General features: G+C 41.6%; 49 protein-coding genes (2 of these 49 only partly in view). 26 read left to right on the forward strand and 23 right to left on the reverse strand.

Translation table 11 applies throughout. The features are described from left to right. From rnc to rpoE, 7 genes are all read right to left on the reverse strand, one after another. A protein-coding gene (rnc, locus tag SFRI_RS15140; protein WP_011638377.1) for a ribonuclease III crosses the window boundary here: on the reverse strand, nucleotides 1-572 show its 5' portion. The gene continues 109 nt to the left of window position 1, outside the view; only the first 572 of its 681 coding nucleotides appear in the window; its start codon is at nucleotides 570-572; the stop codon falls past the left edge of the window. After that, nucleotides 572-1486 (reverse strand): signal peptidase I, encoded by a 915-nt coding sequence (gene lepB, locus SFRI_RS15145; protein WP_011638378.1) that lies wholly within the window; start codon nucleotides 1484-1486, stop codon nucleotides 572-574. Before lepB ends, rnc begins: the two co-directional genes overlap by 1 nt. A 465-nt stretch (nucleotides 1487-1951) precedes the next feature. Further along, a complete protein-coding gene (gene lepA, locus SFRI_RS15150; RefSeq protein ID WP_011638379.1) occupies nucleotides 1952-3742 on the reverse strand; it encodes a translation elongation factor 4 in 1791 nt (596 codons plus the stop codon). 225 nt (nucleotides 3743-3967) lie between these two features. Beyond that, nucleotides 3968-4438, reverse strand: coding sequence for a SoxR reducing system RseC family protein (locus SFRI_RS15155; RefSeq protein WP_041413158.1), 471 nt, complete (start codon nucleotides 4436-4438; stop codon nucleotides 3968-3970). A gap of 199 nt (nucleotides 4439-4637) precedes the next feature. Then, nucleotides 4638-5570: a MucB/RseB C-terminal domain-containing protein gene (locus SFRI_RS15160; RefSeq protein ID WP_041413160.1), complete on the reverse strand. Its 933-nt coding sequence runs from the start codon at nucleotides 5568-5570 to the stop codon at nucleotides 4638-4640. Nucleotides 5571-5610: 40 nt separating this feature from the next. Then, nucleotides 5611-6228 (reverse strand): sigma-E factor negative regulatory protein, encoded by a 618-nt coding sequence (locus tag SFRI_RS15165; RefSeq protein WP_011638382.1) that lies wholly within the window; start codon nucleotides 6226-6228, stop codon nucleotides 5611-5613. 26 nt (nucleotides 6229-6254) lie between these two features. After that, nucleotides 6255-6833 (reverse strand): RNA polymerase sigma factor RpoE, encoded by a 579-nt coding sequence (gene rpoE / locus SFRI_RS15170; RefSeq protein WP_011638383.1) that lies wholly within the window; start codon nucleotides 6831-6833, stop codon nucleotides 6255-6257. A gap of 234 nt (nucleotides 6834-7067) precedes the next feature. On the opposite strand from rpoE, the gene nadB reads away from it, so the two are divergent. Further along, a complete protein-coding gene (nadB, locus tag SFRI_RS15175) occupies nucleotides 7068-8684 on the forward strand; it encodes an L-aspartate oxidase (protein WP_011638384.1) in 1617 nt (538 codons plus the stop codon). Nucleotides 8685-8714: 30 nt separating this feature from the next. Here the strand turns inward: nadB and SFRI_RS15180 are convergent, their stop codons facing one another. The 5 genes from SFRI_RS15180 to nhaA all read right to left on the reverse strand — a co-directional run bounded on the left by SFRI_RS15180 (nucleotide 8715) and on the right by nhaA (nucleotide 12098). Continuing rightward, nucleotides 8715-9188, reverse strand: coding sequence for a protein YgfX (locus tag SFRI_RS15180; RefSeq protein ID WP_011638385.1), 474 nt, complete (start codon nucleotides 9186-9188; stop codon nucleotides 8715-8717). Beyond that, nucleotides 9169-9417 (reverse strand): FAD assembly factor SdhE, encoded by a 249-nt coding sequence (locus SFRI_RS15185; protein ID WP_086019766.1) that lies wholly within the window; start codon nucleotides 9415-9417, stop codon nucleotides 9169-9171. Before SFRI_RS15185 ends, SFRI_RS15180 begins: the two co-directional genes overlap by 20 nt. Nucleotides 9418-9446: 29 nt before the next feature. Beyond that, nucleotides 9447-10370 carry a transcriptional activator NhaR gene (nhaR, locus tag SFRI_RS15190; protein WP_011638387.1) on the reverse strand — a complete coding sequence of 308 codons (924 nt, stop codon included), beginning with the start codon at nucleotides 10368-10370 and terminating at the stop codon, nucleotides 9447-9449. Nucleotides 10371-10540: 170 nt separating this feature from the next. Further along, entirely contained in the window at nucleotides 10541-10927 is a 387-nt protein-coding gene (locus SFRI_RS15195; protein WP_011638388.1) for a hypothetical protein, read from the reverse strand. Beyond that, on the reverse strand, nucleotides 10914-12098 hold the full coding sequence (nhaA, locus tag SFRI_RS15200; RefSeq protein WP_011638389.1) for a Na+/H+ antiporter NhaA: 1185 nt from the start codon (nucleotides 12096-12098) through the stop codon (nucleotides 10914-10916). The genes SFRI_RS15195 and nhaA overlap by 14 nt, the downstream gene beginning before the upstream one ends. A gap of 215 nt (nucleotides 12099-12313) precedes the next feature. Between nhaA and SFRI_RS15205 the strand changes: the two genes are divergently transcribed. After that, entirely contained in the window at nucleotides 12314-13165 is an 852-nt protein-coding gene (locus SFRI_RS15205) for a thymidylate synthase (RefSeq protein WP_011638390.1), read from the forward strand. A gap of 77 nt (nucleotides 13166-13242) precedes the next feature. On the opposite strand, the gene SFRI_RS15210 is transcribed toward SFRI_RS15205, so the two are convergent. The 3 genes from SFRI_RS15210 to rppH all read right to left on the reverse strand — a co-directional run bounded on the left by SFRI_RS15210 (nucleotide 13243) and on the right by rppH (nucleotide 16915). After that, nucleotides 13243-14043, reverse strand: a complete 801-nt coding sequence (locus tag SFRI_RS15210) for a sulfite exporter TauE/SafE family protein (protein WP_011638391.1) — start codon at nucleotides 14041-14043, stop codon at nucleotides 13243-13245. A gap of 88 nt (nucleotides 14044-14131) precedes the next feature. Then, nucleotides 14132-16372 (reverse strand): phosphoenolpyruvate--protein phosphotransferase, encoded by a 2241-nt coding sequence (gene ptsP, locus SFRI_RS15215; RefSeq protein WP_011638392.1) that lies wholly within the window; start codon nucleotides 16370-16372, stop codon nucleotides 14132-14134. Between the two features lie 24 nt (nucleotides 16373-16396). Next, nucleotides 16397-16915 (reverse strand): RNA pyrophosphohydrolase, encoded by a 519-nt coding sequence (rppH, locus tag SFRI_RS15220; RefSeq protein WP_011638393.1) that lies wholly within the window; start codon nucleotides 16913-16915, stop codon nucleotides 16397-16399. Between the two features lie 763 nt (nucleotides 16916-17678). On the opposite strand from rppH, the gene mutH reads away from it, so the two are divergent. Together mutH and SFRI_RS15230 are read left to right on the forward strand one after the other, a co-directional pair. Then, a complete protein-coding gene (mutH, locus tag SFRI_RS15225; protein ID WP_011638394.1) occupies nucleotides 17679-18347 on the forward strand; it encodes a DNA mismatch repair endonuclease MutH in 669 nt (222 codons plus the stop codon). A 520-nt stretch (nucleotides 18348-18867) separates the two neighbouring features. Beyond that, nucleotides 18868-19890, forward strand: coding sequence for an adenylate/guanylate cyclase domain-containing protein (locus tag SFRI_RS15230; RefSeq protein ID WP_011638395.1), 1023 nt, complete (start codon nucleotides 18868-18870; stop codon nucleotides 19888-19890). Nucleotides 19891-20089: 199 nt separating this feature from the next. On the opposite strand, the gene oxyR is transcribed toward SFRI_RS15230, so the two are convergent. From oxyR to mnmL, 3 genes are all read right to left on the reverse strand, one after another. Further along, complete coding sequence (gene oxyR / locus SFRI_RS15235; RefSeq protein WP_011638396.1) at nucleotides 20090-21007, reverse strand: hydrogen peroxide-inducible genes transcriptional activator OxyR; 918 nt, start codon at nucleotides 21005-21007, stop codon at nucleotides 20090-20092. Between the two features lie 205 nt (nucleotides 21008-21212). Further along, nucleotides 21213-21578 carry an Hpt domain-containing protein gene (locus tag SFRI_RS15240; protein ID WP_011638397.1) on the reverse strand — a complete coding sequence of 122 codons (366 nt, stop codon included), beginning with the start codon at nucleotides 21576-21578 and terminating at the stop codon, nucleotides 21213-21215. Nucleotides 21579-21863: 285 nt separating this feature from the next. Continuing rightward, a complete protein-coding gene (gene mnmL, locus SFRI_RS15245; protein ID WP_011638398.1) occupies nucleotides 21864-22832 on the reverse strand; it encodes a tRNA modification radical SAM protein MnmL/YtqA in 969 nt (322 codons plus the stop codon). A gap of 523 nt (nucleotides 22833-23355) precedes the next feature. On the opposite strand from mnmL, the gene gltB reads away from it, so the two are divergent. Both gltB and SFRI_RS15255 read left to right on the forward strand, forming a co-directional pair. Continuing rightward, on the forward strand, nucleotides 23356-27804 hold the full coding sequence (gene gltB, locus SFRI_RS15250; RefSeq protein WP_011638399.1) for a glutamate synthase large subunit: 4449 nt from the start codon (nucleotides 23356-23358) through the stop codon (nucleotides 27802-27804). Nucleotides 27805-27809: 5 nt separating this feature from the next. After that, nucleotides 27810-29216, forward strand: coding sequence for an FAD-dependent oxidoreductase (locus SFRI_RS15255; RefSeq protein ID WP_011638400.1), 1407 nt, complete (start codon nucleotides 27810-27812; stop codon nucleotides 29214-29216). 189 nt (nucleotides 29217-29405) lie between these two features. Here SFRI_RS15255 and SFRI_RS15260 read toward each other — a convergent pair whose 3' ends face one another. Continuing rightward, entirely contained in the window at nucleotides 29406-30074 is a 669-nt protein-coding gene (locus tag SFRI_RS15260) for a flagellar brake protein (protein ID WP_011638401.1), read from the reverse strand. 633 nt (nucleotides 30075-30707) lie between these two features. Here SFRI_RS15260 and SFRI_RS15265 point away from each other — a divergent pair. Beyond that, a complete protein-coding gene (locus SFRI_RS15265) occupies nucleotides 30708-32720 on the forward strand; it encodes a cytochrome c/FTR1 family iron permease (protein WP_425271577.1) in 2013 nt (670 codons plus the stop codon). A gap of 121 nt (nucleotides 32721-32841) precedes the next feature. Here SFRI_RS15265 and SFRI_RS15270 read toward each other — a convergent pair whose 3' ends face one another. Next, nucleotides 32842-33255 (reverse strand): hypothetical protein, encoded by a 414-nt coding sequence (locus SFRI_RS15270; protein ID WP_011638403.1) that lies wholly within the window; start codon nucleotides 33253-33255, stop codon nucleotides 32842-32844. Between the two features lie 240 nt (nucleotides 33256-33495). On the opposite strand from SFRI_RS15270, the gene SFRI_RS15275 reads away from it, so the two are divergent. From SFRI_RS15275 to SFRI_RS15350, 15 genes are all read left to right on the forward strand, one after another. Further along, a complete protein-coding gene (locus SFRI_RS15275; protein WP_011638404.1) occupies nucleotides 33496-35868 on the forward strand; it encodes a TonB-dependent receptor in 2373 nt (790 codons plus the stop codon). A gap of 11 nt (nucleotides 35869-35879) precedes the next feature. Further along, a complete protein-coding gene (locus tag SFRI_RS15280) occupies nucleotides 35880-38033 on the forward strand; it encodes an FAD-dependent oxidoreductase (protein ID WP_011638405.1) in 2154 nt (717 codons plus the stop codon). Nucleotides 38034-38194: 161 nt separating this feature from the next. Next, a complete protein-coding gene (locus SFRI_RS15285; protein ID WP_011638406.1) occupies nucleotides 38195-39088 on the forward strand; it encodes a DUF547 domain-containing protein in 894 nt (297 codons plus the stop codon). A gap of 115 nt (nucleotides 39089-39203) precedes the next feature. Then, on the forward strand, nucleotides 39204-40463 hold the full coding sequence (locus tag SFRI_RS15290; protein WP_011638407.1) for an ABC transporter substrate-binding protein: 1260 nt from the start codon (nucleotides 39204-39206) through the stop codon (nucleotides 40461-40463). Next, nucleotides 40460-42217 (forward strand): ABC transporter permease, encoded by a 1758-nt coding sequence (locus SFRI_RS15295; RefSeq protein ID WP_011638408.1) that lies wholly within the window; start codon nucleotides 40460-40462, stop codon nucleotides 42215-42217. The genes SFRI_RS15290 and SFRI_RS15295 overlap by 4 nt, the downstream gene beginning before the upstream one ends. 8 nt (nucleotides 42218-42225) lie before the next feature. Next, nucleotides 42226-42906: an ATP-binding cassette domain-containing protein gene (locus SFRI_RS15300; RefSeq protein ID WP_011638409.1), complete on the forward strand. Its 681-nt coding sequence runs from the start codon at nucleotides 42226-42228 to the stop codon at nucleotides 42904-42906. 33 nt (nucleotides 42907-42939) lie between these two features. Next, nucleotides 42940-43605 carry a CDP-alcohol phosphatidyltransferase family protein gene (locus SFRI_RS15305; RefSeq protein WP_011638410.1) on the forward strand — a complete coding sequence of 222 codons (666 nt, stop codon included), beginning with the start codon at nucleotides 42940-42942 and terminating at the stop codon, nucleotides 43603-43605. After that, entirely contained in the window at nucleotides 43602-44414 is an 813-nt protein-coding gene (locus SFRI_RS15310; RefSeq protein WP_011638411.1) for a sterol desaturase family protein, read from the forward strand. The genes SFRI_RS15305 and SFRI_RS15310 overlap by 4 nt, the downstream gene beginning before the upstream one ends. A 219-nt stretch (nucleotides 44415-44633) precedes the next feature. Beyond that, nucleotides 44634-45719: a methyl-accepting chemotaxis protein gene (locus SFRI_RS15315; RefSeq protein WP_011638412.1), complete on the forward strand. Its 1086-nt coding sequence runs from the start codon at nucleotides 44634-44636 to the stop codon at nucleotides 45717-45719. Between the two features lie 187 nt (nucleotides 45720-45906). Continuing rightward, nucleotides 45907-48171: a putative bifunctional diguanylate cyclase/phosphodiesterase gene (locus SFRI_RS21710; protein ID WP_011638413.1), complete on the forward strand. Its 2265-nt coding sequence runs from the start codon at nucleotides 45907-45909 to the stop codon at nucleotides 48169-48171. Nucleotides 48172-48315: 144 nt separating this feature from the next. Further along, on the forward strand, nucleotides 48316-49008 hold the full coding sequence (locus SFRI_RS15330) for a 5'-methylthioadenosine/adenosylhomocysteine nucleosidase (protein WP_011638414.1): 693 nt from the start codon (nucleotides 48316-48318) through the stop codon (nucleotides 49006-49008). A gap of 83 nt (nucleotides 49009-49091) precedes the next feature. Then, on the forward strand, nucleotides 49092-50099 hold the full coding sequence (locus SFRI_RS15335; protein ID WP_011638415.1) for a cobalamin biosynthesis protein CobD/CbiB: 1008 nt from the start codon (nucleotides 49092-49094) through the stop codon (nucleotides 50097-50099). A 198-nt stretch (nucleotides 50100-50297) separates the two neighbouring features. Beyond that, nucleotides 50298-50687 carry a DUF2721 domain-containing protein gene (locus SFRI_RS15340; RefSeq protein ID WP_011638416.1) on the forward strand — a complete coding sequence of 130 codons (390 nt, stop codon included), beginning with the start codon at nucleotides 50298-50300 and terminating at the stop codon, nucleotides 50685-50687. Further along, nucleotides 50684-51310: a trimeric intracellular cation channel family protein gene (locus SFRI_RS15345; protein ID WP_011638417.1), complete on the forward strand. Its 627-nt coding sequence runs from the start codon at nucleotides 50684-50686 to the stop codon at nucleotides 51308-51310. Before SFRI_RS15340 ends, SFRI_RS15345 begins: the two co-directional genes overlap by 4 nt. 67 nt (nucleotides 51311-51377) lie before the next feature. Beyond that, a complete protein-coding gene (locus tag SFRI_RS15350; protein ID WP_081430168.1) occupies nucleotides 51378-51788 on the forward strand; it encodes a nuclear transport factor 2 family protein in 411 nt (136 codons plus the stop codon). A 94-nt stretch (nucleotides 51789-51882) separates the two neighbouring features. Here SFRI_RS15350 and tyrS read toward each other — a convergent pair whose 3' ends face one another. Beyond that, nucleotides 51883-53079: a tyrosine--tRNA ligase gene (gene tyrS / locus SFRI_RS15355; RefSeq protein ID WP_011638419.1), complete on the reverse strand. Its 1197-nt coding sequence runs from the start codon at nucleotides 53077-53079 to the stop codon at nucleotides 51883-51885. A 125-nt stretch (nucleotides 53080-53204) separates the two neighbouring features. Here tyrS and SFRI_RS15360 point away from each other — a divergent pair, with 125 nt between their 5' ends. The 4 genes from SFRI_RS15360 to SFRI_RS15375 all read left to right on the forward strand — a co-directional run bounded on the left by SFRI_RS15360 (nucleotide 53205) and on the right by SFRI_RS15375 (nucleotide 56864). Continuing rightward, a complete protein-coding gene (locus tag SFRI_RS15360; protein WP_011638420.1) occupies nucleotides 53205-54743 on the forward strand; it encodes a peptidoglycan DD-metalloendopeptidase family protein in 1539 nt (512 codons plus the stop codon). A 36-nt stretch (nucleotides 54744-54779) separates the two neighbouring features. Continuing rightward, nucleotides 54780-55892, forward strand: a complete 1113-nt coding sequence (locus SFRI_RS15365; RefSeq protein ID WP_011638421.1) for an anhydro-N-acetylmuramic acid kinase — start codon at nucleotides 54780-54782, stop codon at nucleotides 55890-55892. Between the two features lie 114 nt (nucleotides 55893-56006). Beyond that, the gene (locus SFRI_RS15370) at nucleotides 56007-56393 is read left to right on the forward strand and encodes a DUF2750 domain-containing protein (protein WP_041413166.1); all 387 of its coding nucleotides are present in this window, start codon (nucleotides 56007-56009) and stop codon (nucleotides 56391-56393) included. A 6-nt stretch (nucleotides 56394-56399) separates the two neighbouring features. Next, nucleotides 56400-56864: a hypothetical protein gene (locus SFRI_RS15375; protein WP_011638423.1), complete on the forward strand. Its 465-nt coding sequence runs from the start codon at nucleotides 56400-56402 to the stop codon at nucleotides 56862-56864. Between the two features lie 402 nt (nucleotides 56865-57266). On the opposite strand, the gene erpA is transcribed toward SFRI_RS15375, so the two are convergent. Further along, nucleotides 57267-57617 (reverse strand): iron-sulfur cluster insertion protein ErpA, encoded by a 351-nt coding sequence (erpA, locus tag SFRI_RS15380; protein WP_011638424.1) that lies wholly within the window; start codon nucleotides 57615-57617, stop codon nucleotides 57267-57269. Nucleotides 57618-57638: 21 nt separating this feature from the next. Then, a protein-coding gene (locus tag SFRI_RS15385) for a DUF6776 family protein (RefSeq protein ID WP_011638425.1) crosses the window boundary here: on the reverse strand, nucleotides 57639-57671 show its final stretch. It continues 741 nt past the right edge of the window; only the last 33 of its 774 coding nucleotides appear in the window; its start codon lies beyond the right edge, outside the window; the stop codon is at nucleotides 57639-57641.

The following is a 57671-nucleotide window of genomic DNA, read 5'->3' on the forward strand; positions in this document are numbered from 1 at the left end:
ACGGTGAAGGTTTGATCATGGGCTTCACCTTCTACTGCAACAACTTGGTAATCAGGCAATGGCTTTTTAAAACCTTGCAGGTATTCTTGCAATATTGTCTTCGGATCTTTTTGATTAATACCCGGTTTAATCTCAGCTAAACGCTCTTGATACCATGATAATAATAGCTTTCGGCACACTTCAATATCAGCATCAAGATAGACAGCACCAATAATAGCCTCTACAGCATCAGCTAAAATAGATTCGCGTCTAAAGCCACCACTTTTGAGTTCACCAGGGCCTAAATACAAATAATCACCTAGCTTGAACTCTTTAGCGATGATTGTCAGCGTGTCACCTTTGACTAAAGTGGCGCGCATACGGCTTAAATCACCTTCAGTCGCCTTTGGGAACTGATGATATAAGGCATCTGAAATGGCTATCGATAAAATCGAATCACCTAAAAACTCTAAACGCTCATTATGTTTATTTGCTGCGCTACGATGTGTTAAGGCCTGAATAAGTAATTCAATATTATTGAACTCATAACCTAAAGTACGGCACAAACGCGGCAAATTTTTAATGGGTTCCATCAATGTATTCCACCTACTCTATCAAAACGTACACCGGTCGGTACCCATGTTGGTAACACATCACTCGGCTTACGATCAAATTCAAAACTAATCCAAATTGCAACGGCTTTACCGACAAGATTATCTTCCGGTACAAAACCCCAAAAACGACTGTCGGTACTGTTATCGCGATTATCACCCATGGCAAAGTACATACCTTTTGGCACGACAAACTCACCAGCAGGAAGACCTGCTTGAGGATAAAAATGCTGTCTAAAATCAGGGCGCGTTGGATTAATTAAAATATCGTGCTCAACATCGCCTAATTGCTCACTCAAACGAATTAATGGCACGTCATTTTGGCTAAACTCACCGCGATTAATCTCTACATGTTCAATAGTATGAGCAGCAGGACAGTCAGTTTCATTAGTACACGCTTCTTGGATCATCAGTTGTTTATTACGATAAAATATCTTGTCACCTGGTAAACCAACTACTCGCTTTATGTAGTCAATTTTTGGATTTTCAGGATATTTAAATACAAATACATCTCCGCGCTCAGGTTCACCGGTTTCAACCAGCTTGTTGCGCCATACAGGATCGCGTAATCCGTAACTGAATTTTTCAACTAATATGAAATCACCAACCAAGAGTGTCGGCATCATCGAACCTGATGGGATTTGAAATGGTTCGTAAATAAACGAGCGTAAAATCATCACAAAAGCGATAACCGGAAAAATTGAATGTGCAGTTTCAACTAACACAGGCTCACGGATGATTTTATCTATCGCATCTGCACTTAACTTGGCTGAGTTAGCTTGTGCTGTTAATAAGCTTTCGCGGCGTTTAGGCGCAAAAAATACCACATCAATTAACCAAATAAGCCCACTGACTAAGGTTACGAGCACTAAAATGAGCGAAAAATAGGCTGCCATTACTGATTTATCTCCTGCTGGGTGTGTTGGATCCATATAGCTTGAGCAAAGGCTCAGAATAACTCAATCCAGTATGGTGATTAACGAATAAACATTCACCCAGTTGAGTGTTACAAAATATATAGTAAAAGTAACGATAACGCCGCAATACGCGGCGTTTAGTGTCTGTTGATCTTTCAAGGTTGTTTTTGCTGCGAATTGTTGGTCATTTATACAAGGCAGAGGCTTTGTAGTGTAGTTATTCTACATAAAAAGCCGATAACGCAGTAAAAATGGCCAACAAACGCTGCCCGAAGGGTTCGGCTAAAAACGTTTTACTCTTTGTTGAGTGATTCTTTGTGAATCAAGTGGTGCTTAGATTACTAGGCAGCAATCCACTCGCCTCGATTAAAACGTTTTTATCTCGAACAAAATTTAACCAGCAAAGATCAACAGGCACTAACAAACTAAAACGATTAATTATAATTAATCGTTAAGTTTCAATACCGCTAAGAATGCCTCTTGTGGCACTTCAACGTTACCGACTTGCTTCATGCGTTTTTTACCTTCTTTCTGCTTGTTAAGTAGTTTCTTCTTACGTGAAACGTCACCACCATAACACTTAGCGGTTACATCTTTACGTAATGCTTTAATACTTGAACGAGCAATAATCTGACTACCAACAGCAGCCTGAATAGCAATATCAAACATTTGGCGAGGGATCAGTTCTTTCATCTTTTCAACCAATGCCAAACCACGATGACGAATATTACTGCGGTGAATAATCATCGCTAATGCATCAACTCTGTCGCCATTGATTAGAATGTCCAATCGCACCATATCTGCAGGATCAAAACGGATAAAGTTATACTCTAATGATGCATAACCCCGACTCGTTGACTTAAGACGGTCAAAGAAATCCATTACCACTTCAGCCATCGGCAAATGATAAGTCACGGCCACTTGGTTACCGTGATAAACCATATTGGTTTGCGAGCCACGCTTTTCAATACACAAGGTAATCACGTTACCTAAGTATTCTTTTGGCACTAATATATTGGCTTCAACAATCGGTTCACGAATTTCTTCGATATTATTTAGCGCTGGTAAGCCCGATGGGTTATCAACGTAAATCGTTTCACCATTGTTCATGATAACTTCGTACACCACTGTGGGTGCCGTCGTAATCAAATCCAAATTATATTCGCGCTCTAAACGCTCCTGAACAATCTCCATGTGGAGAAGGCCGAGATAACCAATACGGAAACCAAAACCTAACGCTGATGACGTTTCTGGTTCGAAGAACAGTGATGCATCATTCAAACTTAATTTATTTAACGCATCACGGAAGCTTTCATATTCATCGGTAGAAATCGGGAATACACCAGCATAAACCTGAGGCTTAACACGTTTAAAACCTGGTAGCGGTTTGTCTGCGCCATGTTTTGCATGAGTTAAGGTATCGCCTACTGGCGCACCGTGAATTTCTTTAATACCAGAAATAACATAACCCACTTCACCAGCACGAAGCTCTGTTTTATCTTTTTCTTTTGGTGTAAAAATACCAACGCGATCCGCGTTATAGTTCTGTCCAGTAGACATCACTTTAAATTTTTCACCTTTTTTAAGAATACCATTCTTAATACGTACTAAAGACACAACACCAAGGTATGCATCAAACCACGAGTCAATAATCAACGCTTGTAAAGGCGCAGATTCATCACCCACTGGAGGAGGAATTTTCGCAATAATTTCCTCTAGTACTAAATCAACACCAACACCTGTCTTTGCTGAACAACGCACAGCATCCATGGCATCAATGCCAACAATGTCTTCAATCTCTGCTGCAACACGGTCTGGTTCAGCCTGAGGTAGGTCGATTTTATTTAATACAGGAACTACGTCTAAATTCATTTCTAGTGCGGTATAGCAGTTTGCTAATGTCTGAGCTTCTACGCCTTGACCAGCATCAACTACTAATAGTGCACCTTCACATGCGGCCAAAGAACGTGATACTTCATAAGAGAAGTCAACGTGGCCGGGTGTATCAATGAAGTTGAGTAGATAAGTGTTACCATCTTTGGCATGGTAATCTAAGGTGACACTTTGGGCTTTAATCGTAATGCCACGCTCACGTTCTAGATCCATTGAATCTAAAACCTGTGCAGCCATTTCACGGTCAGTTAAGCCGCCACATACCTGAATCAGGCGATCGGATAAAGTTGATTTACCATGGTCGATATGGGCAATAATCGAGAAGTTTCTAATGTGTTTCATTATGCTGCAATGACTACTACTAAAATGATGAAAATTAAGGTGGCAAATTGTACCTGATTGGGGGGGTAATACCAATCAGATTAAACAATAGTATCCATTTTGGGGCGATTATTGACCATTACAGGAGGTTTTCGAGTGCATGAACACACATTTTTAGGTTTAAAGAGATGGTTCAACATGTTACACGGCATCATAATCCATCAGTATAAATGTGGAAAATACTCACTAATGACTCGCACTAATAATGCCCACTTCTTGGCCTAAATAGGCAATGATCACTGGTGTGGCGTGAGCCTCAAGTTCAGTGGCAAAGTGTTTACCAATAAACCAAGCAACCAATGCTCCTAATGCACCAAAAGCCATAGCAAAACCATTCGTACTTAATCCTATGCCAGCGGCCAGCATATGCCCTATCATTGCAGATAAAAATAACCCTATTAACGGCAATAAATACACTAATGCCGCCGCTTTAATGATAACGCTTTCAGGTAAGCCGATTTTAAGCAAATCACCGCTATGGCAAGGTTTTTCACTCGGTAATGAAAACCGTTGTGTATGAACCGAAAAAGCTTTAGCTATCGTCGACGTGCCACAATTCTCACTGCTGGCACAATGGTTACATGCACTTTTTAATTCTACCTCAACGGTTACCCAGCCCTGTTGATAATCAACCACGCGGGCAATTTCTTCCATCATAGTGGATGTAGATGACTCGGACATGTGGCTTTTCATTTAATCAGCTCAAACCATAAATTAGAAGGCAATTTTAGCACAATGCAACTCATTGGCTAAGCAAGTTTACCGCTAAGCTATATCATTTCTAATTTGCCACTAAAAACACGAAAGCCGTGACACAAAATATTGTTGTCACGGCTTTCGTGTTAATGAACACTGTTTATTTTAACACTAAACTATTGGCTATCTTGTCTAATGTTTCAGAAGGAACCTTACCAATAGCAACAACTTCAAGCGTACCTACCTTAACGACTACCATGGATAAACCATTACGAATAAGCAGTTCATTGGGCATTGGATTTTCTCCAGCTCGCGCGACATAAACAGAAATATTGGCTAATCCATCCGTTAACGCCACATATTCAACGGGCTCGTGAATACCGATCAAACGGTGATGATCGCGAACAACCACATCAAATCCTTCTGGTAACCAAGTAAATTGCCAGTTTTTACCATCGGTGCGTTCCGCTTGGTTCATCACTGCAGGCCATTCTTGCTTTGCAGCTTCAATTAAAATGTTCGCAGGTTCGGTTAATTCAATCAGCTCAATTACCATGGTTTGTTCAAGTAATTGTTTTTCTTTATTGAGAGAGTCAAAACGTAATGGCAAATAAGTGTCCATATCAATCCACACTTGAGCGTCATAACGATTGTCATCATTGGCGAGTAAACGGATCATTTGACCTGGACGTCCAGCAATACGCCCTCGACCGCCAATAACAAACTGATAGCCTTTTTCGAGCTGACTTAAATCTCCCGCTAAAGCTGCTGGCCAAATTCCCTGAATACGAGGAGCGACAACACTGTAAGCCGGTTGGTCATGTTCTATGAACGTAACTGTATTACCCACTCGCACTGCATTTTTAGGAGGGCCATTAAGGTATTCAAGTAATGCGACTTCTTTATTATCGACAATGCCATGAATGTAAACAAGCGGACGGATATGGTCGGCTTGTAGCTGAATAATAGAGGTTTTGTATTGCTTATCGTGCATTGCTTGGCTCATATTCTTAAGCCAAGCTTTAGCAGATAAATCATCTTCAGCGTGTGTTGGAAAGGTTAACACTAACAGTGCTAGCAGGATAATGCGCAAGCTAACTCCTAACATGGTAAGACAAGATTCTGCCGACGGATTATGGGTTTACCGCTGCATCTTGCACGCTATTATCATCAACAGCAACACCTGGGTTTAAGCGTTGTTGTAACATGTGATCTTGGATATAAGCATTAATACGGCGACGCTGTTCTATAACTTGCTCATTAGAATAGCTTTGTTGATTTTGTACTGCACCAGTCTGATAGCTGACGGGGGACACACTGCCCACTAATGGACGAGTCATTAATACCGGTAACGGTGACTCAGCATCATTGGTTTGATTGTAGTTTTGTACCCCAACAATAGCCACCATAGCAACTGTTGCTGCAATAGCATATTGGCCAAACTGTTTGAAAAATGGCACCACGTTTGAACCCACTGCAACTTGCTGTGGAGTGCTAACTTTCTCAGCTAACTCACTTTGTTTGGCTTGAGGCATAATAATTGTCGGTTCAAGCTCAATTGCTGCAGTGATGCTAGCGAAAAGGTCTAAGTCAATGGCTGCCGGCAGCTCGCCGCGCATTGCATCGCCTATCATGTGATAGCGTTGCCACTCATCATGTGAATCAACGTCGGCAGAAAGCTGCGCCAATGTTTTATCATCGGCTTCACCATCAACTGCTGCAGATACCCACTCTTGACTTGATTTAAGCATTATTCACCTATCTAAGGTTAAGACTGTTACTTTTCCAGCAAAGGCTGGAGCTGTTTGTCGATTGCTTCTCGAGCACGAAAGATACGCGATCTTACTGTGCCAACAGGGCAATCCATTATATTAGCAATATCTTCATAACTCATACCTTCTAGCTCTCTGAGTGATATTGCCATTTTTAATTCTTCAGGCAGAGTATCGAGCGTATCGAAGATCACTTTACTCATTTGATCTTTCATTAATAACCGCTCTGGTGATGCAAACTCTTTTAACGCATCACTGCCTTCATAATATTCTGCATCTTCTATATCGACATCGTTTGCAGGTGCTCTGCGCCCTTGCGATGTAAGATGGTTTTTTGCGGTGTTTACCGCAATACGATACAACCAAGTATAAAATGCACTTTCACCACGAAAATTTGCTAATGCTCTATACGCTTTAATAAAGGCTTCTTGTGTCACATCCGCAACATCCGCTTGATTGCGAACATATCTGGAAATCAAACTCATCACTTTATTTTGATACTTCAGCACTAACAGGTTAAATGCATTTTTATCGCCTTGCTGTACTCGTTCAACTAATTGTTGATCACTATATTGTCCACTCATCCGAGCCGACTACTCCTAAATCTGTAATGCTGATTTCTCAGTCGCTCGAATCCTGTTCATATAAGTAGACCTACTGATATGAAGAAAGTTCGATATTGAATTAAAAAAAATTAATTTATTTTACATATAAACAAAATATCTAAGCAAAATCACAATAAAATACGCTGTAAAAGTACCCTGTCTCGGTTATTTGATTTACTATGATCAAACCACAAAGCCACACCATGATACCTGATGAAACAAGCAGTTGAACACCAATCTGACATTTTGGTCATCGGCAGCGGTGCTGCAGGACTAACTTTAGCACTACATCTTGCTGAAAAATCAAAAGTAATTCTTCTTTCTAAAGGCCCATTATCAGAAGGGTCAACATTATATGCTCAAGGTGGAATCGCCTCTGTTTTTGATGAAGGCGACACAATTGAGTCCCACGTCAACGATACCTTAATCGCTGGCGCCGGATTATGCGATAAATCAGTTGTGACATACACCGCAGAAAATGCAAAAAGCGCAATGCAATGGTTAATTAATTGTGGTGTGGCATTTGATAAAGAAGAAACCTTAGCTGGAGTCGATAATAGTACAGCCCCTTATCACTTAACTCGTGAAGGTGGGCATAGCCATCGTCGTATTCTGCATTCTGCCGATGCAACTGGTAAAGCGGTGCAAACCACTTTGCAAGAACGTGCAATCGCTCACCCAAACATACAAGTACTTGAACGTTACAATGCGATTGATTTAATCACCACTCGTAAATTGCATCGACCGGGTAACCGTGTACTTGGTGCTTATGTGTGGAATCGCGATGAGGAACATGTAGAAACCGTAAGAGCCAAGTTTGTTGCACTAGCAACAGGTGGCAGCTCAAAAGTTTACCAATACACCTCTAATCCTGATATAGCCAGTGGCGACGGTATTGCAATGGCATGGCGTGCAGGTTGTCGTATTGCCAATATGGAATTTAATCAATTCCATCCAACGTGTTTATTTCACCCTAATGCCAGAAACTTCCTATTAACTGAAGCATTACGCGGTGAAGGTGCTTATTTACGTCGTCCAGATGGCAGCCGTTTTATGCCCGACTTCGACGAAAGAGCAGAACTCGCTCCTCGCGATATTGTTGCTCGCGCCATTGATTATGAAATGAAACGTTTGGGTGCCGATTGTGTCTATTTAGACATCAGCCATAAACCTGCTGATTTTATCATTAAACACTTTCCAACCATTTATCAGCGTTGTCTTGAGTTGGGCATTGATATCACCAAAGACCCTATTCCAGCGGTTCCAGCAGCGCACTACACATGTGGTGGTGTGATGACGGACCTTCATGGTCAAACCGATATTAATGGCTTATATGCTATTGGTGAAGTGGCTTACACAGGCTTACATGGCGCTAATAGACTCGCGAGCAATTCACTACTCGAGTGTTTAGTATTTGCCCGTGCAGCTTCACAAGATATCGAAGGTCTGTTGCATAAAATTCCGATGCCTTGCCCGATACCAGTATGGGATGAGAGTAAAGTCACTAACTCTGATGAAGAAGTCGTCATCGCCCATAATTGGCACGAACTACGACTCTTTATGTGGGATTATGTGGGCATTGTCAGAACAGATAAACGATTAGAGCGAGCACTTCGAAGATGCTTAATGCTTCAACAAGAGATTGAAGAATATTATTCAAACTTCCGTGTCAGCAATAATTTATTAGAGCTACGTAACTTGGTACAAGTTGCAGAATTGATTATTCGGTGTGCAATGGAACGTAAAGAAAGTCGAGGGCTTCATTATAATATTGATTATCCTGAACAAATTGACAATCCTAAACCAACCATTTTACAACCCAACCGTTAACCCCTGCTAATGTGACTCAGCTTCATACCATCAATGGCTTAATAACAGACGACACAGATTTCGATATGCTGTGTCGTCTAACATATCACTCCACACCAACAATACCCTGTTCTCACCCGTTTGAAGATGTTGTAAAAAAATAACGCACAGTAATGGACTAATAAACGCTCTTTTAGTGAGTATTATTTTATTGAGACTTCCATTTTCACCTTGCAATAATGTACCGGTTCCCTTGTCACCCAAAGTAAGCAAACAACGCCAATTCGATAAACTGCGCCAGCTGTAAACAAAAATGAAGATAATGCTAAGGAATAATGACATTTGCGTGATGCGGTATATCAAGGAAGGAAAATGAGGCCAAGCCAAAAAACTCGTTAATACAACAGCAAATGCTACCATTAGGGCAGCACGCTGCAAAAATGAAGCACTCAATGCAAATTGTTGCATATGAGTACTATTGTTGACCAATAAATCAACAGAAAGGTTAAGGTGCGGCTCTGCCACGGACTTTGACTATCATATTGGCGAACAATGGATCTGGGCATTGTTCATGGCCCATGAACCAAGCAAATAACTCCGGATCTTCACACTCCAATAACCGAATAAAAGTGTTTTTATCATTATCAGTCATGGCTTCGTATTGGGTTTCGACAAAGGGTTGAAACAACACATCTAATTCTAACATTCCACGACGGCATGCCCAGCGTACACGAGCTATATTCATTAATTCCAACACAAATCTCCTGATGTCTATATAACAAGCTAGCTTATACGGTTTTCAAAATCTTGTACTTGTAGATCTCGTCCTGCAAATAAATCACTAAAATCCGTAGCCAGTAATGATTTTACCGCCGGATGCTGGATCATTCGCTCAGCGAACATCACATGATACTCTTCTTTAATATCGGTGGTTTCACCAAGTAATACCATACCTTGAGACAGTATATCATGACGATAAATAGACGGTGCGACAAAAATGCCTCGATTAAAATAACCGAACGCCTTCATCATTTCTGCATCGTCAAACTCTCCCAAAATACTGACATTAAGATTTTTTTCGGCAAACCAACCATGTAATTGTTGGCCTAATGACGTCCGCTTACCCGGTATGAGTAATTTACGCTGCTCTAGACACGCGGGAAAAGGGACTGAAATCGTTTCAGCCGAAAAGAAACTCACCCCACATTCACCCAGTTTTTTGGATAAAATTTCGGGAAACTTCAATGAACCACCGGCGCAATCAGATAAGATCATATCGAGCTTATGTTCACGTAAACGCTCAATTAAACTTTCATGTGTTGATTCATAACACGCCAAGTGAACTGAACTATCATCAGGGATAACGGTTAACAATACTCGACTAACCAAGGCCTTAGATAAGGCATCGGCAATCCCCACTTCAAATAATAGTGACTTATCTTTCTGATAATTGAGTAAATCGAGCATTTCGTAACTCAAGCTAAACATTTTATCGGCATAACGAAATACTAATTCGCCCAACTCGGTTGCGACTAAGTTACGGCCGACACGCTTAAATAACGTGCCTTTTAATCGCTCTTCTAATGCACGAATTTGCCCAGTTATGGTTTGCGGAGCCAAACACAATGCTTCAGCCGCTTTAGTTACTGAACCCTTTTTTTGTACCATCCAAAAATAATATAAATGGTTATAATTTAAATGCTGCATATCAATCACTAACCCAAGAAAAGCCACTCACACTACTATAGCAAATAAACCCAAAATTCCGCTGTTCATTAATCATCGGTACTCAACCACAATATTAATTAACCGATTTATTAGCCAAGATTAAGCATAAAAAAACGCAGCCAAACGGCTGCGTTAATTAATGTTGCGGTTTACTTACTCTGGCGGCAATCCATCAAACTAGTAATAACAGACTCTAGCTCAGCGCTATTACTGACATTGCTTAGCGACACTTGCTCAGTGAGTGCTGATACTATTTCAGATTTTACCGGTATATGACTAGCACAATAATTTACGTTTGCCGTTTGATAACGCTTTCCTGCTCGGTACTTTAGTGCTCTTGACTCATAATCATTTGGCTCGATTCTTTTCTTAGCCAGACCATCTCGGTACATCAAGGCGCCATCTACCACACCTTCTAGATAACTTTGGCAAGTGGGTGACTCAGATGATTTTAGACAAACATTGAACGATTCAGCCGATGCGGGAATAACAAACAACGTTAACAACATTCCCAAAGATAATTTAGTGAGTTTCATGTTTTTCTCCTGTTTCAGGCAGTACTTTGGCTAACCAAAAATAACCAATTAGTGCTGCTAATAACGATCCTGTTAAAATACCAAGTCTTGCATAATCACCATATGCCGCAGGTGAATGTTCAAACGCTAACGAAGCAATAAACACTGACATAGTAAATCCGATACCACACATCACTGCAACAGGAATAATGTGTCTCCAACCAATCCCTGGTGGTAGTTCTGCTAACTTAAGCTTCACGGCTAAATAACTGAATAACAGCACCCCAATCGGCTTACCGAGCAACAGACCCATAATAATGCCTAAGGTAATGGGTTCAGCAAATGAATCTAAAGTCATATTCGTTAATGACAAACCAGCATTAGCAAAAGCGAACACGGGCAGGATCATAAAGGTGCTCCAGGGGTGCAACTTATGCTCTAAATGTTCCGATGGTGAAGTACCATCCTTTGCACGTAAAGGAATACAAAATGCAATAATTACACCTGCCAATGTCGCGTGTACACCAGACTTCAATACGGCGACCCATAAAATAAAACCAAGTAAACCGTAAGGTAAAATTGAACTGACCCCTTTTTTGTTCAATGCAACCATAAGCACAATCGATACCGCTGCAATGACCAAGCTTGTCATGGATAAATCAGTACTATAAAACAAGGCAATAATGACAATAACGCCCAAATCATCAATAATCGCTAAGGCTAATAAAAACACCTTCAATGCCACAGGTACACGATTACCGAGCAATGCCATAATACCTAAAGCAAAAGCGATGTCTGTAGCGGCAGGAATAGCCCATCCGACTTGAGTTTCGGGGGTTGCGTAGTTAAATGCTAAGTAAAACAACGCCGGAAACACCATGCCGCCAATAGCAGCAATACTGGGTAATGAAGCTTTGGCCACACTTGATAAGGCCCCTTCAAGTAATTCGCGCTTCACTTCCAAACCAATTAATAAAAAGAATAACGCCATTAGCCCATCATTAATCCACAGTAATAACGGCTTATCGATATCTAAATCGCCCACACGTAGCTGTACTTCTGTGGCTAAAAAACCTTGATATACTCCAGCTAACGGGGAATTTGCTAAAATCATCGCCAAAGCTACTGCGACCATTAATAAAATGCCACCTGCAGATTCTTGGCTTAAGAAGTTCTTAATTGCTCGTTCCATATAACACTCCTAAAAAACAATCGGATCAGTCTATCTTAAATGTTCAAACAATAATAATCGATTGTTTCTTGATATTAACTCGGTTTAACCGAGGTATTGAACGTACAGTTAACGCTGAAAATAAATTAATTAATTGAATCTGCATTTCACTTTGGCAATGATTTGCCTGCCCTGATTAGGTATAATCGATAAAAGCAAAAAAGGAATTGGGACCAATGAAACAGTATTTAGACCTGTGTAAACGCATTGTCGATGAAGGCGAGTGGGTTAATAACGCACGAACAAACAAAAAGTGCCTAACTGTCATTAATGCCGACTTAGTTTATGATGTTGGTAACAATCAATTTCCTTTAGTGACCACACGTAAAAGCTTCTGGAAGTCTGCCATAGCCGAGATCTTAGGATATTTACGTGGCTACCAAAATGCGGCCGATTTTAGAGCTTTAGGCACTAAAACATGGGACGCCAATGCCAATGAAAACCAAGCATGGCTAGATAACCCAAATCGTAAAGGTCCTGATGATATGGGGCTGATATACGGGGCGTTAGGGCGTGCATTTCCAAAGCCTGATGGTGGTCATGTCGATTTACTGCAACAAATCGTCGACGACCTCAGTAATGGTATAGATAACCGCGGTGAGATTTTAACCTTCTATCATCCAGGAGCATTTGACTTAGGTTGCTTGCGACCATGTATGTACGAACACCATTTTTCATTACTCGGTGATACTTTGTACCTCAACAGCACACAGCGCAGTTGTGATGTTCCACTAGGGTTAAACTTCAACATGGTACAAGTATATGTATTACTTGCGTTAATGGCCCAGATTACTGGCCATAAACCTGGTAAGGCATACCATAAGATAGTCAACGCTCATATTTACGAAGACCAACTTGAACCCATGCGGGATGTCCAGCTCGCGCGCGAACCGTTTGCATCGCCTAAGCTAATCATCAATCCAAAAATTAAAACCCTAAAAGACATCGAAACTTGGGTAACCTTGGATGACTTTAGCGTTGAAGATTATCAACATCACGATGCGATTAAATACCCTTTCGCAGTGTAATATCAGGTAGGTTAACTAACAAAAAAAACGCCTTTGTTCAACTACTTGAACAAAGGCGTTTTTGTAACAGTTTAGTGCTAAAAAAATAGTAGTTTTAGTCCAACTACAACAAGCAAACAAGCAAATATTTTTTTCAATACTGGCGTAGGCCAAGTGCTAGCAGCTTTTACACCAAACGGCGCGCACAACATGGAACTAATGATAATGCCGATTAATGCCGGCAGGTAAATAAACCCAACTGAGCCCTCGGGTAAATTCGGTACATCGAAACCAGCGATGATATAACCTATCGTACCGGATACCGCAATAAGCATCCCTGTTGCCGATGAAAATCCAACAGCTTGACGCATTTGTAAGCCGCAATAACTTAAAAATGGCACCAGCAAAACCCCGCCACCAATGCCCATTAATCCAGCAATTAACGCTATCGCAGTCGATATCACCAGTAACACTGCAAAGCTTGGCATACTGCCACCCGTTTTGACTTTAAACGGAAAGGCCATTTGTACTGCCATTAACACGACAAAAATAGCAAAAGCCTGTTGTAAATCATCTGATGCAATTTGCTCAGACACAAATGCTGAAGCTAATGACCCGATTACAATACCCGGAAATATAGGTTTAAACAGCTCCCAGGGTATATTGCCGCGCTTGTGATGGGCGGTTGCTGATGACATAGAAGTTAAAATAATCGATGCCAGTGACGTCGCGATAGCGACATGAGTGATTTGAGTTGAACTGATACCCACTGAAGGTAAAATATACAATAGCGCAGGCACAATAATTAACCCACCACCAATACCTAACAGCCCAGCCAAAAAACCCACGACAGAACCTAAAACAAGGCAAATTAAAAATACCTGCAGCAAACTATCCACGATGACATCCTTAATGTTGCACTTGATTATGTTACGAACCACTAGGGAAAATCATTTAAAACTTTCCTTAGCAGATTCAATCGTATTGCTAATCTATGTTGATTAAATCTAATAGGTTATGTTTTCGCAAGAAACTGGCTAATAAGCCTCGAACCTGGTTACCATTTGACTGTTGTAAAATAGATTCTAATAAATCCGTTAACTCTTGCTTTGATACACGTCTGAGTAAAAAATTGATTCTGGCTAAGCTGCCTTGGTTCATACTGAGTTTGTTATAGCCCATCGCTACTAGAAGCAATGCACCATAAGGTTCACCCGCAAGTTCGCCGCAAACACTCACATCTAAATCATACTGTTTACATTCATCGACAGCCCTTTTAAGTGCTCGAAGAATACCTGGATGGTAACTATCAAATAATGAACTGACACTCGGATTATTACGATCGACAGCCAGTAAATATTGAGTCAAATCGTTACTGCCCACCGACACAAAGTCGACCCGTTTTGCCACATCTTGTAACTGATACAACAATGCAGGTACTTCAAGCATAACGCCGACTTTTGGCCTCACTAAAATAGTCTTTAATTCTTGGTTTAGTTCAGTAAACGCTTGCTCTAAATATTTTAATGTTTGATCTATTTCATCCAGATTGCTTACCATTGGTAGCAATATTTGCAATTGATTGCCGTTACCAGCAGCTTGTAGCATCGCGCGCAATTGCACTAAAAATAGCTCAGGGTGATCAAGCGATAAACGAATGCCGCGCCACCCTAAAAATGGGTTATCTTCTTTAATTGGAAAATACGGTAACGGTTTGTCGCCGCCAACATCCAATGTACGCATCACAACAGGCCTATCACCTGCGGCACTCAGTACTTGACGATATACATTTATTTGTTCGCTCTCGCTCGGAAAGCGTTGATGCAACATAAAGGGAATTTCAGTTCGATATAGCCCGATACCATCTGCACATTCAGCAATTTCAGACGCGATACCACTCAATAAACCTGCGTTTAAATATAAATGGATCCGCTGACCATCTGTAGTCACTGATGGTAGGTTTAATTCGGCAGAAAATTGCTTTTGTTTTTCAACATCTGCATCAATCAGTAATTGATATTCTTCAATCACAGCTGGCGATGGCGATACCAATAGCTGGCCACGATTCGCATTCAGCACTAACAGTTTTTGATCGATGTCGATTGATAACACATCATCAACGCCAACAATGGCAGGTACACCCAAAGCACGCGCTAAAATAGCCGCATGGGCATTAACGCCACCACGTTCAGTGACAATACCAGCGAGTTTTTGCCGTGGAAACTCAGCCAATAAAGTGGCATCCACTTCTTTAGCGACTAAAATAACCGGTTTATCCGGCTCTAACTCTAATCGACCGGGCTCAATAAGCTGTCGAAGTAGTTTTTGCCCAAGCTCACGAATATCACTGGCGCGCTCTTTTAGATATGGATCTTCCATTTCCAAAAACTGTTTGATATAGCGCAATGACACTCGGCTTACCGCAGACTCAGCCTGCCAGCCTAAAGCGACTTCGCGGGCATATTCGCCACCAAGGCTAGAATCGTCTAACAATAATTGAAATGCGGTAAAGATAGAGGCCACATCAGCAGACTTTTCACGCTCAAAACGTTGCGATATTGACGACAGCATGTCTTTACAACGCTGCATGGCCAACTTTAAACGCTGAATTTCAGCATCTATGTCAAAGCAGCTAACCTCGGGTTGTTCTAATGAAATTACACCGCCTAATACCAAACCGTGAGCAATTGCAATACCACTTGATGCATTAACACCACTGAAAACCACTTGCTGTTGCACATTAGTAATGGCCGCTTTGTGTTTCAAGCTGCGCACAACCACCGCAAGCTGAGCGGCTAAGGTCATTAAAAATGCTTCTTCGCTTTCACTGAACTGACGGGCTTCTGGCTGTTGCACCACGATAACGCCCACCACCTGCTTTTGAAAAATGATCGGCACAGCTAAAAACGCACGATATTCTTCTTCTGCGGCTTCGGGAAATAATTTAAAACGAGGGTGAATACGAGCATCGGCAAGGTTAACGGCTTCTTCACGTTCAGCAACTAAGCCTACTAAACCTTGCGATAATGGCATGCTCACTCGGCCAACGGCAGATTGTTGTAAACCTTCAGTGGCGGATAACACTAGATGCTGTTGTTCAAGGATATAAATAGAACAGCAATGGGTAGCCATCGCTAATCGAGTTTGTGACACTAAGATGTTTAATGCACTTTCAAGGCTGCTGGCTCTGGCAACAGCTTGAGTGATATCCCTGAGCATATTTAACACTGTTTCAATCCTCTTTGAAATCAGTTAACTCCGTTGTTTGCTTCGTTTTTTACTAAACTCGCGCGTTTGCAGCGCTAATGTCGTCGATGCGAACTCTTTCATTACCTTTCTATATACGTCGCGTTTAAAAGACACAACCTGACGAACAGGATACCAATAACTCACCCAACGCCAATCATCAAACTCAGGATGACCAGAAGAATTCAAGTTAATAGTATTATCGTGACCTTTCAATTGTAGTAAAAACCATTTCTGTTTTTGGCCAATGCAAACAGGTTTGCTTTCTTGGCGTACCAAACGCTTGGGTAACCGATAACGTAACCAAGATCGAGTGGATGTTAAAATTTGAACATGCTCAGGTCTTAGTCCCACTTCTTCGTAAAGTTCGCGATACATGGCTTCTTCTACTGATTCGCCATCATCTAACCCACCTTGTGGAAACTGCCATGAATGTTGGCCAAAACGTCTAGCCCACATAACTTGTCCAAATTTATTACAGATAATGATGCCCACATTTGCGCGAAAGCCGTCGCTATCAATCACATGGACTCCAAAAATAACAAATTTTATATCGTCTGATTGTTTCACAAAGCATGCCTATCGGCAAACCTCTATTTACTGTGGATAATTGAATAACAATGTTAATAAATCAAAATTATCAACAATTAAACCAAGCGACCCTGTGGATTATCCACAAAATCTGTGGATATCTCTGTTCGAAACTTTGGTAAAGCTTGATAACAGGCTAAAAACCAGCTGCCCTCCGTCTAAGGAAAACCACTTTTCACTACAATATATTTAAACAAAATTAATAACTTAAAAATAATTACAAACTAATATTATAGCAGAACGCCAATATTGTACAAAAAACAAACAGGCTTAATTAAGATAGCCAATCACTCATTTAGCAATTTAAGTTATACACAAATAACAAGGCTTATTTTAAATTAAACCCGTTAAAAAGCCGTTTTATTGCGTTGACTTGGTGTTTTTAATCAGTTAAAGACAGGTTTTATTACACTTATCCATTAAATCTGTGGATAAGTATGTGTGAAATGTAGGGGAAAAACGAGTGTAACTCGGGACAAGTATAATATAAAAACAACCATCAACAAAAAAGTATCTTTAAAACAACCAATTACAAAGGAATTCAATCAAATAACTTTAACCAACCAAAACATGGTTGTTTTTCAATCACATCTTAAATAACTAACTAAACTTGTTCTCAATGAATATTACTTGATAGCATAGACTGTTGATTTTGATCGTCTACTTAATTCATTTCCCCAGAGGTTAATACTCATTCATGGCTAAATCATCGCCCTTAGATCTAAACGAATTAATGCAAAGAGCGCACAATATGGCTGGTATTCGTTTAGCTGATATTGCGGCAGATAATCACATCATGGTGCCTGCGGATTTACGCCGAGACAAAGGCTGGGTAGGCCAACTTATTGAATCTGAATTAGGGGCTCTGGCAGGATCAAGACCAGAACAGGACTTTTTACATTTAGGGGTTGAGCTCAAAACGATCCCGATCGATCACAATGGCAAACCGCTTGAGACCACTTATGTCACAGTAGCGCCGCTGACAAACATTCAGGGTATGACTTGGGAAAACAGTTTGGTTTACCATAAATTACAGAGAGTGTTATGGGTACCTGTTGAAGGCGAACGGAGCATCACTGTCGGTGAGCGTCGTATAGGCACGCCCATATTATGGCAACCAAACACAACACAAGCCAGACAGTTACAACAAGATTGGGAAGAGATAATGGAGTTAATTGCACTAGGTAAAGTTGATAAAATTACTGCACGTCATGGTGAGGTACTGCAATTACGTCCAAAAGCAGCTAATAGCAAAACGCTTACTGAAAGCATCGCCGAAGACGGTAGCATCCAACTATCAAATCCCAGAGGTTTTTATCTTAAAATTGATTTTACTCAGCAGATATTAACCAATGCATTTTCATAATCTGTTGTTACATTACTTGGTATCTTGGGCCTGTAGATCATTAAGAGCAATTTTTAAGCAGTGCGTGGCAATGTTTTACAAGACAGAGCTTACGACATCCCGTGATACAATATGAGTAAGCAATAAAGCAGGAGAAAGAAGCCACAGATATTGCCGAAGGATTCTGTTAACCGTAGTTTTGAATCTTTATTGAATAAATTGGTTACAAGCCATTAGCCTAACTGGAACTTCGTCTCTAACATTTATGCCACCTTGTTATATAAATAAAGAACCGTTTATCTCGAACAAACTTCAGCCACAAAAGTTCAACAAGCCCTACTAATGTTGAAAAAACTTTGCGTTAGTGCACATATTTCTTCACTTCTATTGATCTAAATCACAAATAAACTATCACAAGTAAGCAAATTTTCTATAGACTAGCCACCCTATATAATAAGTCATTTAGGCAACCACATCCTCCGTGAAAGCACGCCGTCAAACTCAAAAATTATTGTTCGCTATTTTTGCCTGGTGTGTAGCAATGGCTTCTTTCGTTTTTTTCCGCTACTCACAATCATCGCAACTACCTGAATGGGCTGTTGGCAATGCCGATCTCGCCACGCTTGCCATAATGATGGGTGTTGTATTTGGCGGCTTGCATTGGATGTCCAATCTCATTGCCGATTTTAGCGCCATCAGTCGTTTACCTTATTTATTTTCTGTGGTGTTTAAAGGATTGTTTTTGCTACTTGGGGCAACAACCCTGGCGTACGTGACACAATTTTTAAACATGTGGGCCATTGAGAACCATATGGTGACATTACGACAAATGCTCACAGTGCAGATTATTTATAGCCCATCGTTTCAAGCGCTAGTGGTTTATCTTGTTGTGGTCCGGGTAAGCTTAGCTTTTATTGAACAAATGTCGTTGTTGGTTGGTCCTAAAGTCTTGCTCAATATTGGCCTTGGCAAATATCACAAACCACGTTATGAGCAACAATTGTTCTTATTTATAGATATGGTCTCATCTACAGCTCATGCCGAAACCTTAGGCGATTATCGCTTTAGCCGCCTAATTCAAGACAGCTTTAGCATGTTAGCCGACACTGTGACCGATAATGAAGCAGAAATTTATCGTTACATGGGTGATGCCGTACTTATCCACTGGCCATTAGAGCAAGGTATTAAACAAGACCGTTGTATGAATATCTATTTCGAATTTTGCCAGCAATTGCAGTGGCAAAGGCAATATTTTGAACAACAATATGGTTTTGTGCCTAAATTTAAAGCTGCGGCGCATTGTGGCCAAGTTGTAGCCGCGGTAGTCGGTGTACATAAGCAAGAGATTAGTTTCTTCAGTGATGTATTAAATACCTTGGCACGGCTACAAGACCAATGTAATCCGCTCGGTCAACGAATGTTGCTATCTGGAGATGTTGTGCATCGACTTGAGCAACAAAATAGTCAGTATGACCTGACTGACTTAGGCCCTATCATGCTTAAAGGTAAGAAACACCCAACTGAAGTGTATGGTGTTGCCCCAAGAAAATTGAATAACAATTAAAACTAAGTTTAATTGAGGTTAGTTAAGCTCAATTTCAAACATAAACATGTATGAAACTGCCAGTGTTACTCTACAGATAACAATAAGGCTATTGATACTTCAATAGCCTTATTAACGACAAAAATCGCACGTTTGATATTGTTGACCTGAAATAAACCATTCTATCGATCCATCCCACCTCTTATATCCCGAGCTGAGGCTAACTTGGTAACGATTGTGCTAGCAGCTTTTGTTGAATCGCTAAGCCTAAGGTTCTAAACGTTGAAATACGGCTGGTAGTTTGACGCCAAACTAAACCAATATCACGATAAGGAGCTTCACCAGGAGGATCCATTGCGACAAGATCGGTATCAGTTAAAATACCAGTATCGATGGCCATTTGGGGTAAAAATGTGGTGCCTAACTTACTGTTAACCATCTGCACCAAGGTATGCAAACTGGTTGCCGCAAAAGGATTAATTTTGGCGCTATCACCCAGTTGACATGCGGTTATCGCGTGACCGGTAATGCAATGTTCAGCTTGCAGTAAAAAGATACTTTCGTCTGGCATTTTTTGGTAGTCAATGGGCTGCAAGAATTGTTGCGATACCTCTTTATGCATCACCATTTTAAACGGATCAATGCCAACTTTCATGCTATGAAAACCACTTGTGTCGACAGGTAACGCTAATATCAATAAATCCAACTCACCTTTTGCTAAAGCATCCAATAGACGCTCAGTCGTGTCTTCTTTTAATAACAAACTGAGCTTGGGGTAGTCTTGCTGGCATAACTTAACCACTCTACTGAGTAAGAAAGGCGCAATAGTGGGAATGCAACCTAAACGAATTTCTCCGGTCATCGGTTCGCCTTGATTTTTAACCAATTCAACTAAGTCATCGACATTGGTTAAAATATTTCGAGCTCGCTCAACCACTTCTTCACCGATGGCAGTAAACATAAACGATTTATGATCACGTTCAATCAACTGATAGCCTAGTTGTTCTTCGAGATTTTGGATACCACTAGATAAAGTCGATTGACTCACAAAGCACATCTTAGCGGCACGATTGAAATTTTGCTCTTGATGTAAATGAACCAAATAATAAAGGTTCTTAAGGCTGGGAAGATTTTTCATATAAACGATTGCCCTTATCTAATTTAATTCAAATAGTGAATTAAATTAGTCAAAATAACAAGACATCGATAACCAATATTGAACAAACGACCATAAAAAATGCCTCTTTAATAAAGAGGCATTTCAACAAACCGATTGTAGGCATTAATCTAGTTGCTAATCTAACTGATCATGCAGCTAACGCTACACTCTACTCTACTGGTAATTAAGCTTTCGCTTCTAAGTAAACTTTCAGTTGTTGTAAATCTTGTGCAGCATGCTCAACGATTTCAGCAAGCCATACCTTATGTTCTGTTTCCCATTTAGCTTCTTCACCATGTTGTAATAACTGGGAAAATTGCTGAATTCGTTTAAGGCCAACAGATCCTGCTGCACCTTTAAATTTATGAGCTTCTGCACATAACGTTTCTTTATCATTTGCATCGCCAGCTTTCACTAAGCTACTGACATACTCAGGCATTAACTGCTCGAATAACACTACGCTTTTCAATAACGTTCCAGCACCAATGGCACTGATATATTGCTCAAGCGTATTGAGATCCAATATTGAGTCTAACTGCGTTGTGGCCATAAAGGCACCTCTATCAAAATCTAACTCTATAAAAATTATAAATATGATACCGAGTAAAATACCCTATGCAAGGCTTGCCAATATTTAGACGCTATTTAATGGTAAAAAGTCACATATTTACAACATAACTACTCAGCTGGTATTACCAATGTTTAAAAAATACTCATATTGGCAATGTTTCGCCCAATAAATAATGAATAGTCGTTATCAGCCTTATACTTCTTCGCAAAATCGTCCTTGACCATATTTAGTCAAATTATAATATGCCTACCCAAATACACTGCACTAGGCTGTTTTACTTTGGCTAAACATTAACGCACTGCCTTGCCCACCGTATTCTTTAAGTTCATCCACAATGGCCACTAAACCATCCCATCTATACGCACACCAATTAGGGGCGAGTAACATTGGTTTTTTGGCATAGGCAGTCACGCGATGAAAGATAATCTCTTTTGGGGTGTGACGAATAAGTTTTGCGGCCTCGGAGGCATACTCTTCAAGGCTCATTAACGGCATAGGATGATAGCGCCACTGTTTCGCCATAATACTGCCTTCTACAATATGCAAAGGGTGCAGTTTTAGTCCATCAACACCGATTCCTAATACGGTTTGTAAGCTATTAAAATAGTCAGCAGATGTTTCACCTGGCAAACCTAATATCAAATGGGTACACACCTTAATGCCTTTAGCGCGAGCTTTTTTAACGGTCTGTCGATATTCACACAATTGGTGACCACGATTAATCCGCTTTAACGTGTGATTATTGGCAGTTTGTAGGCCTAATTCTAGCCACACCTCAATGCCTCGCTGTTGATACTCAACGAGTAAATCAAGTACTTCATCAGGCACACAGTCAGGACGAGTGCCTATATGAAGCCCAACAATATCGGCATCTTCAAGTGCTTGATCATACTTTTGCTTTAGCACTTTATACTCATCGTAGGTACTGGTGTAAGCTTGAAAATAAGCAATATATTTTGCAGTAGGAGTAGAGTTAACATTCACAGATGTTGTGCATTTTTTTGCAGATAGGGCGCGTACTTTCCCTTCAGTCAATTGCAGCGCAATAGGTTGTTCTCTGCCTTGTTCGCCACTAAATGAAGCGACATTACAAAAAGTACAACCGCCCACCCCTAACGTGCCATCTCGATTAGGGCAGGTAAATTGGGCATCTATAGTTAATTTTTTTATTCTTTGGCCATATAAACGTTTGCAATGCACCCCAAACGTATTAACGTAATCATCTAAACCCACAAGTTGCTCTCATCATCACCCCAAAGTCCGGCAGTGTAGTCAGGAGATAAGCACCTGTCTTGGTCCTAAATCAATAAAACGGGCTATCAATTCAAGCTAACGCTAAAGTTGTGCACAAACTCAAAAAACGTTTAAAACAATTTAAGTTATTTATACATTACTTAAAATGAATATTTAATCATTTAGAATAATTTTTTACCCAAAGACTGTATTTAAAATAAAATTCACTATTTTTATTTCAAAAATAATTCCTTGCTGTTGTTGCAAAAAAGTAAACAATTGTTTGAATGTTTTCTAAAATTCTTTTTATTCAGAACGTTATAGGTGAAATAAAACAGTTTACGTTAACGTCAAGCTGGTAGCTTACAACGTTTTTTTAGTAATAATATTTCAGTTTGTTGCATTTTTTTGGTTTGACCTTTATTCAATCTCAGTTTAATTTGAATGGTTCGGGTGCATATCTATGGATATTCTTCAAATTTACCCCGAGTCGTATCTAGTAGAGGTTTAGGGGGTTTTTTGTATGAGCTTGTATCATCCCAGTTTTGAGCGTGACAATTGCGGATTTGGTTTGATTGCACAAATGGACGGCGACGCAAGTCACCGCATTGTGCGTACCGCGATTCATGGTCTCGATCGAATGAAGCATCGTGGTGGTATTGCAGCTGACGGACGCACAGGTGATGGCTGTGGTCTATTAATGCAAATGCCTACAGATTTTTTTGAAGCTATTGCGGCAGAAAACGATTGGCATTTAAGCCGAAAATTTGCCGTAGGTATGCTATTTCTCAGCCAAGATGAACAACGCGCTGATGAAGCGAAGTTTATCTTAGAAAAAGAACTACAACGAGAAACACTCAGTGTCGCTGGCTGGCGTAAAGTACCGATTAATCCGGATGTCTTGGGGGAGATTGGTCGGGAAAGCTTGCCACAAATTTATCAAGTATTGATCAACGCGCCAGTAGGCTGGCGAGAAAAAGATCTCGAGCGTCGCCTATATATGGCTCGCCGCCGCCTTGAACAACAAATCACCGATGACAAAGACTTTTATGTCGCCAGTCTTTCTGGACAAGTCATTGTGTATAAAGGCTTAATGATGCCAGCAGATCTGCCATCATTTTACACTGACCTTGCAGACATTCGCTTGAAAAGTGCTATTTGTTTATTTCATCAGCGCTTTTCAACTAACACATCGCCAAAATGGCCATTAGCTCAACCGTTTCGTTACCTCGCTCATAACGGCGAAATCAATACCATTACCGGTAACCGCCAATGGGCAAGAGCGCGCGCCTATAAGTTTAATTCGCCTTTGCTACCAGATTTACAACAAGCGGCCCCTTTTGTTAACGAAACAGGTTCAGACTCGTCTTCTTTAGACAATATGCTCGAAATGTTGTTATCAGGCGGGATGGATTTATATCGAGCCATGCGATTGCTTATTCCACCAGCATGGCAATCAAATCCTGAAATGGATGACGAGTTAAAGGCCTTTTACGATTTTAACTCAATGCACATGGAGCCGTGGGACGGCCCTGCAGGCATTGTAATGACCAATGGCCGCCATGCTGCCTGCGCGGTAGATCGTAACGGTCTACGCCCTTCACGTTACGTTATAACCAAGGATCGTATCCTCACCTTAGCGTCTGAAGTCGGTATTTGGGATTATTCCGCCGATGAAGTGATTGAAAAAGGCCGGGTTGGGCCCGGTGAGTTATTAGTGTTAGATACCTTGAATGGTCGTTTGTATCATTCATTTGAAATTGATAATGACTTAAAGCGTCGTCATCCTTACAAAGAGTGGATGGCTAAAAACAGTCAGACATTGATCCCTGCTGAGGAAATGGCTCCTACCAAACAAGGTTCAAGTGGTTTTGATAGCAAAACACTGCTGCAATATCAAAAACAGTTTGGTTTTACCCGTGAAGAATTAGAACAAGTTATTTGGGTACTTGCGAGCAAAGGTGAAGAAGCCATTGGCTCAATGGGTGATGATACGCCTATGGCAGTATTGTCGAAAAAGTCGCGTTCACTGTACGACTATTTCCGCCAAAAATTTGCTCAGGTAACCAACCCGCCTATTGATCCGTTACGTGAAAAACACGTGATGTCGTTAGCCACTTGTGTCGGTCGCGAACAAAATCTATTTAGCGAAACCACCGGTAACGCTTACCGAGTCATGTTCAATTCACCGATTTTGTTATTCAGTGATTTTAATCAGTTACTGGGATTAGACAGCACTAACTATCGCGCCAACACAGTTGATTTAAACTATGATGCCAATGAAACGTTAGAGCAGGCTATTCGCCGTATTACCGACGAAGCTGAACGCTTAGCTCGCAGCGGCACGACATTGTTAGTATTGTCTGACCGTGCTGTAGCGAAAAGTGCTCAAGTTATCCCAGCCGCTATGGCTGTGGGTTCTGTGCAAACTCGTTTAGTGGATAAAAGCCTACGTTGTGACACTAACATTATTGTTGAAACAGCTTCAGCACGCGATCCGCATCATTTTGCGGTGTTAATTGGTTTTGGTGCCACGGCTATCTACCCTTACCTCGCCTATGAATCTATTTCAGCAATGGCAAAACTGCATCAAGTCGATGATGTAACCCATTTAATGCTTAACTTCCGTTATGGCATTGAAAAAGGCTTACGCAAAATCATGTCTAAAATGGGCATCAGTACCGTAGGTTCATATCGTTGTAGCCAACAATTTGAAGCTGTGGGTTTAGCCAGTGATGTGATTGAGTTATGTTTTAAAGGCGTGATAAGCCGTATTGAAGGTGTCAGTTTTAATCATATTGCCGATGACCAGAAAATACTCCATACCGCTGCATATCGCGCCCATGTGCCATTACCACAAGGTGGTTTATTAAAGTACGTTGAAGGTGGTGAATATCACTGCTTTAATCCAGACGTGGTGAATACCTTACAAGCATCATTAAAAGACAAAAACTACGCTGAATACAAAAAGTTTACTCACTTAGTTGATGATCGCCCAGTGGCCACGTTACGTGATTTAATCGGCATTAAAGGTCAACTAAATGCCATTGAAATAGACACGGTCGAAGGCGCTGAAAAGCTTTACCCTCGCTTTGATAGCGCAGCCATGAGCATTGGTGCTTTAAGCCCTGAAGCTCATGAAGCGTTAGCGGTTGCGATGAACCGTCTTGGTGGACGTTCAAACTCAGGTGAAGGTGGCGAAGATGCACGTCGTTTCAATAGCGAACGTAACTCGGCCATCAAACAAATTGCATCGGGTCGCTTTGGCGTTACCGCGCATTACTTAGTTAACGCTGATGTGCTGCAAATTAAGGTAGCTCAAGGTGCAAAACCGGGTGAAGGTGGGCAATTACCTGGCCATAAAGTCAGTGTTGAAATCGCAGGGCTGCGTCATGCTCGTCCAGGTGTGACCTTGATTTCACCGCCGCCGCACCACGATATTTACTCGATTGAAGATTTAGCTCAGCTGATTTTCGATTTAAAACAAATCAATCCAAAAGCCTTAGTGTCGGTCAAGCTAGTATCAGAACCCGGTGTTGGCACCATTGCAACTGGTGTTGCAAAAGCCTATGCCGATATGATCACTATATCAGGTTACGACGGCGGCACTGGCGCAAGTCCTATCACCTCGGTGAAATACGCTGGTTCTCCTTGGGAGCTTGGTTTAGCGGAAGTGCATCAGTCGCTAGTAGAAAATGGTTTACGTCATAAAATCCGCCTGCAAGTGGATGGCGGCTTAAAAACCGGTACCGACGTGATTAAAGCAGCGTTACTGGGCGCCGAAAGCTTTGGCTTTGGTACAGTGCCGATGATTGCGCTTGGGTGTAAATACTTACGTATTTGTCATCTTAATAACTGCGCTACCGGTGTGGCAACTCAAGATAAAAACTTACGCGAAAACCATTATCACGGTTTACCTGAACGTGTCATGACCTACTTTGAATTTGTGGCTCAAGAAGTGCGTGAATGGATGGCTGCATTAGGGGTAACTCAATTCGAAGATTTAGTCGGACGGAGCGACTGGTTACATGCGCTTGAAGGTCAAACAGACAAGCAGCGTGGCTTAGATTTAGCACCAATTTTATATAAACCAAAAGTACAGGCAAACTCATCTCTGACTTGGAAAGAAATCAATCCGCCTTCAGATGTTGGCCAACTGAATCAAACCTTGTTAGCGGATTGTCGTAAAGCAGTTGAAACTGGCGAACCGTTTTCTTATCAATATCAAATCAATAATACCGATCGCTCGGTAGGCGCGACATTGTCAGGTTTTATCGCTACGACTGTTGGTGTAACGGGTGCAAAGCAGCCGTTAACACTTGGTTTTAATGGCAGCGCTGGCCAAAGCTTTGGCGTATGGAACAGCCCAGGCCTTGAACTTAAGCTGTGCGGTGATGCTAATGATTATGTCGGCAAAGGCATGTCTGGCGGTAAGATCGTTATTCACCCACCTATTGGTAGCCCGTTCCAAAGTGAACGTAGTGCCATTATGGGTAATACCTGTTTATACGGTGCTACTGGCGGTAAGTTGTTTGCTGCAGGCCAAGCGGGCGAGCGATTCGCTGTGCGTAACTCTGGCGCTATCGCGGTCGTTGAAGGCAGTGGCGATAATTGTTGCGAATACATGACAAGCGGTATCGTGGTTATTCTAGGGAAAACTGGGGTCAACTTCGGTGCAGGCATGACGGGCGGATTTGCCTATGTATTTGACCAATTTGGTCGCTTTAATCGCCGAGTGAACACCGAAATGGTCGACACTCAAAAATTAGAATCTACCATCCACCAGCAACACTTAAAAGGCCTAATTGAAACTCACTATGCTGAAACCGGCAGTGAACATGCTCATATGATTTTAAGTGATTTTGAAAACTGGTTGGATTGTTTCGTATTAGTTAAACCAAAGAATATTGCCGTTGCTGACCTGCTAAAAATTGAGCAGAAGAGTCCGGAATTAGTAGTAAAGGCAGGGTAATTATTATGAGCAATGACTTTCAATTTGTAGAAGTGGGTCGAGTAGACCCCATTAAACATGAAGCGAAAAAACGTGCTACACAATTTATTGAAATTTATCAGCCGTTTACGCAACCAGAAGTAAAACAACAAGCCGATCGCTGTCTTGACTGCGGTAACCCGTATTGTGAATGGAAGTGCCCACTGCACAACTACATTCCAAACTGGTTAAAACTGGCAGAAGAAGGTCGCATTATGGAAGCGGCAGACTTGGTGCATGAAACCAATACTCTGCCAGAAATATGTGGCAGGGTGTGCCCACAAGACCGTTTATGCGAAGGTGCTTGTACCTTAAACGACGACTTTGGTGCGGTCACCATTGGCAGTGTTGAAAAATACATTACCGATACTGCAATTGCCCAAGGCTGGCGCCCAAACATGAAGGATGTGACGCCACGTAAAGAGCGTGTTGCCATTATTGGAGCGGGTCCTGCGGGTCTTGGCTGTGCTGATGTGTTGGCTCGTAATGGTGTGCAAGCCGTGGTGTATGATAAATACCCACAAATTGGTGGTTTGCTCACTTATGGCATCCCTTCTTTCAAGCTTGATAAAGAGGTGATGGCCACTCGCCGTTCAGTGCTTGAAGGCATGGGCATTCAATTCAAAATGGGTGTCACTGTCGGCAAGGATGTGAGTTTTCAAAGCCTGTTAGACGAGTACGATTCAGTCTTCCTTGGTATGGGTACTTACACGGCCATGAAAGCTAAACTGCCTAATGAAGACGCTGAAGGCGTTATTCAAGCGCTGCCGTATCTTATTGGCAATACTCATCACATTATGGGTACTCAAGACGACGCTACCCCTTATCTAAGCCTTGAGGGTAAAGATGTGGTGGTATTAGGCGGCGGTGATACGGCAATGGATTGTGTGCGCACAGCCGTTCGTCAAGGTGCTAAGAGTGTGACATGTGCTTATCGTCGTGACGAAGCCAACATGCCGGGCTCTCGCCGTGAAGTGCAAAATGCGCGCGAAGAAGGCGTTAACTTCTTATTTAATCGTCAACCCGTGGCAATTAAAGCTGAAAACGGTCAAATCGTTGGGATTGAATGCGTTGAAACCAAAATGGGAGAAGCTGATGCCAGTGGACGTCAACGCGCTGAAATCATTGCTGGTAGTGAGCAAGTGTTAGCAACCGATGCGCTGATTATAGCCTTTGGTTTCCAAGCTAGTCCTGCTGCTTGGTTTAGTGATTTTGGTATTGAAACCAACGAATGGGGATTAGTTAAAGCCAAGAAAACCGACGACAATCCATTCCAAACCACTAACCCGAAAGTGTTTGCTGGTGGTGATATGGTGCGAGGTTCTGACCTAGTGGTAACGGCTATAGCAGAAGGTAGAGATGCAGCATTAGGCATTTTAAACTATTTAGACTAACAGCTAGCCATAATAACGCTTAAAGCTGGCTAAAGGTAAGCAGACCTTTAGCCAGCCTATAGTCTAATAATAAAAGCTGGAATACCGAGTTTGCTTGTGAATTTTCGCGTATCTTTTGATGCGCATTTTTTTATCTTTTTTTCGCACAATGAGTCACAATCAAAAACAACTACTAGGATTCTCTTTTGGTCACGGCTTTTTGGTTGAACTCACTAAAAAGTAACTAAAAATATTATCTTTTAATTGTGGATGCTCATCTGAAAACTTCACCCCAATATTCAATACACCTTCAATGTTTTGAACTTTAACCATGCTACCCGTTAAAATCCCTGAAAGATCAGTGTTAATCGAGATAGCCACATGTATCTCTTCGCCTTGTTCAATACTCACCGTTTTGGAGTCTACCGTAAGCAAACAGCCAGTAGAAGAAAAGTCGAGCATTTTTGCACTGATTTTATTGTCATTGTGCATAATAAACACATCTTGCTCGATATTAACTCGCAACTGATCTCTGACTTTTTTCTTGATGATAGTTTTAGGCACGCTAATGCACAGCATTCTAATAGGTTGATTAACCACAGAGAATATGGTCGATTTAAAAGCAACAATGTCTTTAAAACCGCTATTCGTCATCGCCCTTACCACAATTTCAGCGTTCACTAGCATATGCTGATAAGCCTCAGAAAAACCTTTATTGGGATACTCAATCAAGATAAACCGCCCAACCTGATAACCAATTAAGCTCGAACGTGACTGCACTGTTTTACCATTGGCAAAATGAATTTCAACGAACAATTCCATACCAATGTCAATTAGGCGAAGATCAGCATACAACGAAGCACTTACTGGCGTTGTCATTGGTTATTTACCATCGTGTTACTCATCATAATGGACCTCATTTCTATTAATCTATCGACTCCAATAACACTTAATAACATTAACATATCAGGTTTAGTTTAGTAGTCACTAGCGTAGTGCTAATCCTACCTAACCTCAATCCTGAATAATCGATGCAAAAATCATTAGCAGCCAGCTTATTTCGAGACTGCAATTGCAAATTTGGCATGTGTTTTATTAACATCACATATTGGCACATCAATCGTTAATCTACGGTAAGTCCATACAATGCAGGTAACAACACGAAGGGTTATTTGAGAGGCGTTTGTCATTCCGAGTATCGGTTACTTATACCAAACAGTGATATTTAATACTGACTATTGTATATCAACAAGGCACCAGGCTCATATCTTTAGCATTAAAGTATAATGCTAACCTGCTGTTATAAAACTGAATAACCTATTTTGATACTGCCTCTAAATATTTTTCATGGCCAAAAGTTTCACCTTAAATCACTTTTTATACTGATAGCATTATCTAACAAGCCTTCAGAGTGATTGATTAGCCTCATGCAAGAAAGTAGAATGATAACGATTATCATTTATTTTTATTTAGTTTAAAGAATAATTCCTTCATTCCTATTAAGGCAATACCTTGAATACTTTCTTAAGCAGCTTCACGTTATGGCGACAACAGCTCACATCTTCGGTGTTCAACAGATGTCTGTTGGTTGTCATTGCCACGGTGTTTTCAACGTCTTTATGGGCACAAAGCCCGGCAGTCACGTCACACGAGATATCACACGAGACATCACCAGATCTTTTAAAACAAACACGACAAATTCTTCAATTAGCTGAATACATTGGTGTTGATTATTCAGAAGCCGTAACCGAAGGTAGTATCTCTAATCCAGATGAATTTGCTGAAATGCAGCAATTCGCTAGCATCATTATCGAAAAAACAAACCTGCTCGCCAATGATGTGCCAAATTCATTAACGGCCGATGCATTACAATTACAGCAAGCCATTGTAGACAAATCATCGCTGGATGTTATTCAAGGGCTTAGCCAAAAAATACGTAACCAGTTATTAAGCCAGTCTCCAGCATTAGTGTTACCAACACAGCTTTTAGCTAAAGAGAATGTTAGACAGCTGTTTATCGAAAATTGTTCAACATGTCATGGTGATTTAGGCCAAGGCAATGGACCACTGGCCAAATCATTGTCACCAGAGCCAACCAACTTTACTGATCAAGAACGTGCATTAAACCGTTCATTATTGGGGCTTTATGATGCGATTTCAGATGGTTTAGATGGCAGTGCGATGCGTGCTTTTAGTGAGTTAAATGATCAACAGCGTTGGTCACTGGCTTTCTATGTTGGTAGTTTAGCTTTTGAGCCAACAGCAATTACCACGAAGCACATCGAGAATGATGCGAATATTGAATTACAACAGTGGGTCAATAGCAATCCAACCCAGTTAATTCAGCAAAATGTCGAAATTGATAAAGCTCAATTAACATTACTCCGTTCACAACCTGAGTTACTGTTTCAACATGCTGACTCGCCTATTTCGGTAGCCCGCACTAACTTACAGGCTGCTGTAAAAGCATATCAAGCCAATGAGTTAGCACAAGCGCAAACCTTAGCCGTTAGCGCCTATCTCGACGGTTTTGAATTAATTGAGAACAATTTAGATGCTCACGACAGTAGTTTGCGTAAATCGATTGAAAGCCAGCTGCTTAATTTTAGAAACATCCTAAAAACAGCAGGACAGGATAACCAGGTAAATCAACAGTTAACCAGTATACTGGCTCAGCTGGACCAAGCGGACACACTACTAACGGGACAATCACTATCCAATAACGCCATGTTTTCGGCAGCATTAATCATCTTGCTACGCGAAGGATTAGAAGCACTGCTCGTTATCATTGCCTTAATGACAGTGTTAATTAAAACCGAACGTCAGGATGCGATTAAATTTGTTCACTTTGGTTGGATATCAGCACTTGCCACTGGTGTATTAACCTGGTGGGCTGCAGATAACCTGATTAGCATTAGCGGAGCCTCAAGGGAGTTAATGGAAGGTGGTGCTGCATTGCTGGCCGCATTGGTATTGTTCTATGTTGGTTATTGGATGCACAGTAAAACCCAAGGTTCTAAATGGCAAAGTTACATTAAAAATAATGTCGACCGCCATTTAAACACTGGCACGTTATGGGGTCTCACTGGGCTTGCGTTTATTTCGGTCTATCGTGAAGTCTTTGAAACGATTTTGTTCTATCAGTCATTACTGACACAAGCCATAGGCTCTGCCAGCAGCAATGAACAAGTGAGTTACTTAGTTTACGGCTTGCTAGCAGGTATGGCTATTTTAGCGGTAATTGCTTGGTTAATGATGCGCTATTCAGTTAAATTGCCATTAGCCCGCTTTTTTGCGGTGAGTTCTTACTTCATGCTTATTTTAGCGTTTATCTTGGCAGGAAAAGGGATTTCAGCGTTACAAGAAGCTGCTGTAATTAGCCTCACGCCCTTCCCTATAGATGTGTCGATTAGCTGGTTAGGAATAGCGTCTACATGGCAAGGTTTGGGTACACAAATGGTGATCGTAGTATTGTTTAGTTTACTGGCTATCCGTAATCGTACTCAAAGCCTTACTACTCACTAATGGAATCATCGTTAGAATTCGATTAGCGTTTGGTTTTATTGTTTAACATTAGGCGTTCAATAAAAAAGGCCGACTAAATATATTTAGTCGGCCTTTTTGTGTCGGAAAATCGCTTAGTAATTTACTTCACAGTAAACTTGGTATCTTCATTTCTTAACATGTACAACGCAAAACACGCGGCCCACATTGGCCATGCAGCAAAAAACAATAGGTTATTAAATGCATCAAAATATTGATTAAATGCCGATAACGTTGAAGCACCGTGCATTAGAAAGATAACCCCGTAAGTGATACGCTTTTTAATACCCAATACAAACGCAAATACTAAAGCTAATTGCAGTGCACCCATAACATATGCAGCAACCTCACTCATTCCGCCTATGCCATAGAACTTCTCGAAAATTTTCATACTGTGGCCAGGATTGACGAACTTATCTAATGTCCATACCAGCATCACCACAAACACGCCTAAGCGTAAAGAAAGTAACGACCACTGCAGTTTTTTCTGAGTATCATTGCTAATTGATGTTTGCATCTTAATTCCTTAAAAAATATATAAAAATAACATCATCTAGGGTCTGTTGACCGTCTAAATAAGCTAAACTGACCATTACTGAAATTCATCAGCCGCTAATTGACCGAGTAAAGCGCAACTATGTTGCACTAGTAGTTATGCCATTTAGATCTAACGCAATGAAAATTGGCATAACATGATTGAAATAAACTTGTTAACAACAAGGTCCCTTTCACCAAGTTCATTACAGCAGAAAAAATTATGCCTATTTATCGTTATCCTAGCCGTTCACTTACCGCACTAGCTATTAGCGTAGCCTTGTATTCATCAATAGCTTCATCAATGGCTGCTGCAGCCGAAGACACCTCGTCTATCGAAGTCATTCAGGTATCAGGTAAAGCGATTAACGATAAAGGCATGTCACCTAAAAACAGCACTGTTGATGGCCCATTTGGTGACGGAATAGCATTAAAAGATATTGCCCGTTCAGTGACGCCTATTACCAGTGAAATGATTGAACAGCTTAATATCATTGATTTATCTGACATTCAAAAAGTCAGCCCTAACAGTTACTCCGCTAGCGGCTTTGGTGCATCAAGCCTACCCACTATTCGAGGCCAACTAGGCGAGTTATATCAAGACGGTGTGCGTCGCCAAGCGGGCAACAATGGTTTTGGTGTCCCCATGTCGTTTAACGCTGTCGAACAAATTGATGTGGTAAAAGGCGCACCGCCAGTGCTATTAGGCACCAGCCAGCGTAATGGTGGGTTTGTTAACATACATTCTAAAGTCGCGCCTACAGACGATCAGTTTGCTCATCTCACCTTATCGGGCGGTAGCTGGGATCATTACCGTGCACAAATAGATGTTGGTACCGACATCGTACCCAATGAAAGCGGTATTCGCTTGAGTGCAGAACATATCGATAATGGCAGCTATTACGATTACTCAGGCTTTAAAAGCGATAGTATTTTTGTTGCATTTAGATTGTTGCCAGACGATGTCAGCACCTGGGACATTAATGTCGAATACTATGATGTTGAGTTTACCGACAACGCGGGGATCAACCGCCCGACTCAAGCGTTAATCGACAACGGTTTGTACGTTACAGGCCAAGGTGTGCAGCCTAATGGCAGCACTATAGCTGGCGCCAATGCCATCGTATCGCCAACCGGGTTAGTTGAGATAGACCGTAGCCAAGTATTAACCGACCCCGACAATATCAATAACGCCCAAACCTTTTTACTTCACAGCACCTATGTGCGTGAACTAAGCGATAAAGCGACCTTTAAAAATATTACCTATTATCAGCATCTAGAACGTGAAGAAATTGCTCAAAACAGTTTTGTTGAAATTATTGATGGCGCAGATACCGCCCAAAATAGAGTTGAATTGGCCTATCAGTGGAACGATGCTCAAAGCACCATTACTGCTGTCGATATTCGTTATAACAAAGTATTAGGTTACAGCCAATTTACCACCGAAGCGGACTTACCTATCGACTTAACGGGTCCAATTGAAAACCGCCGTATTCCGCTTACTGCTGAGCAACAAGGTCGATTAGTTGAACTGCGCCCAGGTGTGTTTGTATCTCCCGGTGCTCAGTACGATACCAATGCCGATGGCAGCGGCGACTTTTCATTGTCAGACACCACTGACTCAACCAGTTGGCAAACGGGTTTAGCCATTCAACATAACAGCCAATGGACAGAGAAGTTCTCGACCAGCGTAGGTTATCGTGCCGATGTTTATAATGTAGATGCGCGTGATGCCATTGCTCCAAAAGGGCAAGTTGCAGCCAGCGATTCAATAAGTGAAATGCTTGAATCTGGCCAAGTCAGTTTGAGCTATCGCCTTAGTGACGATATCACTACCTATGCCAGTGCCAGTTATAACGAATCAACCTCAAACAGCATGGCTGGCGGCACCACATTAGGCGCCAACAACCAAATTAGTAGCCAAAACTTTGCCACCGAAAATACCCTGACTGAAGTGGGCATTAAGTACTCACCCACGGACAGTGCTTGGTATGTTGATGCGGCAGTGTTTGACCAAAAACGCAGTCTACGAAATCGTGATGGCAGCAATACCGGCATTCGCACTAAAGGCTTTGAAGCCCAAGCCTTTTATGATGCTGACCCGTTTTGGTTAAGCGCGGGCTACAGTTATTTAGACGCCCGTTATGATGACTCAGCCAGTAGCCAAGATACGGTACAAGTTGCCGATACATTTGATAATTCACGCCCAGACATTATTGCTGGCACAGGTATTGGCGCACCAAACTTCGCTTCATTTGCAGCGTCGGACCGCCGTGTACAAGGCCTTCCTGAACAAACGTTCACAATTAATGGCGGAATGTCGATTACTGAGAAATGGAAAGCAGGTTTCTCCGGTCTATATACCAAGAGTTACCCATTAGACTATTTAGCGACTGTGTATATTCGCGATCAATACACGCTTAACGTTAACACTCGCTATGATTTTACCGAGCAAACAAGTTTAAGGCTGGATGTGAATAACGTGACTAACCAAAAGAACTGGCGTCCGGTGTTTGAAGGCGGTTATTTCGGATCAACATTGGTTTATCCTGAACTACCTGTTAACGCTACCCTTACCTTACAGCATTCATTTTAAGGCTATAAATTATGTTTAAAAAAATTGTGTTATTACTGATTGCTGCATCATTAGTGGGATTATTTTTCCACTTTGATTTGCATCAATTACTGACCTTAGAGGGCCTAAAAGGCTCAATGAATGACTTTAGTCAATTACGTGAACAGTCACCATTGTTAGTTATTGGCGGGTTCTTTTTATTGTATGTGGCCGTGACCGCATTGTCTTTACCTGGTGCCGCGATTCTTACCATCGCCTCGGGAGCCTTATTCGGCATCGTCGAAGGATTAATTATTGCGTCGTTTGCCTCGAGTATTGGCGCAACAATGGCATTTTTAGTGTCGCGTTATCTGTTGCGTGATTCAATTAAACAACGTTTTCCAGAGCGCTTAGCGGCCATTGATACCGGAATTGAAAAAGAAGGTGGCTTTTACTTATTTACCTTACGTTTGGTACCAATATTTCCGTTCTTTTTAATCAACATGCTAATGGGTGTGACCGCCTTTAAATCGTGGACTTTCTATTGGGTAAGCCAAGTCGGTATGTTTTTGGGTACCTTTGTTTACGTTAATGCCGGTACTCAGCTGGCACAAATTGACAGCTTATCGAACATTTTATCGGTTAACCTTATCCTGTCGTTTGCACTATTAGGTTTATTCCCGCTTATCGCTAAGGCAATAGTCAATATGATCAAAAAACGTCGTGTATACAGCAAATGGACCAAGCCAGCTAAATTTGATCGCAACATGATTGTGATTGGCGCAGGTGCTGGTGGCCTAGTAACCAGTTATATTGCTGCCGCAGTAAAAGCTAAAGTGACCTTAATTGAAGCCGGCGAAATGGGCGGCGACTGCTTAAACTATGGCTGTGTGCCGAGTAAAGCGATTATTAAAAGCGCTAAAATTGCTCAGCAAATACGAAACGCCCATCATTACGGCTTAGAAGACAGCACTCCTGAATTCTCATTTAAAAAAGTCATGGCGCGGGTGCATCAAGTGGTGGCAGATATAGCTCCACACGACAGTGTTGAGCGTTACACTAATTTAGGTGTCGACGTAGTCAAAGGCTATGCAAAATTAGTTGACCCATGGACAGTTGAAATTAGCCACCCAGACGGTAATACCAGCCGCTTAACCGCGCGTAGTATTGTTATTGCCACAGGTGCTCGCCCGTTTGTGCCACCGTTACCAGGCATAGAAGAAGTCGGTTATGTTACCAGTGATACCTTGTGGGATGAGTTTGCAAAACTCGATACAGCACCACAAAAATTAGTGGTACTAGGCGGCGGCCCAATTGGTTCTGAACTGGCACAAAGCTTTGCCCGTTTAGGATCCAAAGTGACTCAAGTTGAAATGGCTGAGCGCATCATGATCAAAGAAGATCTTGAAGTGTCTGAGTTTGCGACCCAAGCCTTGCAAAAAAGTGGTGTGAATATTTTAACCTCACATCAAGCGCTGCGCTGCGAACTGCGTGACGGTAAAAAATACCTTATCGTTAAGCATCAAGAGCAAGAGTTAGCGTTAGAGTACGACCAGCTTTTATGTGCAGTCGGTCGCAGTGCCCGCTTAAGCGGTTACGGCTTAGAAGAGTTAGGCATTGAAACCAACCGCACTATCGTCACCAATGAATATTTAGAAACCTTATACCCAAATATCTATGCGGCGGGTGACATTGTTGGGCCTTATCAATTTACTCACGTAGCTGCGCATCAAGGCTGGTACGCGGCAGTCAATGGACTGTTTGGCCACTTGAAAAAGTTCAAAGTCGATTACCGCGTTATTCCATGGACTACGTTTATCGATCCAGAAGTGGCTCGTGTAGGTATTAATGAATATGAAGCCAAACAGCAAGGTATTGATTACGAGGTAACTCGCTTTGATTTTGCCGAGCTTGATCGTGCCATTACCGACAGTGCTACCGAAGGGTTTATTAAAGTGATTACCCCTAAAGGTAAAGATAAAATCTTAGGTGTGACCGTGGTGTCTGAACACGCTGGTGATTTAATTGCGGAATTTGTATTAGCTATGAAGCACGGCTTAGGCCTTAACAAGATTCTAGGCACCATACACAGTTACCCAACATGGGCCGAAGGCAACAAGTACGCTGCGGGTGAATGGAAGCGTAACCATGCACCAGAAACTGTGTTGCGCTGGTTAGAAAAATACCACACTTGGCGTCGTGGCTAGCCCGACGGAGAAATGACTCAGGTTCACGTAACTATGGTTAACGTAACTATGGTTAACGTAACTATGGTTCACCTAGCTAAGGCTCACGAAGTTGGGCCTTAGCTTTTGAATCATTTAGATTTTGAATCATAAAGATGGATCTTAAAAATAGGTCTCAGATAATGAAAATATTAACGCGATTTACTCAATCATTTTTACTGACTATTGGTCTTTTGTTGAGCTTGCTTTCCAGTAATGCGGCTATTGCGGCTGTGGATGAGTCTGAGGTGCTTTCTGATGCTAATCATCTTGTGCAGAGCCAGACAAAAATGGCACTACATGATGAGTGGAATACCTTACTCAGCCGTCATGTAAAACCGATTAACCAAGGTCACAGTAGCGCGGTAGATTACGCCGCGATACAACAAGATCGAACCATATTGACCGACTATCTCAACCAATTAAGTCTGATAACCCAAGCAGAGTTTGATGCTTGGGACAAAGCATCGCAATTAGCATTTTTAATCAATGCTTACAACGCGTGGACAGTTGAGCTTATCTTAACTAAATACCCTGACCTCGACTCAATCAAAGATCTAGGCGGATTTTTTAGTTCTCCATGGGATAAAAGCTTTATTCCATTATTAGGTAAAACTCGCAGCCTCAATGATATTGAGCACAAACTAATTCGTGGTAGTGATCGTTACAACGACCCCAGAATACACTTCGCGGTAAACTGTGCCAGCATTGGTTGCCCTGCACTGCGTGAAGAAGCCTACACAGGCGCTAAACTCGAGCTGCAATTAACCGAGCAAACTGAACGTTTTCTTGCCGATAGTAGTAGAAATTATGCCAAGGGAGACAGCCTGTATTTGTCTTCTATCTTTAAATGGTATGGCGATGATTTTGCCAAAGGATTTCGTAACACTCATTCTATTGAAGCATTTTTACTGCTTTATTCCAATAGTAATAAAGGTGTTCTGACACTAACTCCTGCACAGCGTCAAGCGGCAGAAAAACAACAACTCGATATTGAATTTTTAGATTATGACTGGTCACTTAATGTTGCTGGCTAATTTTCGCTGGTGCAATATCGTTAGCACAGCCTTTTACTGCAATCTTATAAAATCTAAGGTTGCAATAAGCTTTGGGCTTAGTGCTTTTTTGCTTGCCGCTGGCTTTTGGGCTGGTATGGCTAATGCATCTAGCAACGGTGTTGTAAATGTTGCAGACAAGCCGTCAGCACGAATTCAAACATCAACATCAATCCGCGAGTCTGCTCAAACATCACAAACATCATGGCCAGAGATTCAATCTCGAGGCGCTAATCAAGATGTATACTTTCATGCTTGGGGCGGCGATCCGCAAATAAATCGTTATATTCAATGGGCCGCGAAGCAAGTTAAGCAGCAGTATCAAATCAATTTACACCATGTAAAACTCACCGACACCAGCGAAGCGGTCAGCCGAGTATTGGCCGAAAAATCAGCAAACAATGATCATCAAGGTCAAGTCGATTTAGTGTGGATTAACGGTGAAAACTTTGCCGCCATGGCCAAACATCAGCTACTCGCACCAAATTGGGTTGATCGATTACCCAACTTTGGCTTAACCGACCCAGACAATAATCCTGCGATGACCCGCGACTTTGGTGTGCCAACACAAGGGATGGAAGCACCATGGGGTAAAGCTGCGCTGACCTTTTACTACGACAGCCTAGTGACCACATCACCACCACAAACCTTGCAACAATTAAGTCTATGGGCCAAACAACATCCAGGCCGATTTACCTACCCTAAACCGCCTGACTTTTTAGCCACCAGCTTTTTAAAGTACGCCTTAATTGTACTGAACAACTCACAGCCTGAAGCGATTAAAAATCTTCTTTATCAACCCGCTACAACACAAAGCCAAGCTTTGCTATTACCAGTGCTTTGGCAATATTTAGATGAACTACATCCGCATTTATGGCGTAAAGGCCAACACTTTATGTCTAGCGGCATGGAGCTTCGCCGCTTAATCGGCGATGGAGAACTTGCTCTAGCGTTTACCTTTTCAGCCGCTGAAATTCCCGCGGCCGTTGCACGTTTTGAATTACCCGACAGCAGCCGTAGTTATCGTATGCAAGATGGCAGTTTGAGTAATATTCACTTTATCGCCATTCCCTATAATGCCGCTCATCGAGACAGCGCTAAATTGGTAGTCAATTTTTTACTCAGCCCACAAGCTCAAGCACACAAACAGCAAGCGAATATATGGGGCGACACCAGCGTGTTAGCATTATCAAAGCTGACTGCCGAACAGCAGACTTGGTTTGAGCCACCCGCTCAGTCACATCCCAGTGCCACTATTGCTAACCAAGCAATCAGCCCAGCGTTAAGCGAGCCAGATCCAAGTTGGAGTAAGGTTATTACAAAGCTATGGTTACAACGCTATGGAGTGATGCAATGAGCACTATAGCCAAGCTGTTCAATCCAATTGTGCGCTTCAGTCCATTTATGATGATGGCTTTGTTACTGATCCCTGTATTGGGTGGGTTAATTGGCGTTATTCTGCCTGCGTTTGGCTGGATCCCAGCACTCGATCAAACTCATTTTAGCTTGAATGGTTTTCAGCAATTATGGCAAACACCAGGCATTGGCCACATGGCGTTATTGAGTATCACCACCAGCTTGGTGAGTACCTTGTTGGCCTTTTTAATCACTATATTGATCCTAGCAAGTTACTTTACCAGTCCGTGGCTGGGTTATATTCAACGCCTTTTAGGACCTATTCTGGTTATCCCTCATGCTGCTGCAGCCATTGCTATTGGATTTCTTATCACCCCGTCTGGCATGTTGTCTCGCTTAGTTTCACCTTGGTTAAGTGGTTGGGATGCACCACCAGATTGGCTATATCCACACGATGCGATGGGGCTGAGTATTATTCTAGGCGTGACCTTAAAAGAACTGCCTTTTTTATTGCTGATGGCGTTGGGCGTATTAGCACAACCCGACCTTGGGCAAACATTACGGGCGCAGCATAAAGTGGCATTAAGCTTAGGCTATTGCCCAATGATGGCATTTTTCAAAGTGGTTTTACCCAGTTTATATCCCCATTTACGCTTACCAATATTAGCTGTATTGGCTTATGCCAGTGCCAGTGTAGAAATCCCCTTAATTTTAGGCCCTAACAATCCACCGACATTGGCTGTGGCAATTATGCAGTGGTTTCATGACGTGGACTTAAGCCTACGCATTAAAGCGTCTGCTGGGGCAATATTACAAATTCAACTGACGTTATTCGTATTAGCCTGTTGGTGGTTACTCGAACGCTTAGTGAGTCAATTTGCTAAGCCGATGTTAACCAATGGCGAGCGCGAATACGGCGGCGCTATCATCCAAAAAATTACCCATGTCATCACCGCCTTAATGTTAACTATCATCGGTTTGGCATTAGTGGGAATGCTGTTGTGGTCTTTTGCTGGCTTTTGGCATTTTCCTGATGCCTTGCCACAACAATTTGTGATACTGCATTGGCAAGCGGCATTGCAACAAATGCACACGCCACTTATCGACACGGTACTGATTGCCCTCTGCGCCACCGCTGTGGCGATAACCTTAACCTTACTCACCTTAGAAGCGGAGCAGCACAGTGGGAAATCGCTATCGCTGTTGGGCAGTGTATTAATTTATCTGCCTTTGCTTATTCCAAGCATCGCATTTTTATTTGGTTTGGTGTGGTTACTTGAGCAAGTCAACAGCCAACATACTTTTATCAATGTGGTACTGGCCCATGTATTGTTTGTATTGCCTTATGTGTTTTTATCGCTGGCCAGTAGCTATCGTCGTTTAGACCCACGCTTTAGTATTGTTGCGGCCAGTCTTGGTGCCACTAAAGCTAAAATCTTTTTCAGGATTAAACTGCCCATGTTAATTGGGCCGATATTCATCGCTTGCGCACTCGGTTTAGCCATTAGCTTTAGTCAATACTTACCCACTTTGCTTACTGGTGGTGGGCGTATTAACACCATAACCACCGAAGCGGTTTCGCTCGCCAATGGTGGAAGTCGCAGGATCAGTGCCGTATATGCGTTAATGCAAATGATCCTCCCTGCTTTAGGTTTTTTACTGGCTTGGCTAATACCAAAGATCATTGTCAAAAATCATCGCCAAAAATCATTGCCAAAAATGATGACCAAAATGTTAGTTAAGCGTCAGCAATAAGGAAAATAATGCAAACATTCGCGAGTACTGCCAACCGCTCAAATACAACCTCAACATCAGAACTCACCATTGATGGGTTGATTTTGAGTCGCCAGCAACAACACTTACTATCATTAAGTGCGACTATTCGTGGCGGTGAAATCTTAACCATTATGGGGCCGTCTGGCAGCGGAAAGTCAACGTTATTAAATTGGTTAACGGGCATGTTGCCAGCGGGATTTAGTGCTGAAGGTCAATTGCATTTAAACGGCCAAAATATCACCACAACGGCCAGTCATTTGCGCCACATCGGTTTGCTCTATCAAGACCCATTATTGTTTCCGCATTTATCTGTGGCTGGCAACATCGGCTTTGCCATGCCGCCAAGCTCCAAAGTACAGCGACAAGCGGCAATTAGTGAAGCATTAACCCAAGTGGGTCTTGGCGGATTAGAGCAACGTGACCCACAGAGTTTATCTGGCGGTCAGCAAGCCAGAGTGGCATTACTGCGAGTATTACTGAGTCAACCTAAAGCCATATTATTAGATGAACCCTTTAGTAAGCTCGACAGTCAATTACGTCAAGAGACCAGACAGCTCGTTTTTGATCAAATACGCCAACACCAGCTACCCGCCATTATGGTCACTCACGATCAAACTGATGCCGATGCAGCCGAAGGTAAGATCATCTCACTTGATAAAAAAAATTGAATAAATAACCAATCGATTAATTGGAATAACCTTATGCTAGATAGATTTATCACCCCAGTAATAAAGCCACTGTTAGCGCCCGTTGTGCTGCTACTAGACAAAAAGAATGTCCATCCCGATCAGCTCACCTTAGTCGGTTTCGGTTTCGGCATGTTGGCAGTACCGTTACTGGCATTACAACTTTGGTATGGCGCGTTGTTTTTTATTGCACTGAATCGGATTGTTGACGGACTCGATGGCGCCCTTGCTCGCCATCAAAAACACACCAGTGCTGCGGGTGGCTATTTAGATATTTGTGTCGACTTTCTGTTTTATGCGGCCATTCCGCTCGGGTTCGCCTTAGCCAACCCTACTGAAAACGCCTTAGCCGCGGCAGTGTTGTTAACCGTGTTTATCGGCACTGGCTCAAGCTTTTTGGCCTTTGCCATACCGGCCGAAAAGCTACATTTACCTCGACCACAATTTGCCAATAAGAGCTTTTATTTTTTAAACGGCCTAACCGAAGGCACCGAAACCATCGCCTTTTTCGTCGCATTTTGTTTGTGGCCGGCTTATTTCCCAGAGCTTGCCTATAGCTTTGCTTTTTTAGGCGCGATTACTATCTTCACCCGTATACACGGCGGCTATCACACTCTGAAAAATCATACCTTGAAAAAAAACACTTCAGTTAATCCATCTCAACGAGGTAAATCAACATGATGGACGATATTTCATCCATTCGACTCGGGGCATTTTTAACGATATTGATAATAATGCTGCTACTGGAGTTTTGGTTGCCGGCTAGGCATTTACCCAACAGAGCCAACGCACCGAAACCAGCTACGCGCTGGATAGGCAATATCGGTTTATTGGTGATTTCAGCAATAGCTGCCAGATTAGTGTTACCAATAGGATTAGCAGGTATTGCACTATACTGTCAGCAGCAACAATGGGGGCTGTTCAATTATATTGCATTACCTGATTGGGCTAGCATCACCATAAGCTTATTGTTATTAGACCTAGTAATTTATTGGCAACACAGGCTGTTTCATCGTATACCTTTATTGTGGCGATTACATAAAGTTCATCATGCTGATGTTCATGTCGACAGTACTACTGCGTTGCGATTTCACCCATTAGAAATTATCGCCAGCATTGGGATTAAAGCATTAGCGATCGTCCTACTAGGCATACCAGCCAGTGCTGTGATCTTATTTGAGATTTTATTAAATGGTTTAGCCATATTTAACCATGCCAATATCCGGTTATCACCAAAGCTAGAACGCATCGTCAGAACCGTATTAGTGACTCAAATATTGCACCGAATTCATCACAGCCAAATAATGCGCGAGAGCAACAGCAACTTTGGTTTTAGTATTGTGTGGTGGGATCGGTTATTTGGTACCTATTCTGCTAAGGCGAGTAAAGCTGACGAGGACCTCGATATAGGGTTAATCGAATACCCAAACGCGAAACAAAACGCTTGGCTAACAGGGTTATTATGGATGCCGTTTACCCATAAAAAATAACGGTTTGATTTGGTTTTAATTAACACTGGTTTTACACCATACGCGCAATTAAGCCCAACTCACTGTATTTACGCCATAAATAGAACGCTGTACTGTCAGGTGTGCATTTATAGAAGTATTTATTATACATTTTTGTGATATGTGACTGCCGAAGCACTTGATTAATCGATGATACTTTACCACTATATTATTAATATATTGCTAAAGGATAGAGATACTATGATCGGTTTCACCCAAAGTTTGAAAACTAAAATAGCCGATTTAGAACACCAATTAGTCACTCATAAACAGCAACATTCAGATGAATTAAATCAATTACAACAAACTATTACGCAATTAAGCCAGCAGTTAAACCATTCTAATAGCCAATCTGAATACGATACCGCACGCGCTAATTTACAATTGCTGGGCGCAACAATGCTCAATGATATTCGCGACACCACCTTAGCAAACTCAATTAAGTTAGACGAAGAAAAACAAATGCTATCTGAATTAGATAAGTTATTTAATCAGACACATGTAGCGATTGGTAACTTAAAAAAACGAGCTGGGCATCTAAATGAGCATGCTGAAAAAAGCATGGCTACTGCCGCAGACTTAAATCTTTCGGCCAATGGAATAAGTAGTTTAGTTTCATCTATACAGCAAATTTCTGAACAAACCAATCTACTTGCTCTTAATGCAGCCATTGAAGCTGCAAGAGCAGGCGATGCAGGTCGTGGCTTTGCTGTGGTGGCAAGCGAAGTGCGCCAACTGGCCAGTAATGCTCATGATGCCAGCGCTAATATTGAAAAGTTAGTTGCCACGGTCATTGAACAAACAGAACAAATTAAGAGTGTAGTCATTACCAACCAAACTTGCTCTAGGGATATTGCAGTATCGTCAGAACAAATTGATCAAGTGGTGACTGATGTATTACAAAGCTCAGGCGTAATGAAACGAGTCATTGGTGAAGCCTCCATGACCGCTTTCTTAACAACGGTAAAACTAGACCACAGCGTATGGAAAAGTAATGTATACAGCGTGTTGGCAAATAAAGATATAAATGCCTGTGTTAATAGCCACACGGAATGCAGACTTGGCAAATGGTATTACAAAGGCGAAGGTCAAAATTTTGCCAGTTTATCCAGTTTTAAAACTATTGAACAACCGCATACAACCGTACACAGTGCAGGCAAAGCAGCTGTTATAGCCATGCAATCGGGTGATGAATCGACTATTTTGACTCATCTTGAAACCATGGAACAGGCCAGTATCGATGTGGTTCGAGCAATCGATCACTTGCTCATGCAAAGCCAGCAATAAAATAACTTAAACCATTACAGTCCTTAAATATAAACCATTAAAAATCATTACTTAATCAACGGTTATGTGACGATTAGTTATATTTAAAATAATTTGCACTTTTTCAAGGTTAATAAACATCCAATACATTGATTTAAAAAAAGTATTACGGTCTAATAACATCATGGTAATTAGCACATAGTATTGTATGAGTTTTCTGAATGATTTTTTCCTGCTTAGCGATGATAACAATGCAAATGAGTTAATAGACAACTGGCGAATAAGTGCACTAAGGATAATTTTATCCTCGGGTTTATTACTGTGCCTTGCGATCACGTTTGACACCTTTAGCTCAGCCTTTCAGCTCAATTATTTATGGGTTATCGCGAATACCTTAGGTTTCACTTCGATACTATTTTTACTGCTACTAGCCAGTAAGCGATTTTATCATGCTTGTGCACATCTACTCCTTGTAGCCATAGTGTTGGCAAGTTTTGTAATGAACTTAACTCTAACTGACTTAACCTTAGCGAAAATTGGCAGTATGCTGATATTTGTTTGTCCAGCGATTGCACTTATATTGTTAGGTCGTAGAGTGGCAATCTGTTATGCCTTATTAAACATCGCGCCCTTTTATATCATTTTGCATGATATCAACCTGTCTCAATATACCAATATAAATAAGCAACTCCCTGATGCAAGTTGGTATATTACTGGAGTGGTTTTTCTATTTTTTAATATCTGTGTGCCTTTAGCAGTAGCAAGAACCATTGTCGCAGCTAAACGTCTCAATGAGGCAACATTAAATTCAAACGCTTATCTAAAAAGTAAAAATGAGCTTTACCACACTTTTTTTGCAGAATCGACTACCCCGAAGATCATTGTCGATGATATGGGGAAAATCACTGATGCTAACCAACAAGCTATTGATTTACTCAAATTACCTAAAACATTAAATAGCGAAACGTTATTGCTTTCGTCTGTCATGCCAAACTTAAAAACTTGTGACGCAGCTAAGCAAGAACAAATATTGCACTTCAATAATACCTATCAGCGAGTTGTCCATCAGCAACTAACCGATGCTAACTTTTGTGTTTATGAATTTCATGATTGCAGCGCAGAACAGAGCATTAAAGCCAATTTGGCCGCCATGGAACAAGAGAACAGACGTCTACGTTATCGCGATGCACAAACACAGTTGCCGAACCGAGATTGGTTTGAACTGCAATGTGACCGCCTAATAGCAAAATATCGAAAAGGCTTTTATGTGGTTGTGGCTCAAAGCGCCAATAACGACTATTTAAATATAAAATTTGGTAACCATAATTCCCAAACTATCACTAAAACAGCCTTTAAACGGCTGCGTAACGATATTGAAGGACCTTTATTATGTGCTCATATTGGACCAGGGAAAATTGCCTTTATTCTTGGTAGCCTTAACGAAACGGATCTTTATAGTGCCTTGCCTAAAATCAAACATATTTTAGATGAAGATTACAATTTACTAGGAGTTAAGTCTTCGCAATCATTTCTATTTGGTATTGCCCATTGCCCAGAACACGGAGATGCAAGCGGTAAAGTTGTCGCTCATGCTATCGAGGCGCTTAAATTAGCCAATACCCACGATGTATTTAGCTTATATGACCAAACCAATTCACAAAGCTTTTTAGAGAAATATGAAATATCGATGTTGCTCGATGAAGCACTACAACAAGGTGAGCTTACCGTTCATTATCAACCTAAAGTCACTGCATCAGGACAATGTATCGGCCTTGAAGCGTTGGCTCGATGGAACAGTCCCATTTTAGGTACTGTATCACCAGCGGTATTTATCCCTATTGCAGAAGAGTACCGAATGATCAGCCGTTTAACGGATTTGGTAGTACAAAAAGTTTGCTCGCAAATCAACCAATGGACCCAGCAAGGGCTTAACTGTGTACCGGTAGCGATTAATATCTCATTAATTGACTTCAGCCAAACTGACTTTATGTCTAAGTTAGTCAAGCATTTGGCAGACTTTACTGTCAGCCCGAAACAAATTGAGCTGGAGTTAACCGAAACTTCATTAGAAGCCAATCAAGCTCACTCGTTAATATTAATGAAAACCTTACAATCATGGGGATTCACTATCTCGGTGGATGATTTTGGCGTGGGTTATTCCAACATCGCGCGCTTAGCTGACTACCCTATCAATAAACTTAAGTTAGACCGTTCACTAATAAGCCAAGTTACCACTTCAGCTCGTCAGCAAAGCCTTGTCCGAGCCATTCATAACATGTGTGAAGAACTCAGTATAAAATGTGTTTCAGAAGGCGTAGAAACAGCTGAACAGGTAAAGATTATGGCTGATATGGGCTGTAAGGAATTTCAAGGGTTTTATTTTTCAAAACCCATTACGCCAAAGCAATTTTTTGCTCACGTCAGTCAAAAGGGACTGGTATTTGAGCATCAAGACACTTTAATAAAAGCTTAGCAATAAGTACAAAAATAATGAGGAAACTAATCATATGAAACGTGACATACATAATAATAAAATGAGTCGGCTTTTTTACTAACTTAAAGCGACCATGGTATATTAGCGCCCATTCGTATTTGCTCATTCTGTTAAGGTTCACTCATGAAAATCGGTATTATTGGCGCAATGGAGCCAGAAGTTGTTCATTTAGTTCAAGCTATTGTAGATCCAGTACATACAACAATTGCTGGCATCGAATTTATTAGCGGCAGCATTGCCGGTAAAGACGTGGTAGTAACCCGTTCAGGTATCGGTAAAGTGGCAGCCAGTATTGCGACCACATTGTTAATCGAAAAGTTTGCCGCTACCCATGTAATTAACACCGGTTCTGCTGGCGGTTTTGTTGATTCATTGGCGATTGGCGATATTGTTATTTCATCAGAAGTGCGTCATCACGATGTAGACGTGACAGCGTTTGGTTATGAAATTGGCCAAATGGCTCAGCAACCTGCTGCATTTATGCCTGATAGCACCTTAGTTAATGCGGCCAAAAGCGCTGTCGCTGAATTAGGTGAAGTTAAGGCAATTGAAGGGTTAATTTGTACTGGCGACAGCTTTATTTGCGATCCTGTTCGCACAAAAGTCATGCGTGAAAACTTTCCAACAATGGCAGCTTGTGAGATGGAAGGCGCAGCGATTGCACAAGTATGTCACCAGTTTAACGTGCCATTTGTAGTTATTCGCTCGCTATCAGACAATGCAAATAATGACTCACCAGTTGATTTTGACTCGTACATAATCAAAGCAGGTATGCATTCAGCAATGATGGTTATTGCTCTATTACAACAGCTGTAATCGGTCTACACTTAGCTCGGACTCGCTATGGGCCGAGCTAAGCTCGCTTCATAAACAATACAACAGCACATTATTGAGTATCTATGGTCAATCAATTATTCAATCCTCAATTACTGAGCCAAGACGGCGGATTGCTTCAGAGCTGTTGTATTTTATTTTGTGCATTAATATTAGCTCGCTTCGCGCCAATTCCCCGAGATTTACAGCCCCTATTATGGTTCAATCGTTTAGCGGTATTAATTTCCAGTAAAGTTAACCACCCAGAGCGAGCGGTGAGCCAGCAACTTATCGCTGGGATTTTAGCCACACTTATTTTGATAGTACCTAGCGGGATTATCGTCAGTTTCTTACTCAGCCTTGCCGCCTACCCATGGTTTTTCGAACTCATTATCTTGTATTTTTGTTTATGTGATTCAGCTTTTAAACCAGTAGCAGAAAAGGTCGTTACAGCAATAAAAAAGGGTAATAAGCAGGACGCAAAACAACTACTCACCCCATGGGTAAGCCAAAATACTCAAGTGTTGTCTGAAGTCGGTTTAAGTAAAACCACCATTGAGAAGTTATTCACCACTCCCATTTACGGCACCTTAGCAACCATATTGTTTTTTAGTTTAGGCGGCGCCACCATGGCATTAGTGGTGCGGATGTTAAGGCAATTAGAACATTGCTGGCCACCGTATCATCCAAACTTTCATATTTTTTCAAGTTTTGTTGGCCAATTCAATCGGGTGATTTTTTTCATTCCAACCTTGTTATGGCATTGCTCGTTAGCGATTCAGTTTGGACAACTGGGTATGAGGTCTATTTTTTCGCAGCCAATATCAGCTCAAGCCAATAAAAATCAGTTCAATAATCATTACAGCAGTTATGCGTTAGCGGCTAAGTTATTGAAAATAGAGCTTGGTGGCCCCCAGCAATTTATCGAAAATGGTAAGACAATTCGGGTCGATTTACCAAAAGTAAAAGCGGGTCCCTTGCCAGATCATCGTTACATAAGCCAAGCAATCACAGTGACACAAACCGCTAACCTATTCTGGATAAGCTTAACGTTATTATTGCCATTAATATGGACAGGATTAAGATTACTTTAAACGTATAAATCTTGTTTTAAACAGGCTATTATTTAGCAATTATGAATCAATATTTGTCTATTTTGTCTGTGCGACTTATTCGCTTGTTAATATAAGAATATTACATCACAAGGTAATTGCATTTTTACAACATATTAACCTTTTAAATAACAAAAAATTGATTATTGTCTGCTTAAAAACCTGTTTAGGAATATAGCTTTGTTCAACAACTTACATGTATCGTTAACGACTCCGGCATTATTATTCCCAGCAATTTCTTTATTGCTATTGGCCTACACTAATCGTTTTTTTTCGTTAGCGGCATTAATCCGACAATTAAGTAACGACAAAAAACCGGTGCAAGGCGAGCAAATTAAAAACTTACGCCAACGCATTATTATCATCCGAAAAATGCAAGAAGCCGGTGTCAGCAGCTTTGCCCTATGTGTGTTTTGCATGATTTTGATTTATGTTGGTTTTAACCAAATTGGTTCGGTAGTCTTTGGGTTAAGTTTATTACTGTTATTGTATTCGTTAATTTTATCTGTAATCGAGATCCGTATTTCAGTCGATGCTCTCACGATTCACCTTGAAGAGTTAAGTAAATGAGTCAGTGGATCTATTTTTTTGATTTATGTGGTACCGCGGTATTTGCCCTTTCGGGAGCGTTAGCTGCGGGCAAGCATCGTATGGACCCCTTTGGCGTTATCGTGTTGGCTTCTGTTACTGCAATTGGTGGCGGCAGTATTCGCGATGCGTTAATAGGTGCCACGCCAGTTTTTTGGATCCGCGATCCTAATTATATGCTCGTCATTCTTGCGACCGTAATAACCTGCTTAGTGTTAGTGCGTAAACCGCATAAATTACCCCCACGCTCATTATCTATTGCCGATGCACTCGGTTTAGCACTATTTACCGTAATTGGTGCAGAAAAAGCCTTATTGCTTGAATTATCTGGTATGGTCGCGGTAGTGATGGGATTAATAACCGGTGTCGGTGGTGGTATTATCCGAGATTTGTTATGTAGGCAAATTCCAATGGTGTTGCGAACGGAAATTTACGCAACCGCTTCCATCGTTGGAGGGATCTGTTATACCTTAAGCATATTTGTCGGCATGGATAGCATGACATCGATGTTGATCGCTATGTTCAGCACGCTAATCATCCGTCTGAGTGCTATCCGCTGGCACTTATCTTTACCGGCTTTTGATTTGAAAACAAAGAGAATTTAATGTGCGAATAATCTTCATATTATGCTGTTTGCTATTGAGCTTTCCGAGCAAAGCCAATATTGGCGATATGCCACGAGAACAACAACTTGCGATGCAATACATGGAAGCGCTCACGGATCATGACTATACCGTCCTGCGTCGTTTCTACTCTCGCGACACAGTATTTTACGATAAAACAGCCAATACGACTTACACTGGTGGTCGGCATATTATTGCGTTTTTACAACGGGCTCACGAAGGCGTATTAGAATACCGCTTAAACGTAGAACACATGTTTAATACCGGCTCTCTCGTGGTGATTATCGGCAGTTACCGATTACGAGGTCCCGGCGATCAATATGGTAAACCCGGTAAAATTATCGACCTTGCAGTACCAGGCGTCACCACACTAAAATTTGATAACAATACTGAGCGCTTAATTGAACAAATGGACTTAATGGATTACCAGACCATGTCTGACCAACTTGAATCTCAGTAATGTTGCCCGCATCAATTAATCATCGATTGACCATGTATCAGACATAAAAAAACGGCTTAGTGATAAGCCGTTTTTTATTCGTTAACATTCGTGATTACTTTAAAATCACTTTAGCAAATTTGCGTTTACCCACTTGGAATACCGCTTCAAGACCTGCATTAAAAATTTGGCGACTGTCTTCAATCTTCTCGCCATCCATTTTAACTGCGCCTTGCTTAATCATACGTATACCGTCAGAGGTTGAACCCACAAGGCCTGCATCTTTAAGTAAGTTAGCAATTGCTATGCCTTCTCCCGCTTCTAATACCACTTCTTCGATGTCATCAGGGATGGCACCTTTTTGAAAACGGTCGATAAAAGCTTGATGTGCCGCTTGTGCTTGCTCTTCATCATGAAAACGAGCAATGATTTCTTTGGCTAACAAAATCTTGATGTCGCGTGGGTTTGTGCCATTTTCAACGTCTAACTTGAATTGGGCTAATTCAGTTAACGGACGGAATGACAACAGTTCAAGATAACGCCACATTAAGTCATCAGAAATCGACATCAGTTTGCCAAACATTTCGTTGGCAGGCTCGCTCACACCAATATAATTATGCGCCGATTTAGACATTTTCTTAACGCCATCTAACCCTTCAAGCAATGGCATCATGATGACAGTCTGCGGCTTTTGGCCTTCAGATTTTTGCAGTTCACGGCCCATAAGCAGGTTAAACTTTTGATCTGTTCCGCCTAATTCAACATCGGCTTTCAATGCAACTGAATCGTAACCTTGTAATAAAGGGTACATAAATTCATGGATCGCAATAGATTGACCTGATGCATAACGCTTTTTAAAGTCGTCGCGCTCCATCATCCGGGCAACGGTTTGCTGTGATGCTAAGCGGATCATGCCAGCAGCGCCTAATGGCTCTAACCAGCTAGAATTAAATTCGATGCGGGTTTTTGCTGGGTCTAAAATTTTATAGACCTGCTCTTTATAGGTTTCTGCGTTAGCAAGCACTTGTTCACGAGTCAGTGGCGGACGGGTGCTGTTTTTACCACTAGGATCACCGACCATACCGGTAAAGTCACCAATCAAAAAAATCACTTCGTGACCAAGCTCTTGAAAAGTACGCATTTTATTCAAGATGACCGTGTGACCTAAATGAATATCTGGAGCGGTAGGATCTGCACCTAACTTGATGCGTAATGGACGCCCTTCTTTGAGTTTCTCAAGCAAATCCGCTTCAAGTAATATCTCATCGGTACCGCGCTTAATCTCTGCCAATACTTGATCTAAATTCGCCATCTCTACTGCAACTCCCAGGGCTTGCACAAAAAATAAAGAGGTCTATGTTACTTGTTAGCCACAGCAAATGAAAGAGTGTACACTTAGCGGATAATAACGAAAGAGAGAAATTGGTAACAGAGTCAATGGCAAAGCTTCTTACTTTATTCACATTGCTGCCAAAAGCACATCAAATCACATTATCTTTACTGGTGATTCTAACGACATTTATTCTGATGTTTCCATCGGAAGACGCTCAAGCATCTAAACAAACCCGATTGGTAAGTCAATCTGCTGACAAATCAGATATAGAAACCAATGAACGTTATGCTATTCCCTTAGCCTTTCGCACCCCAACTGCACCGAGTCATAATGACCGTATCGTTGATGATGAATCGACTGATTTCATATCAAATGATGCCCTTGCATCAAGTGATAATAGTGAAGAAGTAAGCAGTGGCGAAACTCCTGACGATGAAGCATTTTCCCAACATCTTGCCATGTTGCAAACCAGTACTTCTGATATCGATGGCATGATTAATGATCTCGATCAGCAAGTTGCCACTCAAAAAGCCAAAATAAAACAACAAGCGGCTAACGATGATTATAGTGTTGAATACTATGAAGTCGCTAAAGGCGATACCTTAGGCGGCTTATTTAGCCGTGCAGGACTCAGCGCTAAAGATGTCTATGACATTACTCAATTACCCTTAGCGAAAAAGAATCTGCTAAAAATTATGCCGGGCGAAGAAATCGCCATCAGTAAAAATGCCCAAGGTGAATTACAAGAATTAACCTACCGCATGGATAAAGTGTCGACCTTAATTATCAGTCAACATAATGAACAATACAAAGAAACGGTGAACACTAAAGAAGTCGTTAATCGCACCTCGTTTATTAGCGCCAATATTAAAAGCAACTTTTGGAATGCCGCTGCCGATGCAGGCTTGTCTGGTAACCACATTATGGAGTTGGCCAATATTTTTGGTTGGGATGTCGACTTTGCCCTCGATATTCGCAAAGGCGATCACTTTTCGTTGTTATTTGAACAAGAATACGCCGACGGTCAATTTTTACGTAATGGCAATATTCTCGCGGCAGAGTTTATTAACCAAGGGGAACGTTACACCGCAGTACGTTATACCGACGGTGAATACTATTCAGAGAATGGCAGTAGCATGCGTAAAGCCTTTTTACGTTCGCCAGTAGACTTTAAATATGTCAGTTCTAACTTTAACCCGCGTCGCTTGCACCCAGTAACAGGGCAAATTAAAGCCCACCGCGGTGTTGATTATGTCGCCGCCATTGGCACGCCGATTAAAGCGGCTGGTAAAGGTAAAGTGGTTGAGGCTGGTTATAACCAGTTTAATGGCAACTATGTCTTCATTAAGCACAACGAAACCTACACCACTAAGTATTTACATTTAACTAAGCGCAAAGTAAATCGTGGTGAAACGGTTAAACAAGGCCAAATAATCGGTACTCTGGGTAAAACAGGCCGAGTCACTGGCGCTCATTTACATTATGAATTTATTGTAAATGGGGTTCATCGCAATCCACGAACTATCGATTTACCTAAATCAATGCCAATTGATCGCAGAGAGAAGAACAAATTCGCTGCACTCAGCAAGCAATTGATGACAAAACTAAAATCAAATCAACAACAGCAATTGGCAAGTAATTAATAAACGGTTTAATTGCTGCTTACAGAGAGTCACTTCATGTCTAAGCCAGAATATTTTATCGGTCTAATGTCAGGCACAAGCATGGATGGTGTGGATGCGGTGTTGGTTGATTTTTCGGCCGAACACCCCGTGCTAATCGCCAGCCATACAGAAGCTATTCCTGCGCATTTATTAAAAGGCTTACAGCGTTTATGTCAACCCGAGACTGATGAAATAAACCGCTTAGGCAGGCTCGATCGCAGTGTCGGCAAATTGTTTGCTCAAGCCGTTAATCACTTATTAGCGAAAACAACAGTGACTGCCGCGGAGGTTATCGCGATTGGTTCTCATGGACAAACCGTGCGTCACATGCCCAATTTAGAAATGGGCTTTACCTTGCAAATTGGCGACCCAAACACCATTGCCATTGAAACCAATATCGATGTTATTGCTGATTTTAGACGTAAAGATATCGCCCTTGGTGGCCAAGGCGCACCGTTAGTTCCGGCGTTTCATCAACAAGTATTTGCTCAACCTGGCCACTCAAGAGTTATTTTAAACATTGGCGGCATTGCCAATATCACTTATTTACCCGGCAATAGTGAACAAGTGTTAGGTTTTGATACAGGCCCAGGTAACAACTTAATTGATGCCTTTATTCAACAAAACTTAAACCAACCTTTTGATGAAGATGGTGCTTGGGCAGATTCTGGTACTACTCATCCAGACTTACTCAAGCAGTTATTATCACACTCTTATTTTTCACTAGCCTACCCCAAAAGCACTGGCCGAGAGCTATTTAATCGAGCTTGGCTTGAGCAACAACTCGCTGACTATAGTCATTTGGATCAACAAGATATTCAATCCACATTACTTGACCTTACTTGTCATAGTATTGCCAATGACATTAATAAATTGTCACCCAATGGGGAATTGTTTGTTTGCGGCGGTGGCGCGTTAAATAAAGCCTTAATGCAGCGACTAGCCACTTTGGTTCCCGGCTATAAAGTCGATACTACCAGCGCTTTAGGTGTTGATGCTAAATGGGTTGAAGGGATTGCTTTTGCATGGTTAGCAATGCGTTATCACCATGATTTACCCGCAAACTTACCGGCCGTCACGGGTGCGTCACGCACTGCTATATTAGGTGGCCGCTTTAAAGCAAGATAAATACACCAATATGTGCGGTTTACTTTTGCAATTGTGGCCTCAATGTTATGATGCCCACAAATTTGCCCAATCGTTTGAAATTGGGCAAAGCCGTAACTTAAGATGAGAGTCAATATGAGCAACAAAACCAAAAGTGTGTCTGAACTGATGAATTTAACGCCAGAAGGCCGTTACGATTATATGGTTGAACAAATTAAATCAGAAAAAATCATTTGGACACTTCAAGATCAAGATGGTTGCGTAATGTTAACCACTGAAGATGAAGATTGTATTCCAATGTGGCCATCTGAAGAAACGGCTGCACTTTGGGCTGTTGATGAATGGAAAGACTGTGAACCATTAGCTATTCCACTAGACGAGTTTCAAGAACGTTGGGTGAGCGGCATGGAAGATGATGATTTATTTATTGCAGTGTTCCCAGTACAAGAAGACTTAGGTGTCGTTGTGCCGCCGTTTGAAATGAACGAACGCATTTCACCAAAGAAACAACAAAAGCATTAATGTGTTATGACAATAATCAGCTCTGAATCAAACGAAGTAGATAAGGTAACCGTCAAACCACGTTTACCTAAACGACTTATTGGCTTAATGGTTATCTATACATTATCGTCCATCAGTGGATTAATGGCCGCCAGTTCACTATCAGAGTTAAGTGCAATGTTATGCATTTTGACCTTGATGATGGTATTAGCAATTATCGGTCGCCAAAAAGCGGGCTTATATCTACTGCGGGTTTACTGTCTCTTGCAACTGCTGTTGTATAGCCTGCTACCGATTATAATGTATGACCCTGATAATTTGGTTGCCGGACCAACGACATTTGATTTTGGTTTATTTCAAGCCGTAGTGCCTGATTGGCTTATATACTCGGTGCTGATTACGTTAGGTATTGTACAAGTGTGGATTAGCTTTAATACCAAAGTGAAAGCGTGGTTTAAACCGCGAATGAACCTCAATATTATGAGTAGCTGATAAGCGGTTGTATTATACCATTTCCATTAATTATGTGACCAATCAGAGTCGCTCAGACTGTTCAGTTTGAGGCGCATTGTTGAAACAATGGTTATTCCCTTTTAAAGCAATGCAACAAAGAAATGGACTGTCTGAGCGTCTCCTGCAAGGCGGGTTTCTGTGCCTTCTATGCTGCTTAATAGCATTTTGACGTAGAGCAACTATGCCTACAATCCTATTATTTGCCTAGAAGGCACAGAATTCCCGCTGAATGACCAGATAATTAGTGGAATTGGTATTATTCAAAGATGTTGTCCAGAAATCAAAAAAACCGTCGAAAGACGGCTTTTTATTATATAAATCCATTCTAAAGTGAGAGAGTAATCTCGTCTATAGCGTGGTTTATTGCTGCAGTGAAACTCATTACACTGAGAAACTAGCCCCGCAGCCACATGTCGTGGTCGCATTAGGGTTTTTAACAAAAAAGCGTGAACCTTCAAGACCCGATGTATAATCCACTTCACCACCAACAAGGTACTGAAGACTCATTGGATCAACAACCAACTGCACACCTTGCTTTTCAATGGTGAAATCACCTTCGTTGACTTTTTCATCGAATGTAAAGCCATACTGAAAACCAGAGCAACCGCCACCTGTTACATATACACGTAGCTTTAATTCAGGATTCTGTTCTTCTTCTAACAGACCTTTTACTTTTATCGCCGCCGCATCGGTAAATTGGATCGGCATTGTTGCATCAACTTGTTCAGTCATTACTACCTCTTACTTCGGTTTCTACTGAGAATTATCCTTTACCTGACTATTTTG

Origin of the sequence: Shewanella frigidimarina NCIMB 400, assembly GCF_000014705.1 — a bacterium.
GTDB lineage: Bacteria > Pseudomonadota > Gammaproteobacteria > Enterobacterales > Shewanellaceae > Shewanella > Shewanella frigidimarina.

Excerpts from the sequence above, each read along its gene's own strand:
- lepB (WP_011638378.1), bottom strand. The coding sequence starts at position 1,486 with ATGGCAGCCTATTTTTCGCTCATTTTAGTGCTCGTAACCTTAGTCAGT.
- lepA (WP_011638379.1), bottom strand. The coding sequence starts at position 3,742 with ATGAAACACATTAGAAACTTCTCGATTATTGCCCATATCGACCATGGT.
- SFRI_RS15155 (WP_041413158.1), bottom strand. The coding sequence starts at position 4,438 with ATGATGGAAGAAATTGCCCGCGTGGTTGATTATCAACAGGGCTGGGTA.
- SFRI_RS15165 (WP_011638382.1), bottom strand. The coding sequence starts at position 6,228 with ATGCTTAAATCAAGTCAAGAGTGGGTATCTGCAGCAGTTGATGGTGAA.
- rpoE (WP_011638383.1), bottom strand. The coding sequence starts at position 6,833 with ATGAGTGGACAATATAGTGATCAACAATTAGTTGAACGAGTACAGCAA.
- nadB (WP_011638384.1), top strand. The coding sequence starts at position 7,068 with ATGAAACAAGCAGTTGAACACCAATCTGACATTTTGGTCATCGGCAGC.
- nhaR (WP_011638387.1), bottom strand. The coding sequence starts at position 10,370 with ATGCAGCATTTAAATTATAACCATTTATATTATTTTTGGATGGTACAA.
- SFRI_RS15195 (WP_011638388.1), bottom strand. The coding sequence starts at position 10,927 with ATGAAACTCACTAAATTATCTTTGGGAATGTTGTTAACGTTGTTTGTT.
- nhaA (WP_011638389.1), bottom strand. The coding sequence starts at position 12,098 with ATGGAACGAGCAATTAAGAACTTCTTAAGCCAAGAATCTGCAGGTGGC.
- SFRI_RS15205 (WP_011638390.1), top strand. The coding sequence starts at position 12,314 with ATGAAACAGTATTTAGACCTGTGTAAACGCATTGTCGATGAAGGCGAG.
- mutH (WP_011638394.1), top strand. The coding sequence starts at position 17,679 with ATGGCTAAATCATCGCCCTTAGATCTAAACGAATTAATGCAAAGAGCG.
- SFRI_RS15230 (WP_011638395.1), top strand. The coding sequence starts at position 18,868 with ATGGCTTCTTTCGTTTTTTTCCGCTACTCACAATCATCGCAACTACCT.
- oxyR (WP_011638396.1), bottom strand. The coding sequence starts at position 21,007 with ATGAAAAATCTTCCCAGCCTTAAGAACCTTTATTATTTGGTTCATTTA.
- SFRI_RS15240 (WP_011638397.1), bottom strand. The coding sequence starts at position 21,578 with ATGGCCACAACGCAGTTAGACTCAATATTGGATCTCAATACGCTTGAG.
- gltB (WP_011638399.1), top strand. The coding sequence starts at position 23,356 with ATGAGCTTGTATCATCCCAGTTTTGAGCGTGACAATTGCGGATTTGGT.
- SFRI_RS15255 (WP_011638400.1), top strand. The coding sequence starts at position 27,810 with ATGAGCAATGACTTTCAATTTGTAGAAGTGGGTCGAGTAGACCCCATT.
- SFRI_RS15260 (WP_011638401.1), bottom strand. The coding sequence starts at position 30,074 with ATGACAACGCCAGTAAGTGCTTCGTTGTATGCTGATCTTCGCCTAATT.
- SFRI_RS15270 (WP_011638403.1), bottom strand. The coding sequence starts at position 33,255 with ATGCAAACATCAATTAGCAATGATACTCAGAAAAAACTGCAGTGGTCG.
- SFRI_RS15275 (WP_011638404.1), top strand. The coding sequence starts at position 33,496 with ATGCCTATTTATCGTTATCCTAGCCGTTCACTTACCGCACTAGCTATT.
- SFRI_RS15280 (WP_011638405.1), top strand. The coding sequence starts at position 35,880 with ATGTTTAAAAAAATTGTGTTATTACTGATTGCTGCATCATTAGTGGGA.
- SFRI_RS15285 (WP_011638406.1), top strand. The coding sequence starts at position 38,195 with ATGAAAATATTAACGCGATTTACTCAATCATTTTTACTGACTATTGGT.
- SFRI_RS15290 (WP_011638407.1), top strand. The coding sequence starts at position 39,204 with ATGGCTAATGCATCTAGCAACGGTGTTGTAAATGTTGCAGACAAGCCG.
- SFRI_RS15295 (WP_011638408.1), top strand. The coding sequence starts at position 40,460 with ATGAGCACTATAGCCAAGCTGTTCAATCCAATTGTGCGCTTCAGTCCA.
- SFRI_RS15300 (WP_011638409.1), top strand. The coding sequence starts at position 42,226 with ATGCAAACATTCGCGAGTACTGCCAACCGCTCAAATACAACCTCAACA.
- SFRI_RS15305 (WP_011638410.1), top strand. The coding sequence starts at position 42,940 with ATGCTAGATAGATTTATCACCCCAGTAATAAAGCCACTGTTAGCGCCC.
- SFRI_RS15310 (WP_011638411.1), top strand. The coding sequence starts at position 43,602 with ATGATGGACGATATTTCATCCATTCGACTCGGGGCATTTTTAACGATA.
- SFRI_RS15315 (WP_011638412.1), top strand. The coding sequence starts at position 44,634 with ATGATCGGTTTCACCCAAAGTTTGAAAACTAAAATAGCCGATTTAGAA.
- SFRI_RS21710 (WP_011638413.1), top strand. The coding sequence starts at position 45,907 with ATGAGTTTTCTGAATGATTTTTTCCTGCTTAGCGATGATAACAATGCA.
- SFRI_RS15330 (WP_011638414.1), top strand. The coding sequence starts at position 48,316 with ATGAAAATCGGTATTATTGGCGCAATGGAGCCAGAAGTTGTTCATTTA.
- SFRI_RS15335 (WP_011638415.1), top strand. The coding sequence starts at position 49,092 with ATGGTCAATCAATTATTCAATCCTCAATTACTGAGCCAAGACGGCGGA.
- SFRI_RS15345 (WP_011638417.1), top strand. The coding sequence starts at position 50,684 with ATGAGTCAGTGGATCTATTTTTTTGATTTATGTGGTACCGCGGTATTT.
- SFRI_RS15350 (WP_081430168.1), top strand. The coding sequence starts at position 51,378 with ATGCCACGAGAACAACAACTTGCGATGCAATACATGGAAGCGCTCACG.
- tyrS (WP_011638419.1), bottom strand. The coding sequence starts at position 53,079 with ATGGCGAATTTAGATCAAGTATTGGCAGAGATTAAGCGCGGTACCGAT.
- SFRI_RS15360 (WP_011638420.1), top strand. The coding sequence starts at position 53,205 with ATGGCAAAGCTTCTTACTTTATTCACATTGCTGCCAAAAGCACATCAA.
- SFRI_RS15365 (WP_011638421.1), top strand. The coding sequence starts at position 54,780 with ATGTCTAAGCCAGAATATTTTATCGGTCTAATGTCAGGCACAAGCATG.
- SFRI_RS15370 (WP_041413166.1), top strand. The coding sequence starts at position 56,007 with ATGAGCAACAAAACCAAAAGTGTGTCTGAACTGATGAATTTAACGCCA.
- SFRI_RS15375 (WP_011638423.1), top strand. The coding sequence starts at position 56,400 with ATGACAATAATCAGCTCTGAATCAAACGAAGTAGATAAGGTAACCGTC.
- erpA (WP_011638424.1), bottom strand. The coding sequence starts at position 57,617 with ATGACTGAACAAGTTGATGCAACAATGCCGATCCAATTTACCGATGCG.